A 57,671-nucleotide genomic window follows, 5' to 3' on the forward strand; every position below is an offset into this window, starting at 1 on the left:
CCGATGTCAGCATGTGCTGCATCGCCTGATGATCAACTTCGTTGACCTCTCCCATGCGCAGCATATTCGCCCGCTCAGACTGAAACAATCCGCGCAAATAGCCGCAGAACGTCGCTGTCGCATCGCGTGTCGAGGACACGAAAAATGATGAAAATGACGATAAATGCGCGCTAAGCGCTTCTGGAAGCCCCTGAAGGGCAAATTGGAGTGACCGTTTAGTATTTTCACGACATGATCGTGATTAATAGTTATTAAACAAAGTGTTACTATACAATAAATCATTGCCGCAGAGAAGGCCTTCTAATCTGACAAAGTAGAATTAATATGAGCCAATTGAAGTTCGATATGATCATGATTGTAATCAAGTTCATGTAGAATCGTAGATGCTACTCCTCTGAAACCATGACCTGTCATGCGTGAGTGATAGCCAAGCCTATAAAGCGCGAACAGAATAGTATTGTTTGACATTGTTTTACCGTTCCTGCGCTCGCTTGGAAATAGCAAGGCATTATCACCAGAAAGCACTTTTATCTGTTCCAGTACATTAATAGTCTGGTTGGATAAAGGCACTATATGCGGCGTTCTCATTTTCATGCGCTCTTCTGGAATGCGCCATTGACGTTTACTAAAATCAAATTCATCCCATCTAGCACCGATCAACTCACTGGTACGAACAAAAGTTAATGTCATTAACTGCAAAGCTAATTTAGTCAAAGGTTGTCCGTCATAACCATCAATCTTGCGTAATAATTCAGGCACATCTTTTTCATCTAATCGGGCATAATTGCTTTTTTTTGTTGGTTTTAATACATCAGAAGGCTTTATATCAGCTGCCGGATTACGTTCAGCCAATCCGTGCGCTACAGCGTAGCGCATTACTTGACTAATGGTATTTAATGCGCGTTTAGCTATATCAAACGCGCCGCGCGATTCAATTCGCTTTATAACCATTACGAGGGTGGGTGCAGTTAAATCTTTAACAGCTTTATTTCCTATTACCGGAAAAACATCCGACTCCAATCTGCGTAAAACATATTTGGCGTGTCTTTCTGTACGAATATCTTTCCAGTTATTCCACCAAAGGCGGGCTACGGACTCAAAGTTATTTTCTGCTGAGATTACTGCCTGTTGTTTTTGTTCTTGCCTGTGAAAAGATGGATCAGCGCCTTGAGCTAGCATTGCCCTGAGTTCAACATGTTCTTTTCTTGCTTTGGCCAGCGATACAGTGGGATATGTACCTAAGGAGAGCATTTTGGCCTTTCCGTTATGACGATAGCGGAAACGCCACCATTTGGCCCCCGAGGGCTGTATATATAACACAAGCCCTTTCCCATCAGGCAGTGAATAGGCTTTATCTTTGGGTTTTGCTGCTTTGAGGATTGAGTCTGTCAGTTTCATGTGAGTAAATTAGTAAAAAGATATAAACCTTCAAAACCATTTTATAATCGGTTTATATCAATAATGTGAGTAACTATTAGGCCATCATTATAGTTACTCACGTTATTACTCACAAACTTTGATTGTTACTCACGTTTGCAATGATTGCCAATTGTTGGCAATTTTAAAGCAATTTCGTTGTTTTTATTGAATAGTTTTGTCAATACTGGGAAATAATTGGAATATCTGTGGCGGAGAAGGCGGGATTCGAACCCGCGGTACGGTACAAACCGTACACACGCTTTCCAGGCGTGCACCTTCGACCGCTCGGTCACTTCTCCGTAAATAATTCCGCGTCAGTTATTCTGACCGGTTGCTTTAAAAAGGTGGCACAGGATAAACCAGTTCAAGTCTAAGAGCAACTGATACGCCGCAGTGATCTGCAATACCGCTACTCGTATGTGTACCTTATCCCGAATGCTGAACTCGAGTCGGTAGCGCTCAATTGCACCGCCCATTGATCGTCAATATCGATAAAACGCCCCTGTCCGGCGTATATACGCGTCTGTTCAGTCGCTTCACAAGATCGCTCGGTTTTAACAGCTTCGGTTACATTTGCACAGATGATCTGATAGAGTTGTTGTGCGGTATCAATCTCAAATGCAGGTATTGGCTTTTCCTCGACAGACGATTTGACACGTCCACCGCTCAGGCTTCTGTGATAAGTAATCTGGCGATATGCTGCCGTGTTTTCAACTTCGATCCTGAAAATCGTCTTACGTCTATTGTCCAGTTGCTCCTGTTTGGTAAACAGCGAACTGTTGACCTGTGTATAACCTTGCCCATCAAGTATATCCGCAATTTCTTCCATCGGTGTCGAAATAGAGATTCCAGAGATTTCGACAGCATTCAATAGTTCGTCATTTTGGCTGGTTCGGTTTTCGCCTGTTACAGCCGACATACTGGAGAGCATCAACAGCAAACCAACTAGCGGATTGATAGCATGATTGCTATCAGTTTGATTTCGAGAATTCATCTGCCGGGTACCTCTATCATTTGAGTTTAGTCACATTTTCGGGAGTGTTACACCGTTCTGCCGTTGATATTTGCCGCCACGATCTTTGTAGGATGTCTCGCATGCTTCGTCAGATTCGAAAAAAATGACCTGGGCGACACCTTCGTTGGCATAGATTTTTGCCGGCAGCGGCGTTGTATTGGAAAACTCCAACGTCACATACCCCTCCCATTCTGGCTCAAACGGGGTCACGTTCACGATAATACCACAGCGGGCATAGGTGGATTTTCCAAGACAAATGGTAAGCACATTGCGCGGTATGCGGAAATATTCAACTGTTCGCGCCAGCGCGAATGAATTGGGCGGGATGATGCAGATATCGTTTTTTACGTCAACAAACGAGTTGGAATCGAAATTCTTTGGATCGACAATTGTGGTATTTATATTGGTAAAGAGCTTGAATTCATCTGAGCAGCGAATATCGTAGCCGTAGCTTGACGTACCATAGGAGACAATCGAGTGGTTGTCTTTCTGCCGGATCTGTCCGGGTTCGAAAGGCTCGATCATGCCATGCTCCAGCGCCATACGCCGAATCCATTTATCTGATTTTATTGTCATTTCTGTTTAGTGCCGTCGGATAGAATCAGTCATTTTCCATGATGATTTTGGCAAACAATTCCGAGTGGTCCTCAGCGGATTCTGCTATTTTCACAGCAATTTTACGTGCAATCGTGCGATAGGTTTCCGCTATTTTACCCGAAGGGTCCGCAATGACGCTGGGTTTGCCGCTATCTGTATGTTCGCGTATCTGAATGTCCAGCGGCAGTGCACCGAGAAAATCCACTTCATAATCCCTGCACATTTTTTCACCACCACCGGTACCGAATATCGATTCGGCATGTCCGCAATTTGAGCAAATGTGCGTACTCATATTCTCGACAATCCCGAATATCGGTATACCGACTTTCTCAAACATTTTGAGTCCCTTGCGTGCGTCAAGCAAGGCAATGTCCTGCGGAGTAGTAACAATCACTGCACCGGTAACCGGAATTTTCTGCGCCAGTGTCAGCTGTATGTCACCGGTACCAGGTGGCATGTCCACAATCAGATAATCCACATCCTTCCAGTTGGTATCATTCAGCAGCTGCTGCAATGCCTGGGTTACCATCGGACCACGCCATACCATCGGCGTTTCAATATCGATCAGTAATCCTATCGACATCGCCTGCAACCCATGCGCGATGACAGGTTCCATCGATTTGCCATCAAGGGACTCCGGCTGCTGGGTAATACCAAGCATTTGCGGTTGAGATGGGCCGTAAATATCGGCATCGAGTATGCCGACACTGGCGCCTTCTGCTGCCAGTGCCAGCGCTATATTGACCGCAGTGGCTGATTTACCAACGCCACCTTTGCCAGATGCCACTGCGATAATATTCTTGATACCGGGTATCAACTTGACCCCACCCTGCACGCCATGCGGTGCTATTTTGCTGGAAACAGTCACACTGATTTTGTCAATGCCTGGAATTGCCTGCAACGCGGAAATTATCTGCTGCTGCACAGCTGCCTTGACGCTGTTGCCCGGATAGCCCAGCTCAACATCCAGTGTCACATTAGCGCCGTCAATGCGAATATTTTGTATGGAGCCGGTGGCGATATAAGATTTTCCAGTCGTCGAGTCTATGACATTATCAAGCGCGGATTGAATGTGTTGTTCAGATATGGTCACTCAAAAACTCCTCAATACTGCAGCCACTGGTTGATCATGGCGCAGAAATGCAATCAGTTGAAATTGGCATGGTAACAAATATCAGGTCATTGACACAATTTGTTAGAATACCCCTTTGGCAGTCCGTTGAATAACATGGAATGTTATTGATGCCGCGTCAGACACAGATACCAGATGATTATTTATTACCCATAAATACTGTTTTATCTCTGTTTTCGTTTTACGTCGGATGCCACAAAAAATCGGCTTTCAGCTTTCTGCCCAACTATTTAACGAACATTTATCGATAACTCTACAAACGAATGACTACACGAAGAATTCTGGTGACTTCTGCACTGCCCTATGCGAATGGCAGCATCCATCTGGGCCATCTGGTGGAATATATCCAGACGGATATCTGGGTGCGTTTTCAGAAAATGCGCGGCCATGAGATTTATTATGTCTGCGCCGATGACACACACGGCACCCCAATTATGCTGCGTGCCGAAAAAGAGGGTATCACCCCTGAAGCGCTGATTGCCCGCGTACACGACGAGCATTTCGAAGATTTCACCGGCTTTCATATTCATTTTGACAGCTATTACAGCACGCATTCCGACGAAACGCGTCACTACTCCGAGGACATTTACCACAAACTGAAAGCAGCCGGATTGATACAGGTGCGCGGTATTGAGCAATTGTACGATCCGCAGAAACACATGTTTCTGCCAGATCGTTTTGTCAAAGGAGAATGCCCCAAGTGCTCTGCCAGGGACCAGTACGGCGATTCCTGTGAAGTCTGCGGCGCCGCCTACGCCCCGACTGAACTAAAAAACCCGTATTCCGCTGTTTCCGGCGCAATTCCTATCAAAAAATCATCCGAACATTATTTTTTCAGCCTTTCGGATCAGCGATGCGTGGATTTTTTGCGCCGCTGGACGCGCGCAGGGCATCTGCAGCCGGAAGCGGCCAATAAAATGCATGAATGGCTTGGTGATGCCGGTGAAATCAAACTCTCGGATTGGGATATTTCGCGCGACGCACCCTACTTCGGGTTTGAAATCCCGGATGCACCCGGAAAATATTTTTATGTCTGGCTTGATGCGCCGATCGGTTACATGGGCAGCTTTAAGCACTTGTGCACGCGTGAAAATCTTGATTTTGATGCTTACTGGCACAAGGACTCGGATACCGAGCTGTACCATTTTATTGGTAAGGATATCCTGTATTTCCATGCATTGTTCTGGCCCGCAATGCTCGAACACTCCGGTTACCGCACACCAACACGCATTTTTGCACACGGTTTTTTGACAGTTAACGGCGAAAAAATGAGCAAATCGCGTGGAACGTTCATTACAGCAGCCAGCTATCTGAAACAAGGGCTGAATCCGGAATGGCTGCGTTATTACTACGCTGCGAAACTTAACGGTACGATGGAAGATATCGATCTTAATCTGGACGATTTTATTGTACGCGTCAATTCCGACCTGGTTGGCAAGTTCATCAATATTGCCAGTCGCTGCGCCGGCTTTATCACCAAGCGGTTTGACGGCAGATTGGTCGATGCAGACAACTATATCAGCATGCAGCAACTGATCGATGCACGATTTACAAGCTGGCGTCCGGACACAATCGAAAAAGCGTATGAGGAGCGCGATTATTCGCAAGCCGTTCGGCAGATGATGAAATTTGCTGACGAAGCCAATGAATTTATTCACGAGATGGCGCCCTGGGAAATTGCCAAAGATGCAAGCAGGAATGCCGAATTGCAACGTATTTGCAGCCTGGGCATTCAACTTTTTTACCTGCTGTCACGTTATCTGAAGCCGATCCTGCCGGAAACCATTCGCCAGGTTGAAACATTCCTCAACTGCCAGCCACTCACATGGCCGCGACTGGCTGACAGCGAGCCGGTTTCACAGTTGCTGCTTCCGCCTGGACACACCATTAACGCATACCAGCATTTGATGATACGTATTGACAGCAAACAGGTTGATGCATTGGTGGCAGCGAATCGGGAAAGCCTGACGGCAGATCCGGCAGGTTCAACCAAAACCGCTGCTGCAACAAAGCAGGCAACGGTTGCACCGATTGCAGACACGGTTTCAATCGACGATTTCAGTAAAATCGACTTGCGCGTGGCTAAGATTATGAATGCGGAACATGTCGAAGGCGCAGACAAGCTATTGAAATTGACGCTCGATATTGGCGGCGAACAGCGCACGGTATTTGCCGGAATCAAATCGGCATACAGTCCAGACCAGTTAAAAGGCAGAATGACCGTGATGGTCGCGAATCTTGCTCCACGCAAGATGAAGTTCGGCATGTCCGAAGGCATGGTGCTTGCTGCCGGCAGTGGCGGTAGCGAGCTGTTTATTCTGGGCCCCGATTCGGGCGCGCAACCAGGCATGCGCATCAAATAAACCGGCCAACAAAAGCTATCCTTCGTATGGAGACGATTGCGGCACAAATCAAGCAACTCGAGTTGAAACTGCTGCATACAGACATGCAGGCCAATCCGACGGTCATTGATGAACTGCTCGACAGCACATTTGAAGAAATTGACAATAACGGGCAGATCAATACTAGACAACAGGTGGTATCATGGCTGCTGAGCAAGGACAACGCGCAGCAATGGTCGCTGCAGGATTTTCGTATTAAACGATTATCAAATAATACGGTCATAGCAATTTACCGCGCGGTAAAACACGAACAGGCAATAAAAACATTGAATCCAGTAAATCCTGGATCTATTCGAAGCTCGATCTGGCAACGATACGGCAATCAATGGAAAATGGTTTTTCATCAGGCAACACGCAGTATTTAGGAGAACAAATTGGAAGCAGCAACACCAACGGCGGAACAGCAATTAAACGAAATCAAAACCAATCTTGCAGTCATTCGACAAAAAATAGCCGACGCATGCGTCAAAGCCGGTCGTGAGCCATCGTCCGTGCGCCTGCTGCCTGTTACCAAAACCGTTCCAGCCGAGCGGCTGCGCATCGCATATGCAGCCGGGTGCCATGAAATGGGTGAAAATAAGGTGCAGGAAGCACGTGAAAAATCTGAAGTGCTTAGCGATCTTGATATCAAATGGAGTGTCATCGGCCATCTGCAGACTAATAAAGTCAAATACATTACACGCTTCGCAAATGAGTTCCAGGCACTTGACAGTCTGAAAGTCGCCGCCGAGCTTGACAAGCGCCTGCAGTCTGCAGGCCGCGGCATGGACGTCTATGTTCAGGTCAACAGTTCTGGAGAAGCCAGTAAATTTGGCCTGCCACCGGAAGATGTAGAGGATTTCATCCGGCAGCTTCCAAATTATTCATCACTGCAGATCAAGGGACTGATGACACTGGCAATCTTTTCGACCGATCATGACCGTGTACGCACCTGTTTCGTCCGTATGCGTGAGTTGCAGGAACGGCTGCGCCAGATTGCGCCAGCAGGTTTGTCGTTCGATGAACTTTCGATGGGCATGTCCGGTGATTTCGAACTGGCGATAGAAGAAGGTGCTACCGTCGTGCGTGTAGGTCAGGCAATATTTGGTAAGCGGCCCCTGCCGGATAGCCACTACTGGCCCGGTTTTGGATAAACCACTATTGCGTTAGTTTTACCAACGCTGAGAAAAAGGCTGTGGCTGGCATTTGCAGCCTGAAGTTTTGCTTGCGCCAGTAGTTCTATTTCCAGCGCGTTGCGTTCAGGTTGAATTTTGTTTTCACGGCGTGCAGTAATAAATCCGAGACGGATTACAGTATAATCGCCGCTGCTACCTGGCGATCTTCTTCGACGAGAATATTGTATGTACGGCAGGCAGCCTGCGTATCCATGACTTCAAATCCGATACCAGTCTGAATGATTCTGGCCATCAAGGCATAATCGGGAAATTTGAGCTCCGTACCGGTACCCAGCAGAATAATCTCCGGTTTGCGTGGCAAGACACTGTCGAAATGTTCTAAACTAAGTCCACCAACAGAATCCACAGGCCAATGGTCGATAATCTCATCGGGAAAAACGATCAGATTCTGCTCGTGGCGAACTCGATTGATCATGACATAGCCATCACCATAACCGGAAAACACATTCTGCTGATCAAAATTGGCGAGATGTAATTTCAAAAGAAGCTCCTGTGGTTTGATGAATTGGAATTGCTGAGAAAAAACGGTATCACTTCAAATTATGAATGGCTTTAATTATAACGCGGACAATTCATCCAGGTAAAACCAATATAAGTGCTTTGGTTTAAGCCTTGAACGCACCACTCTTGCATATCTGACATGAAATAGCTGGATGTGTTTCATGTTCGTGCTACGTTATTAAAATTCTTTTGCTTCCTTGTCATGTTTTAACGAGCGGCATCCGGTACTGTCCGGTCCGGTCGGTCAGCAACCTCGCAATACGGTCAATAATAGTTTCACTGAGAAAAAAACAATGGTTTCCCCAATTTAATTCCAGTATCGACTTGCATACGATACAAGCTCGCCAATTTACATGGAGTAGATAGTATGAAAACTGGTAAATTAGTTGTGTTAATGTCTTTTTTTGCGATTCTGATTTTAGATATTTCAGTGAATTCTTTTGCATCTGCTCACAATGATGAGGATTGCCTCGGTCACGATATTCTGGCCCGTCAGTATGAAAATATGGCCAGGGACATGCAGGACCGAATACAGGAACAAATGGAGATACTGGAGGTGCTAAACCGCAAGCCGCATTTCAGTTTCTTTGAAGCAAACGGACGCAATCTGAAGAACTATGTTGCAAATAAAATTCGTGGCTGCGAATCAGCAGCAACGGCTTATCTGGATAAGGCTGCTTATCACCAGACAATGGCATCACAGGATTTAGTGTCCGACCATACGGCAGAAGCAGAGCAAACCGGTCACCATTAACCCGGGAAACCGCGACACTGTTCGATCTGATCCAGCTCTAGCACTCTTGGTAATGAGGATTTGGGTTGCCCGGATTGCATGAGTTGGATCTGACTGGATAGCCTGTTGATTTATAGACCACCAGCTTCTGGCAACACCCAGAAACTTTTTACATAGCCACTCCAGATCTAATGTAAAAAATAATATTTTCCAATAATCCGGTTGGTTGAAGAGATCCCGTACATACCATACCCGTTATGGTTGTTGACGGGATTTTAACGTTATAGATTGATGGTAACAGACCCGCGCGAACCGGTCATTAAGCCAGGAATGCTGCCTGAAAGTTGCTTAAGATCAAAACGCATATCCGTTTTACGACGGCCCCGAACCAACTGGAAACCAGCCAATTGATTTATTGTTGTTAGAAAGGTAATCACATTGAGTAACAAACCCAAAATCATCATTTCATCGCTGGACGCAGAGCGGCTGTACGCACTGCTTGAAACATATTCCGGCAATACTTTTCCCGGCAGCAACGCCTTGGAAGCCGAGCTATCACGGGCGGATATTGTCGAGCCGAATGCTATTCCACCCACTGTGGTGACCATGAATTCCACTGTCAGGTTCACAGTGGAATCCTCATCAGAAGAATTTTGTATGACACTGGTTTATCCCGGTGATATTGATAGCAGCGGCGATAAAATTTCCGTGCTTGCGCCGGTCGGTAGCGCACTGCTCGGTCTCTCCCAGGGAGACACCATCGATTGGCCCAAACCGGGGGGCGGCATTCTGCGCGTTAACTTGAGTGAAATTACCTACCAGCCTGAGCGCACAGGAATATACCATCGCTGATTTTGGATAAATTCCAGATGCCGGGTAACAGTTATTCCCACATCACGTCACACCCAGCAGCTACCGCGTCAGTCAACAGATTTACCAGTGGCAACCCTCTGTGCGCGGTACTGACTATAGGCTCATTCTCATCGTCGTCTTCATCGGATGGCGGGACATTTTTTTCCTTACTCAACGCTACTTTCAAGCGGCTTAGCGCCTGCGGTACGTCATCAGCCAGAATAGCGCCGGGTACGGTTTCGCTGTGCCCCATCATCTTGATCATTTGAAGCGCGTCATTACCAAACATGGTTATGTTGCCTACATCTGTTTTGAAAGTCACGAGCATTAAATACCTCCATTAATATTGCGATCGCATTTAATACACCAAATAGCAGCTTACAGCTGCAGCAATGCCTACTGCAAAGACTGGTTACGCCAAATCAACACTTTTTGTGAATTTAGCAAATGTTCGTTTCACACTCACAATCCGATCAATCCACTTTTACACTCCATCATTGATCATATCGATAGCGTCAATTCCCCTGGCTTTAATTTAAGAAAAAAATTTTCAAACACACCAGTATCAAAATTTACAGGTAAATTACATTCGTAGCAGGCTGGTAAAACTTTCAATATTGTTAAGTTACCGCATGACTCGATAATCCGCCACCAGCCTGAATTCCTCACCTGGTGCGATTCCGATCACATCTTCTGCAGCATTCGTTGTTTCCACACAGATAAAGCGCTGATAATCGGCGTCTTCGAGATCGGCCATTTCTTTGGAGATTTTTTCCCATGGATTCCATACAACAGCGGTCTTGTTGCCTTGTGAGAGAATCTGGATGCAGCGGTCAAGCGCCTTGTCGTCGATGATCTGTGTATTGCTGACACGCCGATAGATGCGATCGACCTCGCTGGCTACAGTGACTTCACCAGTCTGATGTTTTTCTGCACTGTCATCGGTTTTATCAATATAGCTACAATCCTGAAGTCCGAGTATGCTGGTCTGATGGATATCGCCGACTTTGAAATAAGTATGAAAACCCTGAGTGATGGTGAATAAATCGGTACCGGTGTTGCGCGTGCACAGGGCAAGGTTGAGTGAATCACCGATGACGATTTCCTGAGTCAACTCGAACGCATGTGGCCAGATTTCCATGGTATCCGGTGTCTCCGACAGTCCGAGCGTAATCTTGACGGCGCCATTGGCAATGACTTGCGTATTGTTCACATTCCACGCACGGTTACGGACGAAGCCATGACCTGGCCGTCCCTTGCCTTCCGGATCAGGCCCGAACCACGGCCAGCAGATAGGCGTGCCGCCTTTGATCGCCTTGCCGTCCTGATAATAGGCCTTTTCGCTTAGAAACAGCAGGTCCTCTTCACCCGTCGGTTGAAACGATAACACCTGTCCGGCATGGGTTGAAATCAGCGCTCTGGCTTTGGGCGTGTCGACCCTGATCATAGTCAGTCCGCCACTGCCTTCAATAAATTCAACTGATTGTGCTATGCCGTGTGCGGCGTTGAGTTGTGCAATATTCATTATCTGTTTCCTGTTGATTTGTTTTTGGTTTACGGATTCTTTACGGGTATGATTTTACTGGCGGCCAGTTTAGCACGCTCACGGGCTTCGTCGGTGTTGCTGCCGCATGCAAGCGCTACGCCCATGCGGCGGCGTTTGAATGCCTCGGGCTTGCCGAACAGCCTCAGATCGCTCTGAGGTACGTTCAATGCATCCTGAACACCTTTATACGCGATGTTCTTTGCGTCCATACCGCCATATATTACAGCGCTGGCTCCGGGTGTTCGCAGCGTGACATCGGCTGACAGTCCAAGAATCGCACGTGCATGCAGTTCGAATTCACTCTGAACCTGGCTGCACAACGTGACCAGGCCGGTATCATGTGGTCGCGGACTGACTTCGCTGAACCAGGCTTCATCGCCTTTGATAAATAACTCCACTCCAAAAATTCCAAGCCCACCGAGATTATCGGTAATTTTTTTAGCAAATTCGCGCGCTTGTTGTAGCGCAGTTCGCGACATTGCCTGTGGTTGCCAGCTTTCGACATAGTCGCCATGCATCTGCACATGACCAATCGGTTCGCAAAAATATGTCTCTGTCTCACCCGCTGCATTTCTTGCGCGCACCGTTAATTGCGTGATTTCGTAGTCGAATTGAATAACGCCTTCGACAATAACCCGGCCCTGGTCAACTCTTCCACCGCTTGCAGCATAATTCCAGGCCGCCTCTACCTTTGCAGCGGATTCCACTTTGGATTGACCTTTGCCCGAAGACGACATAACGGGCTTGACAATACAGGGATAACCGATGGTTTCGTCAATCGCTGTCTTGAGCTCTTCCAGGCTGTCGGCAAATACATACGGCGATGTGGGCAACAGCAGCGTCTCCGCCGCCAGACGGCGGATACCTTCGCGGTTCATGGTCAGCTGAGCAGCGCGGGCCGTCGGGATGACGGTTGCCAGCCCTTCCTTTTCGATCTCTGCAAGCATGCCGGTTGCAATGGCTTCTATTTCAGGAACGATAATATGCGGCCGTTCCTGTTCAACCAGTGTACGCAACGCATGACCGTCAGCCATATTGATGACATGCGCCCGATGCGCGACCTGATGCCCCGGCGCATTCGCATAACGGTCTACCGCAATGGTTTCAACGCCAAGTCGCTGCAAAGCAATAATCACTTCTTTGCCCAGCTCACCGCTGCCAAGCAACATAACCCGAATTGCATTCGGACTTAGCGGCGTACCCAGTATCCGTGGCTGATTCATTAAAATTACTCCGTTTCCTTTTTTGTATGTTGTTGTTCAAGTGCCCACTGCACATGTTCGCGCACCATTTCAGACGGGTCGTTCAGCCGGGATTGCAAGGCCGCGATGACAGTATCCGAGAAAGGAGCGTTACCAAGTCCGACAGCAATATTGCGCAACCACTGCTGATACCCGATTCGACGAATCGGACTACCCGCCAGTCTGGTTTCGAATTCCTGCTGATTCCAGCGGAACAGATCCACCAGCGTAACATCATCGAGTCCATGGCGCACATGAAAATCCGATTCACCGGTCAGGTGTGAAAATTTGTTCCAGGGGCATACCAGCTGGCAATCATCGCAACCGTAAATACGATTGCCTATCAATGGCCGCAACGATTCGGGAATACTGCTTTTCAACTCAATCGTCAGATAAGAAATACAGCGTCGCGCGTCAACTTTGAACGGCGCAACAATAGCCTGTGTCGGACAGATATCGATACACTTGGTGCAACTGCCGCAAAAACTCCCTTTGGTACCAACAGGTTCATCAACGGGCAGCAACAGATCGGTATAGATTTCACCCAGAAAGAAGTACGAACCTGCCTGCCGCGATAGCAATAGCGTATGCTTACCGCGCCAGCCAAGACCTGATTTCTGTGCCCATTCGACTTCCATGACAGGTGCGCTGTCGGAAAAAACGCGATAGTTAAACGAACCGATGGCTTGCTGAATTTTGTCAGCCAGTTTTTGCATGCGCGAACGCAGTACCTTATGATAATCGCGCCCGAGCGCATAGCGTGATATAAATGCTTTATCACCCTGATTGATCACAGCCCAGCTTTCCGCCGCATTCGGCGGATAATAATTCATGCGCACGGATATAACCCGTTGTGTACCTGGCACCAGTTCAGCAGGACGGGAGCGTTTAGTGCCATGTTTTGCCATATAATCCATCTCGCCGTGATTTTCATCTTCAAGCCATGCAAACATACCTGCTTCCGCTTCGGACATATCGGTATTGGCATTGCCAATACGCACGTCCTGAAAACCGAGCTCTCTGCCCCATGTCTTGATCTCTGACGCCAGGCGGACATAATCAGGTTTACAATCAGAGGAATTGTTATAGGAGGTTTTCTGTTGCGCCGTATCCATGATTCAAATCTAAAATCAAATGTTTCATTTTACCTTGCCGACGAGGCCGCAACCCTGTCTCTCGGAAAAAAAATAGCCACGGTGATCAAGCCGGGTCTGGTTATTTTCCTGAACGGGAACCTGGGTGCCGGTAAAACAACACTGGTACGGGGTATTCTACATGGACTCGGCCACCAGCACGCGGTCAAAAGTCCGACATATAATTTAGTTGAAATCTATAATTTTTCTAGGTTATACTTGTATCACTTTGATTTATATCGATTCAACGATCCTTATGAATGGGAGGAGGCAGGTTTCCGGGACTACTTCAATTCCGACTCAATCTGCCTGATCGAATGGCCGGAAAACGCTGTTGGATTATTACCCGCCGCCGACTTGCGGGTTGATTTTCAAATACTTGATACCGGCCGAGATATCGTCATTCACGCTGATACGGAAGCAGGAGAACAATGTTTGAAGCATTGGCCAGATACAGAACCCCCTCATTGACGGCGGTTTTCATACATTCTTCGTCTATTCGCACAATTGAACATACGAAGCGTCAATGGTCGTATTCGATGATTCTGGCAACGCTTTTAATCTGCCTGACTGTTTTTTTGTTCAGCAAGCCCGCCCAGGCGGCGGATATCATAATTAACTCAGCCCGGCTGGCCCTGTCAGATTATTATTCGCGCATTACGCTGGAATCCGACCAGCCTATCCAGTATGAATTAAGCATGCTGGAACATCCCGGACGGGTTGTCGTCGACCTGGAAAACGCCACCCTGAACCGGGTCATCAAGGACCTGCCGGGCAAGCTCGATCCAGCTGACCCTTTTGTTGAAAGAATCCGCTTTGGACAGTTCAAGCCGCATGTCGTCCGCCTTGTGTTTGATCTTAAAATAAATGTCGTCCCACGTACTTTTATTCTGAAGCCGGAAGGTCAACACGGTTACCGGCTGGTGCTGGACATTTATTACCCGGACAAGGCGGCTCTTGCAGAAACCAGTATGGGTGGCACAAATCCGACATTCGGATTACAGGATGATACTGATGACAGTCTCGGCGAACTTGTTGCCTCATTGGTGAAGAAGAAGCCCACGGGTCCGGATAATCTGAGTACAGCGCAACCGCCTCGCAGTTTTCATGTTGCGCAATACCACAAACCGTCACCACCAAGAACCATCATCGTTGCCATTGATCCTGGTCATGGCGGCAGAGATCCAGGTGCAGTGGGCGACGGCGGCACTCGGGAAAAGGATATTACACTGGCAATCTCGCGCAAACTCAAAGCGCTGATAGACAGAGAACCGTATATGCGCGCTATATTAACGCGTAACGATGATTTCGATCTTCCGCTCAAACGCAGACAGGCAATTGCGCGCAAGCATAATGCTGATTTGTTTGTTTCCATCCATGCTGACGGCAGCCCCAGACCACATGCACACGGTTCATCGGTGTATACCCTGTCGGAACATGGAGCGACTTCGACCGCAGCAAGCTGGCTGGCGCAAAAAGAAAACAGCGTTGACAGCAAACTGGTTGGCGGTGTGGATATTACCGACAAAACGGGCAATATGCGCGAGATCATACTGGATTTGTCGATGAGTGCCACAATTAACGACAGCGTCAAAGTCGCCGAATTCGTTCTAAACGAACTTGGACAGATCAACCGGTTACATAAAAAAACGGTTGAACAGGCCGGATTCGTTGTACTCAAATCACCGGATATTCCCTCTATTCTGGTTGAAACAGCCTTCATTACCAATCCTAGCGAAGAAAAGAAACTCAGAAACAAGACCTATCAGAAAAAAATGGCGCATGCAATCTTTGGCGGCATCAAAAAATACTTCGACACCAATCCAGCCCTTGCTGCGCGCACCGATGTTGCGCGGGCACCCTGAGTTGCTCGAGTATTCTCCATCCACGTCCTGAAATAATTACAGCAGAAATTTACTTTTTTTTCCGATCCCGCCATAATGCAAAAACCAGTTGTTTGACGTAATATACAGTCAGTCAACCGGTTTTAATTTTTATCCTGAGCCGATATCTAACTCGAAGCAGACATTCGATTTGAAGCCAACCAACACACAAAATCCAAGTTTCACCGCGGAGTGGTATCAGCTTATCGACGATGGAAAGTCGCGCCGTATCGCTTTAACTGGTAATTTCACCCTTGCCGCTTTAAATAAAAGGTCCAGGGCATTGTCTGCCGAACTTGCCAAACATGCGAAGAATCCCGATCTATGCTGGGATTTAAGCAATATCAAATACATGGACAATGCAGGCATCGTCATGCTGTGGAAAGCCTGGGATACACAACGCCCAGCCCAGCTTATCCTGCGTGACGAACACGACAAGATGCTCCAGCGCATCGAGCACCTGCCGGCAGAGACACCTGAACCCGATCAAAAAAAATTTTTATGGCCGGTTTATGCGGCCGGCAGACTGGCCATGCTGATGTGGGACAACCTGACCGGCATAATCAGAATGATCGGTCAGTTACTGCTCGATACTGTATTTTTTCTGCGTAATCCAGCCTACATCCCCTGGCGTGAGATCTCTGCAAACCTCTTTCGCACCGGTGCGCAGGCGCTCGGAATTACAGCATTGGTCGGATTTTTGATCGGAATCGTTTTGAGTTACCTGTCTTCTGAGCAATTACAGATGTTTGGCGCCGATATTTTCATTGTCAATATTCTTGGTATCAGTATTATCCGCGAACTTGGGCCCCTGCTGGCCGCCATTCTGGTTGCTGGCCGTTCCGGCTCGTCGATGACTGCTCAATTAGGGGTAATGCGTGTCACTCAAGAACTGGACGCACTCACCGTCATGGGTATTTCCCACAGTCAGCGGTTAATCTTTCCTAAAATTATCGGTCTGGGCCTCGCGATGCCCCTGCTGGTACTGTGGACCAGCGCCATCGCACTGCTGGGAGGTATTATTGCCGCTGAAATCCAGCTTGGCCTGAATTATTACTATTTTATTTATTCCTTACCGGATGCAGTACCGATCGCCAATTTGTGGCTTGGCCTCGGAAAAGGCATAGTTTGCGGCATGGTGATTGCTGTCATCGCTTGTCATTTCGGTCTCAGGGTTAAACCAAACACAGAGAGTCTCGGAGAAGGCACGACAACATCGGTAGTGACGGCAATTACAGTAGTTATCATTATCGATGCGATTTTCGCGGTTGTCTTTTCAGATGTCGGAATTATATAAACTGCCATATGGAACACGTGCCGGATATAATCGAAATCCACGGACTGGATACCCGGTTCGGTCGCCACGTCGTTCATCAGGACCTGAATCTGAGTGTTAAAAAAGGCGAGATCCTGACGCTGGTCGGCGGCTCAGGGAGTGGGAAAACAACGCTGCTTCGCCAGATGCTGGGTCTTGAGCAGCCCGCAAAAGGGGAAGTCAGAATTTTTGGCAGATCACGTTATAATTGTAATTTCGCGCTGCTAAGAAACATTCGAAACCGTACTGGCGTTTTATTTCAACAGGGTGCATTATTCAGTGCGTTGACCGTCTTTGACAATATTGCGTTGCCATTGCGTGAACTGCGCACGTTAAACGAACAAATCATTCATGATCTGGTTATGATCAAACTAAATATGGTTGCTATCGAACCGGAACATGCGTATAAGATGCCGGCTAATCTGTCTGGAGGCATGATCAAGCGCGTCTCTCTGGCACGCGCGCTGGCACTCGATCCGGAATTGCTGTTTTTGGATGAACCTACAGCGGGCCTGGATCCCGAGCTGAGTGAAAGTTTTGTGCGTTTGATTCTGAACATGCGTAAAGAACTGGATTTAACAATTGTCATGGTCACGCATGACGTCGACACACTCGTCAGTCTGTCTGACCGTATCGCGGTTTTAGCCGATAAAAAGGTCATCGCAACAGGAACGCTTGATCAAGTATGCACCCATCCTCATCCATTTGTAGAAAGTTTTTTTAAAAGCATACGAAAAAATCTTCAACATACCGACAATAGGGAATTATCATGGAAAACCGGGCCCATGCCCTCATAGCGGGTTTATTTGTTATCGGCCTTGGGATCGCGCTGATTATCGTAGCGGAATGGTTCAAAGGCGATTCTATTGAGCATGACCATTATCAGGTTGTTTCGCGGGAATCCGTGACCGGTTTAAGCGTGCAGGCGTCAGTGTATTATCGCGGCGTTAACATCGGCAAAGTTAACCGGATTTATTTCGACCCGGAAAACATGCAACAGATTCTTATCGATATCGCCATCGACGGAAATATTCAATTACCCAAAAATATTTATGCTCAATTGGGGTATCAGGGCATAACTGGCCTGGCTTATGTCCAGCTCAGAAATGAATCAGTCATTTCTCCAGAAATCCTGCCCGAAGATGCACGCATAACGATGCGCCCGTCTCTACTTGATGAAGTTACTGGATACGGTCAGAACATTCTCAACAATGTCAATGAATTGATTATTCAGGTACACCAGCTGCTTAACGATGAAAATCAGGAGCGCATAGCCAATATATTGAAAAATATTGACAAGGCCATGAACAATTTCAACAATGTAACCGGACATTTGCAGCCTATTCTTGATTCAATGACGCATTTGACCACGGAATCCGGTGTTCTCGTCCGGCACCTTGATGAATTGCTTACCGAAATCAATCAATCGATTCGCAACGTAAACCAACAGGGTGGAATTATAGACAGCCTGTCTACCAGCGCACAGGAAATGGCAACCACGATTCCAGAGCTACGCAAGGTCAGTAACGGTCTGGTACGCAACTCTCAGAATCTGGACCGTGTTTTGCAGCAACTGGAAGAAAATCCACAAATGCTTATTTTCGGACGACCATCGTCGCAGCCTGGCCCCGGCGAAGACGGCTTTACAACGCCATAACGATACAATCCAATGAGAAACTTGATATTATTTTTGAGTATGCTGTTTGTTTCGGGCTGCACAATCCTGCCCGAGACTTCCAAAGACATAGCTACCTACAATTTTGCAGCTGACGATACGGACGAGTCCGGGTCCGACAGTCAGCATTCCGGCAAAGATGGCCGGAAAATACTTGTTGCTCCAATAACCGCGCCATTATGGCTCGATAACCGTGGTATCAACTATCGCCTCAAATATCATAACCGAGCCCAGTCATACACCTACGCGAACAGCCGCTGGTCATCACCCCCCGCTTTCCTGTTAGCGCAGCAGATCAAACGCAAAATTACAACAGCCACACGTCACCTGGTCATCAAAGACTCAAGCATGGCGATTGCTGAAAATGAACTGCATGTAGAACTTGAAGAGTTCTCCCAGGTTTTTGACACCTTGAATGACAGTCATGTCATTATTCGATTTCGTGCAAGCCTGGTCAACAATACACACCGGCTGATCGCCCAGAAAATATTCAGTATCAAGCAAATTGCGCCAACAGCCGATGCAGCTGGGGCAGTTGAGGCGTTTTCCATTGCCAGCAACAAACTGGCCGATGGATTGGTTGAATGGTTGCAGTCAGAAATACGTACGGACTGAACAGCAGCGTGGCACAGATACTCAGTACCAATCGAAAACCATGATCGCACCGATATTATTCCACCTTTATGGTAGTATCCCGTACTCGAAATTTTAATGGAGAACGATTGTGCACAAATTGAAATATTTTATATTTATCCTGACCTGTTCCATCGTGACACTGTTCGTTTTTACCGCATGTGGCAACAAAGGGCCGCTCTACCTGCCGGAGAGCGAAGCGCAGCCAATAAACATGTCGCCGACCACGCCGCCTGCAGCCGCTACTATCAAAGATGACACTGAAGAATGAGTAATTTTCCCCATTTTGAATATAAGCAGGATATCCTGCACGCTGAACAGGTGCCTCTGGAAACCATTGCCCAGAAATTCGGCACCCCTTGCTATGTCTATTCGCGCGCAGCCATATCAGCAACCTATCATGAATTTCAGCAGGCTTTTGCAGACGATGACTATTTAGTCTGTTATGCAGTAAAAGCCAACTCCAATCTTGCCATTCTCAATCTGCTCGCAAAGCTTGGCTGCGGATTTGATATCGTTTCCGGCGGCGAACTCCAGCGTGCTTTGAAAGCCGGCGGTGATCCGCAAAAAATTGTGTTTTCTGGCGTAGGAAAGCTTGCGGACGAAATGCGCATGGCTCTGGCCGCAAATATTCTTTGTTTTAACGTCGAATCCATCGGCGAACTGCAACTACTCAATCAGATTGCAGCGGCAATGAACATGACTGCTCCAGTCAGCCTGAGAGTGAATCCCGATGTAGATGCCAGAACGCACCCCTACATCTCGACCGGGCTGAAAGAAAACAAATTCGGCATACCGATTGAAGAAGCTGAGCATATTTATTTATCGACCGATATTTTTTCAAATATCCGTTTCATCGGTCTGGATTGTCATATCGGATCACAGCTGACCGAGCTTGATCCATTCGTACAGGCCGGCGAGAGGCTAATGAGCCTGCTGCATCGACTGCAATCGCATAACCTGAAAATCAACCATCTGGATCTCGGCGGTGGCCTGGGTATACGTTACACAAACGAAGCGCTGCCATCAATTCAGGATTATGTTACGGCGTTGCGTAAAACACTTGGGCCCATGAAACTACGCCTGGTCATCGAACCGGGCCGCTCCTTGATTGGCAATGCGGGCCTGCTATTAACCCGTACGGCTTATATCAAGCACACTCCGGAACGTCATTTCGCGATCGTGGATGCTGCCATGAATGACCTGATGCGACCATCCCTGTACAAGGCTTATCATCAGATTCTGCCGATCAATAAAAGATCCGGGGGATCATGCAACTATCAGATTGTCGGTCCGGTCTGCGAAACCGGCGATTTTCTAGGACATGATCGCAAACTCAACCTTGAAGCCGGCGATTTACTCGCTGTCATGTCCGCAGGTGCTTACGGTATGAGCATGAGCTCCAACTATAACAGTCGTCCACGCGCAGCCGAGGTCATGGTTGACGGGCAAACCGTACACCTGATCAGGGCACGTGAAACTATTGATCAAATGATTGCTCCAGAGGCAATTCTGCCGTCGTAAACAACGGCTGCTATGTAGTAATATGTGGTTTTTCCGCTCAACTAATCCACTATGATCAGCCAACCGCCGACTTTAGACGACGCGCAATATCAGGATGAAATATTAAAAGGCGTTTCACGCACCTTTGCATTGACGATTCCCCAACTTCCTGAAATGCTGCGGCATGTGATCGGCAATGCCTATCTGCTCTGCCGGATTACGGACACCATCGAAGATGACAACGCGTTGACAACAAAGCAGACACGCTACTTGTCTGACATGTTTTCTGAAGTCGTTTGCGGTCATGTCGCTGCAGAGCGGTTTGTCGATGAACTGTATCCCCTGCTGTCAGATCACACCATCCCGGCCGAGCATGATCTGATCAAACATACACCGGCTGTCATCCGGGTCACGCACAGTTTCAATCCGGTACAGCGCAAGGCCCTCGAACGATGTGTGCGGATCATGAGCCGCGGCATGGCCGATTATCAGGAAACTGAAACACTAGACGGCCTGAAGGATTTGCCTGCCATGAACCTGTATTGCTATTACGTTGCGGGCGTGGTGGGCGAAATGCTGACAGAGCTGTTTTGCGATTATTCACCCGAAATCAATCGTAACAAATCCGAGCTGATGAAACTGTCAGTCTCGTTTGGCCAGGGCCTGCAGATGACTAATATTCTTAAAGATATCTGGGACGACAGAAAACGAGGTGCCTGCTGGTTGCCGCAGGATATTTTCCTGAAAAAGGGCATTGTCCTACGAGAATTACAATCTGGTCATTCGAAGCCCGGTTTCCAGGAGGGGTTGGCCGAATTAATCGGCGTAGCCAAGAAACATTTATGCAATGCCCTCATCTACACCTGTCTGATTCCACCACAGGAAAAAGGCATACGCAGGTTTTGCCTGTGGGCACTGGGTATGGCGATTCTGACACTGAGAAAAATTAACCGACATCGCGATTTCCACGACGGCCAACAAGTTAAGATTACCCGCCGTACCGTAAAGACAACCGTCCTGACTACGAGTATTTTTGCAGGAAACGACTGGGTACTGAACCAGCTCTTCAAAATTATTTCACAACAACTTCCGGATACAGCAATTTCAGATGAGTTATTCTACAGGCGATAGCTTTTTAAGTCTTACCACAATCCATAGCAAAGCAGCATTGATATGAAATCATTGGTTACAGGTGCCACAGGTTTTCTTGGCTCCGCAGTCATGCACTGCTTACTTAAAGCTGGCCACGATGTGCGCCTGCTGGTCAGAGCCAACAGCGACCGGCGCAATATTGAAAATTTGCCCGTCGAAGTCACTGAAGGCGATTTGCGCGACCACCAGTCGCTTGAAGCAGCAGTTAAAGGTTGTGACTATCTCTTTCACGTTGCCGCTGATTACCGGTTATGGGTACCCGACCCGCAAACGATGTATGCGATCAATGTCCAGGGCACCAAGGCACTGATCATCGCTGCCGCCAATGCAGGCTTGAAACGAATTATTTATACCAGCAGCGTTGCCGCTTTGGGATTAACTGCAGACGGTACGCCCGCCAATGAAACAACACCATCGAGCCTGGACTGCATCACCGGGCACTACAAACGATCAAAATACATCGCCGAGCAGGCAGTCAAAGAACTGACGGACCAGCATCGGCTGCCACTCGTCATCGTCAATCCTTCTGCACCGATCGGCCCACGGGACATACGCCCGACGCCCACTGGACGTATTGTCCTTGATGTAATGCACAACAGAATGCCGGCCTATGTCAATACCGGTCTGAATATCGCACATGTCGATGATATCGCCTACGGCCATTGGCTCGCCTGCGAACATGGCAAAACGGGAGAACGCTATATTCTGGGCGGTGATAATATGACGCTGCTGGAAATTCTGGAAACTCTTGACGATATCCTGGGAAAGCGCAGGAAACGTGCCGCCCTGCCTATCGGTCTCATGTTTCCCGTCGCCTGGATCATGGAAAAAATTGCATTAATCACACACAAGGAGCCACGCGCAACACTGGACAGTCTCCGCATGGCCAGAAAGCTGATGTTTTTCACCAGCGACAAGGCAGCTCGTGAACTGGGCTATCGGTTCCGCCCGGCCAGAATGGCGCTTGAGGATGCCGTCAAGTGGTACCGGGGAAACGGCTATGACTGATGATTTATCATCCGCTTCAATCAGAAATTGATACGTACGCCCAGATTAAACTGACGCCCCCTGCGGAATTGCCGTGTCAATTCGCCGCCTTGCAAAATCAGCACATCATCATCCAGTAGATTCTGCATATTCAGCCGTACAGACAACCATTTATTTACGGTCTGGTTAAAGACGAAATCGAGCTGGTGAAACGGCTGTTCAAATTTGTCGGGTGCACCGAGCAGGCCTGCTGACACAATACGTTTGCTGGCTATATTATAGAGCAGTGTGGCCTGCGTTTTCCATGCGGGGTTTTCGTAACCGATCTGGAAATTGAAAATTTGTGAAGAATGCCCCTGCAGCGCGCGGTTATTCGTGGTCTGTGCACCCAGATTTTCTTCATTCAATTTCACATTGGAATCCGACCAGGTATAGTTGCCACCGGCAAAGAAATTCTCCAGTAACGGATGCAAAAAACCCAGTCCTTTCAGTAATTCCACCTCAAATCCGAAAACCCTTGCTTTATCGGCATTCTGATATGTCTGGAGGCCGGCCGTTCCCGGTAGTGTAACGAGTTCAATCGGTTGTGTCAGATCTTTCCAGAAAAAGCTTGCCATAATCAATTCGCTTGTGGACAGAAAATACTCCCACCGAACATCGAAATTGGTGATATCCGTCTGCTGCAAATTCGGGTTACCGGTCGTTTCCTGGTTGGTATTAAGATCAGTAAACGGTGCTGGCGACAGTTCCCGGAAATCCGGCCGTGAAATTGTTTGACTGAAACCGGCGCGTAACTGTTGCTTTTCCGATATGAACCAGGTGGCTGTTGCGGATGGCAGCATATCCGTGCGGTTGATTTCGCTCGTTACCGACTGGTTTGAATTGGCGACAGACTGGAATGTCTCCACAAACTGGTCATTCTTCTCCCAGCGTGCGCCACCGGTGATATTAAACCGTTCATAGAGTGCAAGGTCCATTTTTCCGTAATAGGAAAACAGTTTCTGGGATGCGTTATAACTGTCCGTCGGACGCGTGGTATCGCGCAGCTGAAACCCGTTTGCGCCGATATTGGAAGGCTGTAAAATCGACTCCAGCGATGACAACCCAAGAATTGCGGGGTTTGTCCCGATGGATCCTACAGGAAAAAAAGCAAACCGGTTTATTCCGGAATCACGGGTTTTACTCTGATCAATAAATCCGCCATGCAGATTCAACTTGTAATCCGGCGTTATTTCCAGCGGCAGTTTGGCATCCATGCGCCAACTTTCATCTTTATCGACAAGATCGGCATATAGGATCTGATTGCTGTCAGCACGCCTTGAAAATGCAAAGCTGCCGTCCGTCATTTCATCATACCGATAATCACGTGTTTTGGGCTCATCTCGTTTGGCAGTTGCATTGGTATACAGCCAGTGGATCGACAGATCCTTGGCCCAGTCAAACTGATGATCGCCGCCGACCTGCTGCATGAATAACTGATTGGAAAAGAACCTCAGCTTGGTACGGCGCACATCGGTCACTTCTGCGTCAGTGAATCCCTGGCTGATACGCGCTTCGTCGACTGCCTGGCGCAAAAACATGGTGCGTGAAAAAATGCGGTGTTTATCTTTATATTCGATATCCGCCCCCAGATATCCGTTGAGCTCCATTGTTCGCAGTGACCGTTTGGTATCGAAATCCTGGATCAGCCGCAGGGTATCGCTGCCGGTCGTAGGGGTAAATTCACGATTGATCTCGTTCTGATTCCTGAACTGCTGACTCCACCCGCCAGCAGCAATAAACCCTGTTCTGAAGTTCCCGATATCAAATACGTTGCCCATCGCGACATCAAAACCTCTGTCCGGTCCGGGCGTTTTGGTCGATACGTCCCACACATCGGACAGATCTTCGCCAAACGTTTCAAACTCTTCAGGTGTAAACCCATCCGGGTTAAAAAGAGTCTTCGGCTGCAGCGTACCGCCACCGCTGATAGCATTCGCAATTGAATTCGGCAGGCTGCGCGCGCCATCATCAAAACTCAAAAAATCAGTTCCTCCGCCTTTATAGGACAGATTATCAGAAAAAGACGCATTGTCGTTAATCCCGGTACTCGTGCTGAAATTGAAGAAGAACTCATCCGGTATTCCGCGTGTACGCATTTCCAGCGTACCCCCAGCAAACTCGCCAGGCCTGTCCGACGAATAGGTTTTTTGCACCAGTACGCTGTCCAGAAAATTAGTGGGAAACAGATCCAGCGGAACGACACGGCGGGTAGCATCCGGGCTCGGGATTGCCGCGCCGTTGATCAGCGTCGAAGAAAACCGTTCGCCCAGACCGCGAATGAAAATAAACTGGCCACCCACCAGCGTCAACCCGGAAGCTCGCCGCAGTGCGCTGGCCACATCGGAGTCGCCGCTACGGCTGAACTGCTCGGCGCCGAGCACTGTCGTCACTTCTGAAGAAGCTTTTTGTTCCTCAATTACCGATGCCAGGGTGCCTGCAAGATGCGGCTCCAGCACGACGTACTCTGCAAGTTCCACACCAGCAGGTGTGAGTGTAAAAGACAGATCGGTCGTCTGATCCAGGGAAATCTCAACTTCGTCCTGTGTCTGGCTGCTATACGCCGGATGCAGTAAAGAAACGCTGTAATTCCCGGCCGGTATTGTAGCTTCCATATTTCCCTTTTCATCGGTTCGAAACTGTTGCCGCAATCCACTGATAAACACCTGTACATCCTTGACCGGCCGGCTGGTTTCTGCGGAAAGGACTTGTACGCTGATCATGCCGTCGCCTTCTGCCTGCTGTTTTTCGACTATCGCATCGGCACCTGCCATCGTTCCAGTCGCAGAACTTTCAATATTCAGTAAAGGCTCGCGCCCGTCGGGAAAAAAAGTAAGCAGAATCTGTGCATTCTCGCCGGGATGCAACGGCAGATCAAAGGCATACGACTGATCGCCCGATGACAGCGTCATATGATATTTGCCCGGCGGCAGTTTTGCTGCAATACTGCCGCTGGTATTAGTTTTAAGCGCCGCCTGATCATCCCCTCCCCAGCTGTACACAGGCATTTCGTTGATCGATTGACCCTCGGTTACTTCATAATCCAGGCTGAGAATGATCAACTCCGCCCCTGCAACAGGCATTCCTTCCTGAAACAGATGAATTGAAAACTCGGCCAGTTCAGGATTTTCCGCTTCACTCCAGGCGGAAACAGGGAATAAACAGGCCGCAAGCAGCGCAAACAGTTGAAACAGACTTTTTATTATATTGTTTTCAGTCATTTTTCTGGTATCCGTCAAGCCGGATATTGTGTTTTCATAGCGCTACATGCATTTCCAGGGTTCTTCTTTGCACACCTGCATCAACCTGCGTAACTCGACGCCCTTCCTGAACAGTTCGCTCTCGGATAAATGATCCAGGTGTTGACTGGCCTGCTCAAACCGGCCACTGGAAAAATAGGCATACGCCAATGCGTATCGAACATGCTGGTCTGTCAAAAGACCAACACGGTACAGACCGGATTCCATATTGGCAGCACGTTCAAATTGCTTGAGTGCCAGCAGAATTGACAAACGCTGTTTGAGTTTGACTTGCTGGTCCTGTATACCCTCGTTCAGTGTCAGTGCTTTATGAAAACGGTTTGCACGCCGATAAACCTCTGCGGCTTCCGACAACAACTCCGGATTCAGCAATGCTGCCTGCTCCAGAATAAAAGCCGCTGCGTTCAGCTGTCCCAGATCCAGATAGGTATGAGCAAGCAGCTTTGCTACGGTTTCATGATCAGGAAACTGCAAGCGGGCAATTTCCAGAATATCCAGCGCCTCCTGGTATTGCTTACTGAGGCGCAGTGCATTACCGATAGCGATATAATCCTCAGCGGCGGCTTGTGACTGGTCAAGATATTCCCTGCCAAGCTTCACCGCTTCATGAAACAGCTCCAGCTCGACAAAATAAAACACCTTGCGTCTGAGAAAACTGTAGTCCTGTGGATATAACTGCTGACCCTTGTTCAGAGCGAGAATCGCCGCCTCTGGTTCTTCCATATGCCAGTAAGACTGCGCTTTCAAAGTGATTAAATTGGCTTTCTGCGCATGTTCGCCTGATTGATCGATCGCCTGAACAGCGTTTTTATACTCCTTGAGTGCATAGTGCGTCTGCGCGAGATAGGTATAGATCACCGCGTCCGTCTGGCCGTTCGCGATCGCATCCAGCAGACTGTCTTTTGCTGCGACAAAATCGTTCAGATTGATATATGCGAGTCCCTGCAACGTATAAAAGCGCGCCAGATCGGTATCTTCATCCTCAAGATCGACGCTTTGCAGGGCCAATAGTGCGCGATCGCTGTGTCCGTCCCTGAGCATGACCGCAGCCAGTTCAAGAAAATCAACCGGTTGCGATTTATCTTCGGAGCAGGCGTAGGTAGCGGTAAAACCCAGTAACAGAGCGACACAGAGAATCCCGATTCGCCTGATAAATGCAGTGATATGTGTGCGCATTCAATGAAACCTGATCACGACAAATCAAATCGAATTCGCTGCTTTGCCCATACCCTGACTACTTCACCCTTGTATTTTGCCGGTTCGAATTGCCAGGCACGGATACCCTGCAGTGCCGCGGCATCAAAAACACCGTTTGGCTGAGATTCCAGTACCTGGACCTGGCTTACAGACCCATCTTCTGTAACCAGTATCGATAGCACAACATAGCCCTTGATACCGTTTTTCTTTGCCGAAGGCGGATACCTGAACGAACCTGTCGAAACAGCGCGAGGCGGCTCATCGACCAGTTCGGCAGTCATCACGGCATTGCTCGTATCGCCTATCAAAGATTCATCCAGCTCACCTAACTGACCGGCATTGAAACCGAGCATTCCCAAATCGATGCCGGACAATGCCGTGTCAAGCCCAGTAAACGGTGCTGGCGCCTGATTGGGTGTCGTACGCCGCGGCGGCGGTGTTTTTTTCACTTCCTGTTTGGGCTCCTCCTTGATCTGTTTGACCATCGCGATCTCGGTAACTTCCTGCGGTGGTGTTTGTTCGATCTGTCCCAGAAAGTGGTTCATGGCCAGTATCATATTGAAAATCAAGATCGGTCCAAACAGCATTGTAAGTGCTGCAATTCTGTGTTTATTACTGAAAATTGTTTTTTGTGATGTTGACATCATCGTTTACCCCCATGATTTATCCCGCTTCTTTTTTGGTCGCCACGCCGACACTTTCCGCACCGGACAAACGTGCCTGATCGACGACTTCAACCAGTTTTCCTGCTGGAACGCCTTCGTCAGTGACTACCAGAACTACTTTATTGGTGGATGTACTCAGCAGATCGCGCAATTTGCTTTGTATTAACCAGACCCGGATTGGCTCGCCATCAAGATAGGTATCGCCATGCTGATCCACAAACAAACGAATGGCTTTACTCGATACAGCGACAGAACTGCTCGCCTTGGGTCGCTCCAGTTCCAGTTGCATGTCTTTAACAAACGTAGTGGTGACCATAAAAAAAATCAGTAATATAAATACGATATCAATCAGTGGCGCGATATCGATTGATGCTTCCGTCTCATCTGAATTGTCGATGTTCATTTTGAATTATCCTGTTGTCTGGCCTGTTGCAGCCTGTGTACACATCAATTCCTTGAGTTGCGTTAACTCCCGCTCAATCTTCTGTTGCTTCTTGTGGAGAAATCCATGCAGGAACAATCCTGGAATAGCTACGGACAAGCCCATCTGCGTGGTAATCAGTGCCTGAGATATTCCACCCGCGATACCGCCCGACTGGGTAAACAGGGACATGGAGCCCAGTGAATCGAATGTTTCGATCATGCCCATTACAGTTCCCAGCAATCCCAGCAAAGGCGCGATAACAACGGTTGTTTTGACCAGCACCGAAAATTTTCGGGCTTCTTTGAAATAGTCATAAAAAGCTTCGTCAAGAATTCGACGTAAATGCTTCCGGTCAGGTGCATTCAACGAAACAGCCCTTTGCGCTGCCTGCTCCACAATACTTTTTGCCAATTGATCCGGTTGCTTGCTGTATAGAACCAGCATGTCATGAATCGTTTTTTTTCTCGGTGTTCTCAATGCCCAGCAGCGATAGCCCAGCCCATACCACAACAGCAGCGCGCAAAAAATCAACGGCAACATGACATAACCGCCGGCATTGAATAAGTCCTTGGACATCAGGATGTACTCATGCATATTCATGGACATTCTTTTCCTAGCCCGCCGGATTACTCGATACCCTGATGGAACTATCGCCGGATCCAGCGTCAACACGTTCCATTTGCACATTGCTAAGGAAAGCGTTTGTGACTCTGAGTGCAGCATGTTCCATATCACGTTTGATATTTCTTGCCCAGGCTGCCAGCAGGGAACCGATCAGCAAGGTTGGTATGGCGACTGACAGACCCAGTTCAGTCGTAACCAGGGCAATTGAAATGCCGCCCGAGAGCAGTTTTGGATCGCCGGTTCCGAATTCCGTTATGACATCGAAAGTGGCTATCATCCCCGTCACCGTACCCAGCAGTCCAAGCAACGGTGAAACGGAGGCAATGACAATAATTGCCGAACCGAAGCGCTCCAGCGTACCGGACTCCCGCAGAATGGCTTCGTGCACAACGCTTTCCATGTGATCCCTGTCATCTTTCAAATGAGTCAGCGTATTGGCCAGAACACGAGTCATGGCTGTCGACCCATTCTCACAACGCTGTTTTGCGGCATCAAAATCTCCGCTTGACACCTGCTGTATGACTTCTTCGGAAATTTGCTGCGTGTTGGCGCTGTTGGTTCGCAGCAGATAAACCCGGAATATTGCCAGCAACACAGCCAATAAGCCGAGCGCGACTATGATCCAGCCGATAATACCGCCTGAATTGATAATACTGAGCAGTGTTTTCTCAGCTGCTTCATCAATGGATGCTGTTCGCGATTCAAACAGAAAGAGTCTTAAAATTTCGGGTTGCTGATTGTTGTTTAACGCAAGTGCTGAATCTTCAGCGCTGGGCTCTTTCCACATTTTAAGATCGCCACCACCGGCCGGTACCAGACTGCCGCTGCCTTCCTCGCTGATGCCATATGCGGCAATATTGCCCAAGCGAATGATATCGCCTTGTATCTGTTTGCCGGTCTCCAGAAAAAATTTACCGGACTCTGTTTTGACCAATCCGAGATCACGAATCAATGAAAGCGCCTGATCAAAAATGAAACCCACTTTGGTCGGGTCATTTCCCTTGGAATCCATCAGCGATGCCGGTAACTGTATCTCGTGATTTTTCAGCGTTGAGTCGGCCTGTGCGTATGTTGCCTCCAATGCATCGTTGCGCTCGAATATCGCAGCCTCTTTTCGTTCTGCATCTGCCAGTAACGCATTCAACTGATCGATTCTGGCAGAACGTTCGATTGACTTCTGCTCCAGTCCATTAATTTTCTGGCTCAGCGCCTGTGCTTCCTTTGAAGCGCTGGCCTGATAATTCCTCAGCCGTTCGGTCAGTTCTCTTTTTTGTGCTTCCAGAAATGCATGCTCACGCTTGTATGCTGTTTCGAGACTGATTTTTTCCCGTTCTGGCGCTGGCTGATTCTGCTTGGCACTGGGTTTCGCTGCTGCACTGTCACCCTGATCAGCTGCCTCTACTGTTGTCTCGTTGGTTTTTTTCTCCTGAGCACTGGCCAAACCGGCCGTAATGATCAGATTGACACATAATGCCAGGGCCAAAATCAAGTAATTTTTTTTCATTTTCTTAAGGGATTGGGTAATTCAAAATAGCCCTGGCGAATCTGTTTCTTCAGGGAATCAAACAATGTCGCAATACGACTAATATCGCCGGTACTGCTTACCGCTTCAAACCGCCACTCGCCGTTTTCGGCCTGCTTTGCCATTCCGGCCCTGTTGTCCCTTGTTTGAAAGAAAAGAAATACCGTTCCCAGTTTTGCGATATCCGCAAGCACTTTTTCACCATCAAGCAGAATGGCCTGTTGGTAAATTCCGTTTTCCTTGCTCAGGCGGATTTCATCTTCAATCAAAGCCCATGCCTGGTTGACTGCCTTATTCGGATCGACGAGATCATTGATGATATTGTCTTCCAGCGTCTCAATGGCCTTGACACGGTCGTCAATTTTGAATGGAAATCCTGTCAGCACATACTGCCTGTAACGTGCCAGTACCTTGAGCAAAACCGGTTTTAGCTGCTCACCTGACTGTTCAGCCTGCGCGGAGGCCTCAGTCAGCTTCTCCAGCGAATGCTCGAGTTTTTCAATCGCAGTGTTTTGTCGTCTCTCCTCTACGCTAAGATCAGCCAGCTGAGAAGACAAGGAAGTGATTTTACTTTTGTGTTTGTCTTTTTCCAGATCAAGCTCTGTTTGGAGCGCTTCAACTTCTCCACGAAGTTTTGCCAGCGAACGTGCCAGATTTTCAATATTATTTGCTTTTGCCATCGATACTGGCGCCAGCCAGAACACCCAGAACATCATGAACAGAAGCAAAGGGGCTTTCCACCAACCTGCATTCATTTTTCTCAAACCTTTGATATATGTTGCTTTCAGAAAAATTCCGAGACCATTCCTTATGCAACATTATTAAAATTATTTTACGAGCGCATGCTACTAAGCGAATGTTTCATTTTCATGACACTTTGGTGAATTTATTCAATAACCCCACTATCTTTATAAATGCAGCCGCAGTATTTCGTGTAATGTCACAAAACTGTCATCTAATCTTTGTAATATTTTTGCAACTTGTCATGCGTTGAATAGATACGATTGGCGTATTGCACGGTCTAAACACATAGCCGGATAACAGGAAAGAGGCTGAATACAAAGCCTACACCCCGTTGTCGATAGTTATTTTGTATGTATTTTTATGTATGTTTATGCAACGGCTGTAATGAAAACAGCAATACATCCGTAAAATAGGCTGTTCTACCGGCATTTACAGACATAGTGTTCAGCAGTGAATATTTTTGAATAAACGTCATATATTAGATGGAGCTTCTCTAATGTCTATAACCGTACTGGTCGTGGAAGATGAACCGGCAATACAGGAATTGATTTCCTATAATCTGAAAAAATCGGGACTGACGCCTGTCTGCGCGATGGATGCCGAACAGGCGACTGTAATGGTCAATAACGTATTACCCGACCTGGTATTGCTTGACTGGATGTTACCCAAATCCAGCGGAATCGAGTTCGCCCGCCAGTTAAGACGCAATACGCGGACGCAGTCAATCCCGATCATCATGCTAACTGCAAGAATCGATCTGGATGACAAAGTGACCGGACTCGAAGCCGGTGCAGATGACTATATCACCAAACCGTTTTCACCCCGCGAATTGATAGCGCGCATCAAAGCTGTGTTACGCCGGCGCGTGCCAGAGATATCGGAAGAAATCATCGAAGCCGGCGGCCTGAGAATCGACCCGACAACGCACCGTGTTTTCGCCTATCACGACGATAATGCAGCTGCTGAACCCACCGAGGTTAAACTCGGCCCCACCGAATTTCGTCTGCTACATTTTCTCATGGCGCACAAGGAGCGCGTCTATACGCGCACGCAACTGCTCGACCGCATCTGGGGCGACCATGTATTTATCGAAGACCGAACCGTCGACGTTCATATTCGCCGTCTGCGCAAGGTGCTGGAAAAAATCGGCAAGGATTATCTGGTGCAGACCGTGCGAGGCACGGGATACCGGTTTTCGAGTGATTACGAAACAGACTCAGGGGAACAGCAGCAACAATCGTAGGACAGACAGATACAAACCTTAAATCACCATTGTTTCAAAGCTTTTCCAAGAAACTGTTTCAACATCTGGAATATACTCAAAGGGATAAAACCTGGCAAAGTTGTCCGGTGATCTCGGCCTATAATTAGTGCTTAATCCACCGGTGTCGCGCAAGATACAGCGGCGTCCAGGCATGCGGGATTTTGTATACGAAATGATAACGCGCGACATGGTAACTCGGATCGAAGCCGTAAAAATTAAGCTGCATTTGCTGCAGCTCTTCATCGCGGTACTGCTGCAACGGTTTTAGCCGCTCATCCTGGCAGCGCTGCTGCACTTTTTGCTGTAATCGTGCTGTATAGTCTGCTGCATGCGCCAGCTGTTCCGCTCGCCGTTCGATTTCACGAACAAATCCTTGCCGGTCCATTGCAATGCAATCGTCTATCAGTCCCAGATCACGGGCCTCACTGGCACCGATTGGCAAGCGGTTTTGTGTGAGCGACACAGCTTTGTCCGGGTCAACACGTTTAGGCAACAGATATGTCCAGTACTCCGAACCGTACAGATTGCCCATGCTCTTGTAATGCGGATTTAGAACCACGCTTTTCCGCGCAAAAACGAAATCAGCCGCCAGCGACAGGAAAACACCGCCCGCCCCTGCATTGCCCTGTAACGCAGCGATGGTGAATTGCTGCTCGTTGGTGATAATCGCCAGCACCAGGTCGTTCATTGCGTTGATATTGCGCCAGGATTCATCCGCAGGACTGCCAGCAAATTCGATATGATTCAAATGTATACCGTTCGACCAGAAATCCGCACCGCCCATCAACACGATCACTTTAATATTTTGTTGCGTCGCCTTCAAATACGCCTGCCGCAGTCGTTGGCACTGCCCGGTGTCCATGGCGCCGTTATAAAATGCGAAATGCAGATAACCCACGTCATTTTTTTGCTCGAACCAGATATCGCGGTATGTGTCATAACGCACCGGCACGAACGGATCATAGTCCACTTCAGGCACACCATCCAATCGATCAGCACAGTAAGACTCCAACGCTGTTGTCGCCGCCAGCTTGAGCGTTAACGGCGCTGTCGCATTGTCTGGTTTGCGTTTCAGATGACCGATCCACACCGCACCGTCGATAGTCGCGCGACAAATGGCGTTATGGCGTTTCGCGATGATTTTTCCGGGCGCCCCCGTCAATCGTGCTTCAGAATGTGCATCATACACATACCAGTCCACGTCCGATATTTTGTCAAGTACGCCCGGAAAGCCATCTGCCGCATTGATTTTTTTCAGAACTGTATGGGTATTGTCCTGTTGCCAGTCGATTGCACGATCACTCTGGTAAATGGGCGTGTGCTTGCGTCCGCGCATCTCTGGCCGGGAATAGTCCTGCGGTTCCGGTCGATAGCCGCCTGTGGAATAACGCTCGATTGCGGTCAATACTGCCCGGACCGCAGATTCAACGACCTGATCGCGATACAAACTGCTTTTTTTGGTTAAATGTACAGGCGGCATTTGAAAATTTTCAAACGCCCATATATCGCCGGCATCCATCTCACCATTTGCCTGCAACACGGTTACACCCCATTCTGCCTGTTCCTGCATCATGGCCCAGTCGAGGGCAGATGGTCCCCGATCGCCGACTATGCCGGGATGGACGATCAGGCAAGGCACATTACGCCAGATCGATTCGGGAATCGCACGTTTCAGAAATGGCGCGACAATGAGCTCGGGCTGAAACAGTGCTACCGCCTGTTCACTCACGGTATCATTGATATCGAACTCAATCGACACTGCATGGCGGAGCTGCGTCAGTTCAACGTACAACCGCTGCGCCAGACTGTTGAAACTGTGCGTCAAAAACAGGATTTTCATAAAATTGTAACCGGACTGTTTCTAATATCATTCAGAATCAGGTTGATCCGCAAAGCAGGCATATGGCTAACACATACGCGTCAAAGTCGCACAAAAAAGTATTTGATTTGGGCTGGTGAAAAACGACGCTTCTTCAGCAGATGCGCGGCAACTGGTCCCCACTCAGCCAGTCCACTACATGTGTGCCGCCAAAGCGGGTTTTCATCTGCACAAAGGAATGACTGTCGGCTATGATTTCACCAATAACAGCAGCATTGCATCCCAAAGGATGCGCACGCATCGTATCAAGCAATTTGTCCGTATCTTCGGGTGCACAAACGGCAATCAGCTTGCCCTCATTGGCCACATACATCGGGTCGAAACCCAGAAATTCGCATGCCGCGCTCACTGCCGGTTTCACCGGTATCCGCTCTTCAAACAGCATCATCCCTGTGCCGGACTGCTGAGCAATTTCATTCAAAGCCGCAGCAACCCCGCCTCGTGTCGGATCTCGCAACACGTGAATACCAGGCACTGCTTCCACCATGACGGAGACCAGATCGTGCAGTGAAGCCGTGTCGGATTCGAGCGAACTTTGAAACGCAAAGTCCTCGCGTGCCAGCATGACGGCAATGCCATGGTCGCCGATCGTTCCGGAAATCAATATATTGTCGCCGGGTTTTGCACGCTCGCTAGAAATAAAAACATTCTCAGGTATCATGCCGATACCCGTGGTTGTGATAAAGACACCGTCGCCACTGCCCCGCTCCACGACTTTGGTGTCGCCGGTAATGATCGGAACCGGTATTACCCGCGCTGCTGCAGCCATCGATTCAACGATACGTTTAAGATCGCCCAGAGGAAGACCTTCCTCCAGTATAAATCCGGCTGACAAATACAAAGGCTTTGCACCGGCCATGACGACGTCATTAATCGTGCCATGCACGGACAGGCAGCCAATATCACCGCCTGGAAAAAAAAGCGGCGTAATTACATGACTGTCGGTCGCCATCACCATCCGCCCGCCGGAGCTTGTAAAGCTCGCCTGGTCGTTCATCTGACGCAGAAAGTCATTATCAAACGCCGTCATGAAAAGCTGATCGATCAGCTGCGCCATGGCGCGTCCGCCGCTGCCATGCATCATCTCAACACAGCCGGTTTTAAAATCAAGCGTGCGTGTATACGCATGCTTTTTATTTGCCGATGACTGCATTAATGCCCTGCCATTTCGTGCTGGCTTTGATTGTCTCGAAACCGGCCGTATCGGAAATAGGCGGCGCAGGCACCCTCCGACGATACCATGCAGGATCCGATCGGATTGTCCGGTGTACAGACAGTGCCGAAAATCTTACAGTCACGCGGGTGTTTAACCCCGCGCAGAATCGCGCCACATTCGCATGCCTTGTGATCTGGAAGCGACAAAGCAGGAATCTCGAAACGCTGCTCTGCATCGAAATCTGCAAAACAGGATTTGATACGCAGCGCGCTGTACGGCACATGCCCCAGACCACGCCATTCGAAAGAGCGGCGCAATTCAAATACGTCGGCGACCAGCTTCTGCGCCTTGATATTTCCGTGCGGCAATACCGCGCGGGTAAATTCGTTTTCCACTTCAGCGCGACCTTCGTTTATCTGCCGGACCAGCATCAGGATCGCCTGTATCACGTCGAGCGGCTCAAATCCGGCTATCACGACAGGCTTTTGAAATTCTTCTACAAAATATTCGTACGGCCGGGAGCCGATTACGGTGGACACATGCGCTGGACCAATGAAACCATCCAGTCGCACCAGGCCAAGCTGCCGTATTTCCGGCGACAAAAGAATATGCGAGATTGCTGAAGGCGTGAGCACATGATTGCAGAATACGGTAAAATTAGACAGGCCAAGCTTCTGGGCCTGTTTGATCACAACGGCTGTTGGCGGCGTAGTGGTTTCAAAGCCGATGGCCAGAAAAACGATACACTTGTCCGGGTTCTGCCGGGCTATATCCAGTGCTTCCGAACTGGAATAGATCATGCGTATATCAGCACCCCGGCTCTTTACTTTCAGCAGGCTGTTGCCTTTTGCCGTCGGTATGCGCAGCATATCACCGTAGCTGCATAAAATGACACCGGGTGTTTGCGCAAGTTGAATTGCGTTCTCCAGTCGCCCCATCGGCAGCACACAGACCGGACAACCCGGTCCATGGATCATGTGAATATGTGCCGGGAGCAGATCGGCTATGCCGTATCTGGAAATTGCATGGGTATGACCGCCGCAGAATTCCATCAGATAGTAATGGCGGCGCGGATCGGCTTCTTTGGCAGTCTGCCCGGCGATTTTACGCGCCAGTCTGCCGTCTCGGAAGGCTTCAATATACTTCATGTGGTACCGGTTTGCGGAAAATCCGGAAAGTTGCCTGTTTGCGCGTACAGTTCTTCAAACAGCGCGAGCGTTCGCTCCGCTTCCTCGACATCAAGTTTCTGTATTGCATATCCGGCGTGCACGATCACGTAATCACCCGGACTGACCTCGTCAACCAGTGCCAAAGAAATTTCCTTGCGTATTCCGGATAACTCGACAATCGCGTTATCATCAGCAGTGAATTGCTCAACCTTTGCAGGGATAGCCAGGCACATAAAAAATTTCAACAAATAAATCCTCAACGCGTAAATTATGACATAATCGCTGAGTACATTGATACATGTGTTTATCGTCAAGTCAATACGGTTGGATAGTACTTATGCATACACCTGGGTTTTTGAGTAAGGTTCTTGGCCTGTTTTTTTTCTCTTTCCTGGCTTGCGGCGCAAAAGCCAATGATGTATGGATAGACGTAAACACGATCGATCATACCCTTACAGTCATGCAAGGCGATAAAATTCAGGATGTTTTCGAAAACATCGCCATCGGTCGCTTTGGCACAACCTGGCACAAGGTAACGAAAGACGATAAAACACCCCTGGGCGATTTCAGAATCGGATGGATCAATGAGAAAAGCCAGTACTATCGGTTTTTCGGCCTGGACTATCCTGACCGTGAAACAGCGCGGCGCGCTCTCGAAGAAAACCGGATTGACCAGGATACCTGGCTGACAATCCTGAAAGCAACCAATCAGGAAAGGACACCGCCGCAAAATACCGTTTTAGGTGGCTATATCGGAATTCATGGCATTGGTCGTGGCGATCCGGAAGTCCATGACCAGTTTCACTGGACCAATGGCTGTATTGCATTAACCAATGAGCAAATTGATCTGCTTGGAAAATGGCTTAAACCCGGGGTTATGGTCAAAATCCGTTAACGGATTATAAAAATTCACACCGTAAAAAAAAGATTTATATATTCACCGTGGAAGCCATTTATTTTACTGAATAAATCAGCTAATATTCCTAATCACTGCTGATATTAAAAAATCAGAAGTGCCTCGTAACAAGGTTGGATTCATTATTGAAAAAATCGTTAAAATGAAAGAGGAGTTAAATTAGCATGACTAGAGATATTAAACGCACACTGGCATTAGTCGTAACAACAGGCGCATTTATTGGTGTAACCGGCTGCGCAACCACAGGCGATTTGGATTCAACAAGAGCCGATTTGCAAACTCAAATCGACAGACTGTCAGCCGATGTAGCTGCAGCAAAATCAGATGCTGCGGCAGCCAATGCAAAAGCCAATGATGCCGTCAATATTGCTAATGAAGCGAATAGACGTTCAATGGATACAGCAGAAAAAATCGATCGTATGTTCAAAAAGTCAATGCAAAAATAATTAAGTTCATGTGATTTGATATGCTGAGCCCCTCGCTACGAGGGGTTTTTTGTTTATGGGCTCTTTGGCCGCTTTTCCTGTAATACCGGCGCTGAACCGGAATCTGTTCAGTCTTTTCTATCCACGACCACATGCTCTTTTTGCGCACTCAGCGTACCGTGGTCAATGATCGCCAGTGTCAGCCTGGAAATCGCCACGCGCTTGCCCGTGGCTTCTTCGGTAATATCGGTCTGCCAGACCTGCGTGCGTCTCCCCGTATGCAACGGCGTGCAGGTTCCGATGACATGCCCCTTGGTCACTGCGCGGATATGATTGATGTTGAGCTCGAGACCAACCGCACGGTATTTGTCCGGATCAATCGTCATCCATCCTGAAACGCTACCCAGCGATTCAGACAACACACAGCTGGCACCGCCGTGCATAATGCCAAATGGCTGTGTTGTACGTTTGTCTACCGGCATGCGTGCTTTCAGAAAATCAGGGCCGACTTCGGTAAAATGTATACCAATATGTTCACCCATGTTGGCATTGCGCAAACCTTCCAGATATTCAACTGTATAATCCTTAAACCAGATACTGCTCATGAAAATTCCCTGTTGATATAAACGTTTTTAAAAACCATTATTTGCCATTGATCACTGCATCGATTTCCTTCAGCATGGCAAGATGATCACGGTAATCGACCGCGATCGAATAAACCGCGCCCTGATGCATCAGCCGCAGCGAAGGAAATGAAAATGCGTTCAGTTCGGCCGCCAGTTGAAGCTCCTGATGCAGTACCGCATCGGTATTATCACTGGTCAGATCCGATCTGAATGCGGCGCCATTCAGGCCGATCGCTTCGGCACATTCCTGCAGCGTCTCTAACAGCGACGGATTCCTGGCGAACTGATAATAGGCATGCTGAATCGCCCGCAGCATTTCCACGCCGGCAGCAGGATTCTGTTTTCCGGCCGCCAGAACTGCTCTGCACGCCGGATAAGTCGATCGTACCGGCGTGTTAAGCGTCCAGAAATCAAAATTGAAATGCACGCCCGGCACCGTTTCTTCAATTTTCCGCCATGTTTGCCGAATCATATTGCGCATGGCTTCCGGCATGGGTTCCGTTGTATCCGGCGCAAGACCACCCAGCACATAAACCACTTCGACATCCTCAGGCAACACCCGTTGCAGCGCTGTCCAGCTATTGACGAACGCATAGCACCAACTGCACATTGGATCGTAGACATAATAAAGTCGGGTTGACTCTGGCATCGTTGAGAAATTTACAGACACTGGTGCCACATTTAGAATCGATAAAAATAAACCGTTCAGATGATATCAAATGCCGGAAGATATTTCAGCCGACGCACGACAATCATTCAGTTCCACGTAATGTTAAATCACCCTGCAAGCGCAAGACTTAAGATGCATTTCCCAAACCAGACAATACTTCGCGAAAGCTGTTTAGGCCCGCCTCCAGGTTTTCGATGATTTCTTCCGCCAACTCATCCGGTTCGGGCAGATTTTCCAGGTCTGTGAGACTCTTGTCCTTCAGCCAGAACAGATCAAGACTGGTTTTGTCCCGTGCCATAAGCGCTTCATAGGTAAATTTTCGCCAGCGTCCTTCTGGATTCTTTTCCTCATCCCATGTCGCCTTGCGTTCGTGACGGTTGTGGGGGTTATAACAATCAATGAATTCCGCCAAATCTTCAAACCGTAAGGGTTTCTTTTTCAACGTATGGTGAATGTTCGTGCGGTAATCGTAGTACCAGACTTCTTTTGTCCACGGGTTCGGACTGGCTTCGCGGTTATCGAAAAAGATTACGTTCGCTTTTACGCCGTTCGCATAGAAAATCCCGGTAGGCAATCTCAAGATCGTATGCAGATCAGTGTTCTCTAACAATTTACGCCGGATTGTTTCACCTGCACCGCCTTCAAACAGCACATTGTCAGGTACAACCACAGCAGCACGGCCTGTGGTCTTAAGCATGGTACGGATATGCTGAACAAAATTAAGCTGTTTGTTTGAGGTCGTTGCCCAGAAGTCCTGCCGGTTATAGGTGAGGTCTTCCCTGTCCTGTTCGCCTTCCTCATTGGTAAAACTCATTGAGCTTTTCTTTCCAAAAGGCGGATTCGCCAGCACGTAATCAAACCGTTTCCCTTCATCCGCTACCAGCGCGTCATTGGGGGAAACCACGCTTTCACCGTCAATTTCACCGATATTGTGCAGAAACATATTCATAAGACACAGGCGGCGTGTGTTGGCTACAATCTCATTTCCAGAAAAGGTTTCATGTTTTAAGAAGGCTTTCTGATCTTTGTCGAGTGCAGAGTTATCCGGGTTCGTGATGAAATCATAAGCCGTCAGAAAAAAACCACCGGTACCGCAAGCGGGGTCGGCAATCGTCTTGCCCGGTTCGGGCCGCACACACTCCACCATAGCCTTGATAAGCGAGCGCGGTGTGAAGTACTGGCCAGCGCCGGACTTGGTATCCTCAGCGTTCTTTTCCAACAATCCTTCGTAAATATCTCCTTTAGTGTCTGCGCCCATTGTTACCCATTCTGTACCGTCAATCATGTCAATGAGGCGGAACAGTTTTGCCGGGTCCTGGATTTTGTTTTGTGATTTGGTGAATATCTGGCCAAGCATGCCTTTTTTGGTGCTGAGTTCACGCAGCAAGGTAATGTAATGGCCTTCCAGCTCCGCGCCTTTCTTTGATTTAAGGCTTTGCCAGTTATATTCGGCAGGAATACCCACATCGCGGTTATAGGGCGGCTTGGTATATTCATCGGCCATCTTCAGAAAGATCAGATAAGTCAGCTGCTCCAGATAATCGCCATAGCCCACGCCATCATCCCGCAGGGTGGTACAGAAACTCCAGACTTTAGATACGATTGATGCTGTATTCATGCTATACGTGACCTTCTTTCATGATTTCTTCAGCTTCCCATTCCTTATAATTTTTACGGGTGCCTTCCACTTTCCACTCCATAGGCCCGGATGCAGGTCTTCCATAGACGACTGCCGCTGCCGCACTGGGACTGTTGAATGCATAATTTTGAGTAAAAACACGGTTCTTTCCATCTACGGCCAAAACACCCTGATCGACCAGTTCATCAAAAAGCTTGCCATAGCTGCTGTTTTTAGCCGTAGCGCTCGTCCATTCCATTTTTGCTTTTGATCCGGCTTCGACAATGAAGTGACTGTCTTCAATTGTGGCGCGTGCTGTCAGTCCGTGCTTGGGTGTGTTCAATACAAAAATCGGTTTGTCACTGTTGGTGTTGGCTGCTTCCAGCCGTTCTGTGGCTCTCGTGTTCTGGATAAAGAAATCAAATTTCAGCGCAGGTAAGACAAGGTAAATATTATCCAGAAAATCTGCCATATGCGCCTCGGCAGCTTCACTCAGCGCAGATATAGAAGGGCTGTTTCCATTATCCAGCGATATTTTATTCGCCTGTCTTGCTTTCTCAACCAACCGGCTTTCAAGGTATCGTATGTGGGCTTTGTTGAGTTGTTCGCCGCTTGATGTGATAAAAATTGCCGTAGACCACCAATCCTTAAGTGCATCATGATTTTTGATGCGTTTGCCAATATCGTCACTTTCACCAATATACAATAATGGCCCATCATCATTTTCACCGAGCAGAAGATACACACCCGGTCTGCTGGCTTCTTCACGTTTAAGGGCGTCTTTAAGCTGCGTGCGGCTGGTCACAAGCACATGACCCGTCCATTGAAACGGAATGGTTGCCGTCAGCATGCCATCGGGATTACCATTTACAAAAAACAACTCAATAGAGCGTCCTTTTTTATTAGGCATCATGCCGCATTCCTTTTCTTTTTATTACCTTCTTTCTCGGTCTTAATACGTTCGAGCAGAACAGAGGCGGGTTCATCATTCGGGTCTTGAGTAACCAATTTGCCCGAGAAGGCTTGTTTTAGAATGGATTGGCGCAGAATTTCTGTCCTCTTGAGATTACTATTAATCTCAGCTTCTAATTTTTCTATTGAGGTGAATTTTTGATCCAATTCTTCACATATAGCTAATTGTTCCGCTTTTGACGGAATAGGAAATATTACTTGGTTTAATCCCTTGCCCGTTAAATGCTTGATCGTAGTTCCAGTAAATAAACGTTTAAGTAAACCAGAACTCGTTGCATAAACCATAAAATGATAGGCAAAATTGGAATCGTAACTTATGGTAAACCTTACCCTGTGAAGTGCCTTTTGTATAAAAATGCTATCGTCGTCACCATCCCAAATAGCGCAACGCCCAGGCTCTCCGCCTTCACAAATCACCAAATCTCCTTTTTTTAGGCTGTATCGTTCTGTTTCCCCATCTTCTATTTTCATTGTTTTGAGGTTGCTTAGATCAAAATTTCCCCAGCGTAGATTGATGTTCCCTAAATAAGGACGAGCAACACCTTTGTTCTTTTTTTTATCCAGCATTTTTCCCAATACTGCTTCTACCGCTAAATATTCAAGCGGTAGCGTGGCCCATTCATGCGGAATAACTTTGTATTGCGTGTCGCCCATAGCCTTTGTATTGGCTGGTGTCTTGGGTTTAGTCGGTTTCTTACTTATTTTTCCTTTTTGTTCCCAATTTTCGAGCTGTTGTTGGTAATGAGCTTCGCGTTCTTGTTGGATACGCTCTAGCAACTCATCGGCGGTTTCGAGTTTGTCTTTGTTTTCCTCACGCCAGTCGGCGGTGAGTTTTCCTTCAAAGGCATGCTTGAGGACGGCTTGGCGGTAGACTCTGAGCTGTTCACGGGCGGTTTTGAGGCTTTCTATCCCCTTATCCAGTTCGGAAAACAGCGCTTCAATCTTGGCTACAATCCGCTTTTGTTCGTTGAGCGGAGGCAACAAAAAAGGTATTGTTTCAATTTTATTTGCGGAGATATTAGGCTGCGCTCCACCGTAAGCTCTTTTTTCTATTTCCCGCTTAGCCGAAAACAAAAAATAGAAAATAAACTTTTTGTTTATAATCTCCTCAGAATAAGGTCTGATATTTCCTACTCGTTGATTTTGGAGTGCAATTTTGGAAGAATTATAAACACCAAATTTTCCAGTTGTTGCGCCGGACATTGCTATCAGAATATCTCCTTTGCTAACATGGAAACCATCAAAATCATTTGTGTAATCAACTCTTACAGAGTTTTTAGAAGACACTTCACCATCTGAAATATCTGATATTCTTATTACTGGCGTACCCTCATGAAGATAAGCGTTGCTTTTAAAGGCATAGCCATTTTTTAGATAAGCGACATCACCAAAATCACATTTCTCCCAATTTTCAGGTAATTCACTCACGCCACCAGCGCCTCATTCAATTCGTTAATGAGCCTGTCCATATCATCCCCGAACAGCTTATACATTTTTCCCAAGCCGCCCTTGGCATCGAAGGGGTTTGATTCCAGATCATCACGCTCAATATGAAACGAGTTGATGACATGATCACGGATCATATGCAGCCATTCCATCTGTTCTTCGTTAAATTTCGTACTGCCGCCACTGTGATGTTTCATGATCCAGTCTTGAAAATTTTTCCGTACCGTCTCACTGTGCCGGGACACAGTTTTATCAATGCCGCAGGCCCGGCGGATGAGGGAAATGAGTGCAGTTAGTTCATTGACCGGATTCTCACCCCGATAGCCGTCAAGGTTGGCATAGGCTTTCCATACACGAAGCGGAGCCAGCATCGGCTTATCTTCGTGAAGTCTTGCCTTGACCATTTTAATCATGGCTAGCGTTATATCCTGACGCCGATGCGGGATTTTATAAAATATGGTCAACGCTTCGATTTCATCCCGATTTTCTTCCAGGTAGGCTTCAAAATCCTGCACCATCGATCTCGCATTTTCTACTGCGTCCCCAGCCCAACCCACATTTGTCGGTTTATCAATCACGCCGTGATCAATAATCTGTTCTTTGTCCCGCCGGATGCTATCGAGCAACTCGATCAGCTCCCCGGTAAAAACATTTGCGGCGTTACTGACCAGTTCGCTTTGCGCTTTTGTACGGGTTTCGGGTTGCGGCTCCTGATCTGCCGGTGTTTTATCAATTTCTCGCGCTTTTTTCTCGATATTGTCCGGGTCAATGGCGGCGAGCAGGTTGCCAACAATATCGGTTAGTTCCAGTCCGCCGGATTTTTCTTTGATACGTTCGAGGTCTTTATCGTTGAGCTGTTTATTCAGGCGCGACAGGCGGCCCGCAAGGGAACTGACGGTATCTTCATCCGTCGCGCCCATCATCACGCCCATGGCCAGGCACTTGAGTGACACAGAAGGTTTCGTGATTAGCGGCTGGCTGGCCGTTTTCAGGGATTTGGTGACGCCGATAGCATCCACGATCACATAATGGGTCTTGGCGCTGGTCGCCGAGGGTGTGACTTTCCTAAGATCGTCATAACCCAGCGTTCTTGTGCCGCGTCCTTTCATTTGCTCAAAGTAATTGCGGCTTTTGACATCGCGCATGAAAAGCAAACACTCCAGCGGTTTTACGTCCGTGCCGGTGGCAATCATGTCAACCGTCACAGCAATGCGCGGATAATAATCATTGCGAAACTGTGCCAGTACGGATTTTGGGTCTTCCTTCGACTGGTAAGTGACTTTCTTGCAAAACTCGTTTCCTTCGCCGAATTCCTTGCGTACCGTCTGGATGATGTCGTCGGCGTGACTGTCGGTTTTGGCGAATATCAGGGTCTTCGGTACTTCGTTCCGTCCGGGGAATATATTCGGTAGTTGTTCCTTGAAGGTACGAATGACGGTGCGGATTTGATCCGGAAGAACGATATCCTTATCAAGCTGGGTCGCTGCATAAACTTCATCTTCGTCTTGTGTTTCCCAGCGTTTTTTGCGTGTGAGCTTTTCCCGGCGTTCGACTTGCTGGTTGGCCTTGATGGTACCGCCACTATTGGTTTTCTCGGTTTCGATCACATAAATTTCGTTGCCAACATTCACACCGTCGGCTACGGCTTTTTCGTGATCGTATTCACTGACCACGTTCTTATCAAAAAAACCGTAGGTGCGGTTGTCCGGCGTGGCGGTCAGACCGATCAGGTAAGCATCAAAATATTCCAGTACCTGCCGCCACAGGTTATAAATTGAACGGTGGCATTCGTCGATGATGATGAAATCGAAAAACTCAGGCGGGACTTTCTCGTTATAGCCGACAGGCACAGGCTCTTTCGGCTTGGTTAACTGCTCGGCCAGTGGAATTTCTTCTGCCGCCTCGTCCAGCTCTTCATCCTTCAGGATCGAGTACATGCGCTGGATGGTACTGATACAGACCTGAACATTCGGTACGTGGCGCGAGGATAATCGCCGTGCATTGTACAATTCCGTAAATTTGCGGTTATCGTCGTTTGGTACGAACTTCATGAATTCCTGCTCGGCCTGCTCTCCGAGGTTCTTGGTATCAACCAGAAACAGGATACGCTTGGCATCGGCATGTTTTAAAAGACGGTAAGCTGACGTAATAGCGGTAAAGGTTTTGCCTGAACCTGTAGCCATCTGCACCAAGGCGCGGGGGCGGTCTTCCTTGAACGATTGCTCGAGGTTTTCAATGGCTGTGATCTGGCAATCCCGTAGCCCATCACGGTTAAGTGGAGGCATATGCTGCAATCGTCTTCGCAACGATTTGAGCTGTTCAAACCATTCTTTAAGCGTTTCCGGTCTGTGGAAGGAAAAAATTTCCCGTGATCGCGGTTTCGGGTCTTTGCTGTTGGTAAAGCGGGTGATGACCCCGGTGCTTTCATAAACAAACGGCAGCGGTTCGCTGTTCTTGATCCATTTCAGTCTGGACACGGCGTAAATGCCGGATTGCTCTTCGACGACCGTAATATTTTGCGCCTCTTCTTCTCGTTTGGCTTCGATAATGCCAACGGCTCGCTTGTCTACGAACAACACATAGTCAGCTGGGCCAACATCGGATTGATACTCACGGACGGCAATACCCGGTCCTGCCGTGAAATTAATCTTGTCCTTGTCCTGAACCCGCCAGCCAGCCTGGCGCAACATTTTATCAATGTTGTCCCGGGCCTTTTGTTCAGGATTCCGGTATTTATCGGTCATTGCCATCCATTAATTTTTTTTCAGCGTACATTTCAATCAGTTCAATTAACTCAATATACTATTTCGGATTACTGCATTAAAACCTGATTATATCCGCTTAGGCAACAGATTGAAGCGTACGAAAAAAGGAAGCATACACGAGGTATATGAGGCATCCTGAGTTCGATTTAAGTGCCACGATGTGTTTTTCAGTGTGGTTTTGAACAAGTTTTACACAGTTGCCACTTTATCGGTTTTAAATTGACCCATACAATATCAATGAATTTGTCTGCAAAAAACTGAAGGAGGCCGCAATGACAGGAAAATATGAAAAAACACAGCAAGCAGTTGAAGAATTGGATGAATTACAGTTCCAGGTCACTCAGCACGGCGATACCGAACCGCCCTTTCGCAATACTTTCTGGGACCATAAAGAAGAAGGACTGTATGTGGATGTCGTTTCCGGGGAGCCCCTGTTTTCCTCGACAGACAAATATGACTCCCACTCCGGCTGGCCGAGTTTTACCAGACCAGTACGTGACGAATATGTGACTGAGCATTCGGATAGCAGCCACGGCATGATCCGTACGGAAGTAAAATCGCGCCACGGCGGATCGCATCTCGGCCATGTTTTTCCTGACGGCCCCCGCGACAAGGGCGGTTTGCGCTATTGCATCAATTCGGCATCACTGCGGTTTGTCCCCAAAAACAGGCTTGAAGAAGAAGGCTACGGCGAATATCTTGATCTGTTTGAAAACAGCGGAAAGAACACTGGAAAGTGTGTTCAATCTGACAGCCAGGAAGAAACCGCCATCCTTGCCGGCGGATGTTTCTGGGGTATGCAGGATTTGTTCCGCAAGCAACCGGGCGTCCTGCGTACGCGCGCTGGTTATACCGGCGGTCACACGCCGCACGTTACATACCGGGATATCAAAAAAGGCGACACCGGTCACGCGGAAGCCATTGAAGTGGTATTCGACCCCCGTCTGACATCGTACCGAAAACTGCTGGAGTTTTTCTTCACCATGCATGATCCGACGACAAAAAACCGCCAGGGAAACGATATCGGCGACAGCTATCGCTCGGCGATTTTTTTTATTGACGAAGCGCAGGAAAAAACGGCCCGGGATCTGATCGCTGAAATCGAAGCAAGCGGCGTTCTGCCCGGCAGCATTCAAACCGAGGTGGTTAAAGCTTCACAATTTCACGAGGCAGAAGAAGAACACCAGGATTATCTGGAAAAACACCCTTGGGGATACACCTGTCACTGGGTCCGCCCGGAATGGGCATTGAAAAACCGAGTTACAGAGAATTAAGCCGCAAAATGGACAGAAAGGCATTATCATTTAAAAGCTAAAACGATCGCCCGAATACGGCCTGATTGGTATAACCGGTTCAATTCATTAACCGGCTGATTTCGTTGAAATCTAAAATAGCCCATGGCGCCCGATACGAGAACAATATCGAACTCCGAAAACCGGAATCCAACACAGTGCAATCAGAATGATAAGGCATCTGCATCAACTAAATTCAGCATTCAGTGCAGAAGCTTGCGGAGAACTCTTAGAAACGATGGCGCAATGGAACACGTATCTTGAAGATCATGCTCCATACTTTCAAAGTCAAACACAGGAGCCGACACCATGAGCGGCTCTTGATGCATTTTCATTCAGCGCTGCCACCCCCGAAAATAATCGAAACGATGTCATACCCCGCCGTTTTCAAGTGCATTTGCATCTGCATTGAAAGAACATGGCCATGTCCTCGCCCGAGGTGATCCGCGCGGCTTTGTCCCGCTGGATCACCGGGGCGAAGTGTTTGCCGTATCCGTATCCAAATGGGTCGGAATCAAAACCAAAGAAGTCCATACCCAGTTAACTGATGAACAAAACCTGCCCGTTGGTCGATGAGGCCAGAATCCAGATTGACCAAGATATGACCGTGCGGCTGGATGCGCTGTTCCAAGAACAAGAAAATGCATTTGAAACACGGATGGCACCGTCGAAAGAAAAGAAACACGCCCTGACGCGCCAGCACAAGGCCGAGCGCCAAAAACTACGTGAGGCACAGCATTTGCACTGGCAACACAAACAGCAGGAATGGCGCAATAATCTTAAGAAGGGTTTTTGCGGTCTGTTTGACCGCGTTACTGGAAACGTCGTAGAATAGAAGTACACAAGAAACAAGACGCTTGACAAGTCAAATCAGTCAAACCTGAAAAAGTTTCTGTTGAAAATTTTCAGCACTTCGATGCAGTCAGCAACTGGAACTGGATTTAATTCCTGTCTTTTTTTCAGTCTGAAATGTTGGCACACATCGCTATTTTTTTCGCAGGAAAAAAGGATCCAAAAAATGGCCACCAGCCATTTTTTCAGATTCTAGGCGCAAGCAGCCATCAGCAAGTTGATGCGATCACCCACCGCGCCTTTCAGATAATTTCTCGTCATTCGATAGTCCGATTTCAAATGGCCGATAATGGGTTCAATAGCTGCGCGCTTTCGGCATTGCTTCCGTTTCTTGTTTTTCTGAGTTACCACAACAAGTTCGCGGCCTCAAACCAGCACCGCACTTGACCAAATCACACATTCCGGACTAAGATTTTCAGGTGTGACTTGTGGCTAATGAAGTTTCAACGTGACATTAAATTTTTGATCAACACCTTATTTTATTAACAAAGAAAGGAGATTTTCATGAAATACACGTTCTTAGTTACTATCCTGTTTGTTTTAACTGGTACAGCCCTATTATCCGGATGCGGCGAGCCTAAGCCCTATAATAAACCACCAAGCTTATATGAGGATCCAGAATCAGGTGAAAGACTGGGTGCCCCTGCTGGTAAACAAGAATAGGTTGATTGATTCTCAAACGGCCCCTGTCAGTTTTCAGGGGCTGTTTGCTGCTTACTAAAGTTGTACGCTTTCAACGAGGTCCTCATTAACAGGTTACCCCGTTTCCTTCTCTTTTGTCATACACAAGAAATAATCATAGCTCGCCACGGAAAAAATCCTTTTCCAAATAACATTTGATGCTGTGTGCAGTGGAAGCCGCCCAGGCATGGACATTTTTAGCAAGATGACTTTTGGCTTCAACGCGTTTTTTTCTGGCTTCTTTCAGGCTGACATCAGGATATAAGCCAAAAGCTAACGTCTTTTGCTTACCAGCAAAGCGGTAATTCATTCGCCGGTATTTACCATTAATTTTTGATCAGTAAATATAATCCACCGCTGCCACCTATTTTGTAAGGTTTATTCTTAGGCTTAGCCTGACGTATAGCGGTATCTGTCAGCATTTAATAGTATCTCACTTGCTGGTATCAAAAAATACCGTCATTCCGCTGATATGTCAAAAGATGTTATGCGATTTTACGAGTTAATCAGTTTTTAAAAACCGAATAAATACAATGAATTTTGTGTGATATGAGACTTTATGAAAGCCTTGCTTGGTGCGCCAAGACATAGTATTGTCGAACCAAATTTTCAGCATATTAGAGGAATGGGAGCGTGTATTGCAAGGGCTTAGTGGGGATATTTTTATAGATATGCCTGAGCCAGAATTCTGAAACTTTCTAATATCTATTCCATCTATTGTATACTTTTGATATATTGATATTTGTTATATATGAATACTATAGGGGTTTGATCAAAAATGGCAACGACGAGTTTGAGTTTAGGCGAACATTGGGAAACATTTATCAAAAATGAGATTGCAAGCGGACGATATGGTTCGGCAAGTGAAGTCGTCCGTGATGCATTACGCGGGATGGAAGAACGCAAGAGTAAGCTGGAAGCTCTTCGCGTATATTTAAAAGAAGGCGCAGAACAAGCAGAGCGTGGTGAGTTCGTGAAAGATTATTCTATTGATAAGATCATTGAGGAACTGGATACTGAGGAATGACATTCACCGTCAAAATTACGCCACGCGCACAACAAGAGCTCAAAAATATCGGGCGTTACACGTTGCAAAAATGGGGTAAAAAGAAACGAGACAGCTATTTGCGTAATCTTGACCGACGTTTCAGGTGGTTAGCCGAAAATCCTAAATAGGTAAGCGTAGAATTGATATCGAAGAAGGCTATTACTGCTATTTACAAGGGTCGCACTTGATATTCTACACAATTGGTGAGAATTGTATTCACATTATCGGCATACCGCACCAAGCCATGGATGTATTAAACTACTTTGATCCAGATTAGCTCTTCATATAAAAATAGCCCACGGGAATCGAACCAATAATTTCATTATTTTTCAAAATGTTGGATAATATAAATTTTCCTCTTTCCCAAAATATCAGGAAAATAATCCAATTAGAACAACTGTTTGATGATTGGTGCCGAGGGGGGGAATCGAACCCCCATGATGTCACCATCGCTGGATTTTGAATCCAGTGCGTCTACCAATTCCGCCACCTCGGCATGTGCCAGTTGATTTTTTTTTGCAGCAGCAAAAGATGGCAATTATTACTGAAATTACCCGCTTCAGCAAGCCGCGCCGGTAAAAATACGACCTTCAGTATATAATTGCGCATTTTCGATGAATTTGAGCCCTGTCTTCTCCCCAATGTATAGAATGCAGAATCACACGTTTTCAATACGTTCAATAAGCAGCATACGCCGACGAATTTTTATCAGCGCTGATCTGCCAATTAAATGAATATACGGGAGTTTGATTTCGATCTGCCGTCAGAACTTATCGCTCAGCATCCAGCCCAACAACGTGCCAGCAGCCGGTTGTTGCATCTGGACAGCGCCAGCCGCCAAATACGCGATCTACAGTTTTCCTGTCTTCCCGAATATCTGCGATCAGGAGATGTCGCCGTGTTCAACGACACGCGTGTCATCAAAGCCAGACTGTTTGGAAGAAAAAGTAGCGGCGGGAAAATCGAAATTCTGGTGGAACGCGTACTCGACGACCATCATGTACAGGCTACGATTCGGGCCAGCCATGCACCCAGACCGGATAGCCGGCTGGTTTTGGCCGACGAGATACCTGTCACGGTTTTAGATCGGGGAAATGCGTTCTATACGTTACGTTTCGATCATCCGCAAACCGTTTATGAATTACTGGAACGCTTCGGTCAATTACCGTTGCCACCCTATATCGGCCGTTCGGCTTCCTTGGCAGATGAATCAAGTTATCAGACAGTTTATGCTAAAAATGCAGGTGCAGTCGCAGCCCCGACCGCCGGTTTGCATTTTGACGAAACCACACTGAACCAGCTAAAGACAAAAGGCGTCATGATCACGTATGTAACCCTGCATGTTGGTGCTGGCACGTTTCAACCGGTGCGCGTTGAAAAGATAACCGACCATACCATGCACAGCGAACTGTTTCATATTCCGCAACAAACGGCTGATGCAATCGGTCACGCAAAAAAAAATGGCGGTCGTATTCTGGCAGTCGGTACGACATCATTACGGGCGCTCGAAGCTTCCGCTGCACAACATCACGGTCAAGTGACTGCGGGCTCCGGCGAAACCGATATCTTTATTACACCGGGTTATCGTTTTCACGTGGCAGATCGTTTGTTGACCAATTTTCATTTGCCGCGATCCACCCTGATTATGCTGGTCAGCGCATTCGGTGGCCTGAGCAACATACGTAACGCCTACCAGCATGCGATTAAACAACACTATCGTTTTTTCAGTTACGGCGACGCCATGCTGATCGAGAGAAAACCATGAATTTCAATCTGAAGGGAACTGATCAGGCAGCACGCCGGGGAACGCTGACACTGGCGCATGGGCAGGTGGAAACCCCCGCATTTATGCCCGTAGGCACTTATGGTGCGGTCAAGGGCATGTCTCCCGAAATGCTGCAAAACATTCATGCCCAGATCATTCTGGGTAATACATTTCATCTGTGGCTGCGTCCTGGACTGGAAGTCATTGCTGCACATGGCGGATTGCACGGTTTTATGCACTGGAACGGGCCGATTCTGACGGACTCCGGTGGATTTCAGGTCTACAGTCTTGGAGATTTGCGCAAAATCACCGAGCAAGGTGTAAAGTTCAGCTCGCCGGTAAACGGTGATCGTTGCTTCTTGACACCTGAGGAATCCATGCGGATTCAACGAATTCTTAACTCGGATATTGTGATGATATTCGATGAATGTACGCCGTATCCGGCAGATGAAGCCGCCACAAAAGATTCAATGGAGCTCAGTCTGCGCTGGGCCGAGCGTTCCAGACGGGCGCACGAAGGCAATACCAATGCTTTATTCGGCATCGTTCAGGGCGGCATGTACGAAAGTCTGCGTGATCTTTCGCTGGCGGGTCTGGTATCGATCGGTTTCGACGGTTACGCGATTGGCGGTTTATCGGTTGGCGAACCCAAAGCCGATATGCGGCGCATTCTGGAACATACCGCGCCACTCTTACCTGTAGACAAACCACGTTACCTGATGGGTGTTGGCACGCCAGCCGATATCGTGCATGCGGTGGCGCAAGGTATCGACATGTTCGATTGCGTGCTGCCCACGCGCAATGCTCGCAACGGCTGGTTATATACCCGCAATGGCATTATCAAGCTGCGCAACAGTCGTTACCGGCTGGACACCGCGCCGCCGGACGACCAGTGTGCATGTTATACCTGCCGTAATTTCACCCGCGCCTATCTGCACCATCTTCAGCGTATCAACGAAATGCTTGGCGCTCACCTGAACACGGTTCATAATCTGTTTTATTATCAGCACCTCATGACAGAAATACGCGCCGCGATCGAGCAGAAGCAATTCGGTGAACTTGTAGAAAAATTTGCTCGGGAATTTCAGTGATAAGCCTGCATCATGCTAATATGTGCACTTTTTTGATTAACCGTTAACCTGGAGAAATATCATGCTGATTAGTGAAGCATACGCGCAGGCAGCCGAATCCGGACAGGCAGAAGCAGGCTGGGCAAACCTCATTTTGTTGATAGGTATTTTTGTTATTTTCTGGCTGCTGCTTATTCGTCCACAGGCGAAACGCGCCAAAGAACACAAGCAGATGGTTGAAAACCTGCAAAGAGGCGATGAAGTTATCACCAATGGCGGCATATTGGGTTTAATACTTAATGTCAGTGAAAGCTATGTTGTCGTTGAAATAGCGCCCAGTCTTGAAGTCATTGTGCTGAAATCCTCCGTCCAGACGCTGTTGCCAAAAGGTACGTTAAAGAGCATCGAACCTTCCAAAGGCGGCAAACCAGCAAAAAAATCAGTTAAAGCCTCTCCCGCAGCGACAGGAGCGGAAACCAAAAAAACAGACGATGCCACCGATTCATCGGATAACGCGCCTGAGAGCAGTAACGAGGATACATCCAAGCCGGGCGATAAAAATTAACCTTTTTTATCAATCCGACCGGGCTACCTGATCAACCGGTCATGGTCTGCTGAACAGCTTTTTTCGATATATAACAACACACACTAACTGAATACTCATGAACCGCTACCCGCTTTGGAAATACCTGATTATTGCGGTTTCCTTGTTGCTCGGACTGCTCTATACCCTGCCAAATTTCTTTGGCGAATCTCCCGCTGTACAAATTTCACCATTGAGAATGGCAACCCAGGCAGACACTGGTCTGCTGCAACGGGTTGAGACCACCCTGGCCAATGCCGGCATCGATAACGACGGACTATTTCTGGAAGAAGGCAGTATCAAGGTCCGTTTTGAAGATACCGACACACAAATCAAAGCCAAGGATCTACTCCAATCGACGCTGGGTGACGACTATATGGTCGCGCTCAATCTGCTGCCCAATTCACCCCAGTGGCTAACCGAACTGGGGGCGCTGCCTATGTATCTCGGTCTCGATCTGCGTGGTGGCGTTCATTTCATGCTCGAGGTCGATATGGAAGGCGCTGTCAGCAAAACGCTTGACCGGCACAGCAACGATATCCGTTCGACTTTACGCGAAAAAAAAATTTCTTATGCCGGCGTTGAAAGACTGGGTGATACATTAACAGTCAAGTTTCGCGACGCCGAATCGCGATCACAGGCACTTGATGAATTGCGATCGACCTACGAAGACCTGCTATTCAAAGAGGAACAGGCGAACAATCGTTTTAATCTGATTGCCTCTATCAGGCCGGAAGCGCTGATCCAGATGCAGGACTCTACCGTGCAGCAGAATATTACGACACTTCGAAATCGTGTCAATGAACTGGGTGTAGCCGAACCGATTATTCAGAAAGCAGGCGCTGACCGTGTCATTGTTCAGCTGCCAGGTGTTCAGGATACCGCCAAGGCCAAGGAAATCCTGGGTCGAACAGCCACACTGGAAATACGTATGGTCGACGAGGAACGCGATCTCGATGCAGCGTTGCAGGGCCGCATTCCATTTGGTACCGAACTTTACGAAGAGCGCGGCAGTGGCCCCATACTGGTCAAAAAACAGGTATTGCTGACCGGTGATCGCATTACCGACGCACAGCCCGGCTTCAATGAGGACAATCAGCCAGCCGTCCATATTCGGCTTGATAATAATGGAGCGCAGATCTTCAAAAAACTGACACGCGAAAATGTCGGCAGACGTATGGCAATCCTGTTAATCGAACGCAATCAGGCTGAAGTTGTCACGGCACCCGTTATTCGTGAAGAAATCGGCGGCGGACGGGTTCAGATCAGCGGCCGTATGACAACGATGGAAGCGCGCGATGTTTCGTTGCTGCTGCGCGCCGGTGCACTGGCCGCTCCCATGGATATTATCGAGGAGCGCACCGTCGGTCCGAGCCTCGGAGCAGACAATATTGCCAGAGGATTTAATTCAACGCTTTATGGCTTTGTGGCAGTTGCCATCTTCATAATGGTGTATTACATGGCATTCGGTGTCATTTCTGTACTGGCGCTGAGTCTCAATCTGCTGTTACTGGTCGGCCTGTTGTCCATTCTGCAGGCCACACTGACACTTCCCGGCATGGCCGCGTTAGCATTGACCGTCGGTATGGCTATCGATGCCAACGTACTGATTAATGAACGGATACGCGATGAATTGCGTGCCGGTGTCTCGCCGCAGCTTGCGATAAGTGCCGGATACGAACGTGCCACCGGAACGATTCTCGACTCGAATATCACGACGTTGATAGCCGGTATTGCACTGTTTGCCTTCGGTTCCGGACCGGTAAAAGGATTCGCGGTAGTGCTTTGCCTCGGCATCCTGACATCCGTGTTTACTGCTATCTTTGTATCACGTGGTATGGTCAACTATATGTACGGCAGCCGCCGAAAACTGGAAGTTGTCCCCATCGGCAAGATCTGGATTCCCAAAACTGATAACACCAGGAAGCGGTTTAAATACAATTTTTCGCAAGAATCTATTGCTGCAGCAACTGAATCTGCAGCCCCGTCACAAACGCAAAACGATAAATCAGCTGCTGTCAAAGCTGAGCCGGTGACAGGAAATACGGCAGGAAAGGCTACTGAAACGGATGCTTCATCTGAAACCGGGGCGATACCGGAAGAGTCTCAATCGTCTGAAGCAAGTGAAAGCAAACCGGAAGCAACCACTAGCCAGCCCCAGAAATCGGCGCGGGCTCGTGGAAAACGAAAGCAGGCAGCCCGCAAAAGCAAGAAAAAATAATCCGCAAAACGTGATTCAAACAGGTTTTTTAAAGGAATAATCAATGGAATTTTTCAGATTCAGCCGCGACATCCCATTTATGAGCTGGCGGCGCGTTGCGGCGGTGATCTCTATCTCGACATTTATTCTATCCGTATTTTTTATCGCGACCAGAGGATTGAATTTTGGTGTAGATTTTACAGGAGGAACGGTACTTGAAGTCAGTTACGAACAGACAGCCGATCTGAATAGAATCAGAGAAATACTGGCGGGTATGAATATGACGGATGTGACTGTACAGAATTTCGGTACTTCCCGTGATGTAATGATTCGTCTGCCGGTGATACCCGAATACTCCAGTGCGCAACTGTCGGAAACGGTGTTGGATGCATTGCGCGAGGCTGACAGAACGGTTGAAATGCGCCGCGTTGAGTTTGTCGGGCCGCAAGTCGGCCAGGAACTGTTGGAGAATGGAGCGCTGGCCCTGCTATTTGTTTCGCTCGGCATCGTGGCCTATCTCGCGGTTCGTTTTGAATGGAAATTCGGTATAGCCGGAATTATCGCCAACCTGCACGATGTCATCATCATTTTGGGCTTCTTTGCATTCTTCCAGTGGGAATTTTCACTGACCGTACTGGCAGCGGTTCTCGCAGTACTGGGTTATTCCGTCAACGAATCCGTGGTCATTTTTGACCGCATACGTGAAAACTTCCGCAAGCTTCGGAAAATACCAGTCAAAGATGTCATCAACAATGCCATTACCCGAACCATGGCACGCACAATCATGACACACGGTAGCACGCAAATGGTGATCATCTCCATGCTGTTATTCGGTGGCGAAGTTTTATATTACTTCGCACTGGCGTTAACCATAGGTATCTGGTTTGGCATCTATTCCTCTATCATGGTAGCCAGCTCGATTTTAATCCTGTTGGGCGTCAAACGTGAAGACCTGCTGCAACCGGAAGAAAAGAAACCGGAAAATGACGGTGCCGTCGTATGACGCCGAACAGCATCGTTTAATATCTGAACGGGATTGACCAGATTGATAGCAGAAATAATTGAATGGATTGTCAATACCGTCGGCAGTCTCGGCTATCCGGGTATATTTATCCTGATGCTGCTTGAATCGAGTTTCGTGCCTTTTCCGAGTGAAGTCATCATGATCCCGGCCGGATACCTTGCTTCAAAAGGTGAAATGCAGATCCTGGCTGTTATATTGTGTGGAATTGCCGGCAGCCTTATTGGCGCGCTCGTCAACTACTATCTGGCTGTGTGGCTTGGTCGGCCATTCTTACTGCATTACGGCAAGTATGTCATGTTTAACGAGGCGCATCTCCAGAAAATGGAAGTCTTTTTTCAACGTCATGGACATATCTCCACTTTTACCGGCCGTCTGATTCCAATGGTCCGCCAGTATATCTCGATACCGGCTGGTCTGGCACGCATGCATTTGCCGATATTTTGTTTTTACACCAGTCTTGGCGCCGGTATCTGGGTAATCATACTGACACTGCTCGGTTTTTTTATAGGCGAGAACGAAGCACTGATTAAAGATTACCTGCGCGATATCATGATTATGCTGTTTATCGCTTGTACCCTCGGCGTTGTCATATACTGGCAACGGCAACGCAGATCAAACCGTCCACATTCGTAACGGTCATGAAATCCGCAAATCCTGGATCAAAAATCAATAAAAAATCCGGCCGTCTGACAGTACGTAATGCGACCTTGAAAGATGTACCCGCACTGGTTGAACTCGTTGCGCGGGTGTATCGGAACACTAGTATTCCAGCCTATACTGAAGGCGCATTGAACGGCCAGATAAACAATTTTTCCGAAGGTCAGCTCGTGGCCGTTTATGATGAAGAGCTGGTTGGCTATTGCGCCAGTTTCAGAATTTCT

Annotated in this window: 58 protein-coding genes and 2 tRNA genes (1 of these 60 running past the window's edge); 31 read left to right on the forward strand and 29 right to left on the reverse strand. The window is 48.0% G+C overall.

Features of this window, described 5'->3' with window-relative positions:
* Positions 1–300: 300 nt before the first annotated feature.
* The 5 genes from BMY62_RS09485 to apbC all read right to left on the reverse strand — a co-directional run bounded on the left by BMY62_RS09485 (position 301) and on the right by apbC (position 4,124).
* A complete protein-coding gene (locus BMY62_RS09485; protein ID WP_090658996.1) occupies positions 301–1,398 on the reverse strand; it encodes a tyrosine-type recombinase/integrase in 1,098 nt (365 codons plus the stop codon).
* Between the two features lie 228 nt (positions 1,399–1,626).
* A tRNA-Ser gene (locus BMY62_RS09490) sits at positions 1,627–1,718 on the reverse strand.
* 110 nt (positions 1,719–1,828) lie between these two features.
* A complete protein-coding gene (locus BMY62_RS09495; protein WP_090658998.1) occupies positions 1,829–2,413 on the reverse strand; it encodes a hypothetical protein in 585 nt (194 codons plus the stop codon).
* 30 nt (positions 2,414–2,443) lie between these two features.
* Positions 2,444–3,010 (reverse strand): dCTP deaminase, encoded by a 567-nt coding sequence (gene dcd, locus BMY62_RS09500; RefSeq protein ID WP_090633999.1) that lies wholly within the window; start codon positions 3,008–3,010, stop codon positions 2,444–2,446.
* Between the two features lie 25 nt (positions 3,011–3,035).
* Complete coding sequence (gene apbC, locus BMY62_RS09505; RefSeq protein ID WP_090658999.1) at positions 3,036–4,124, reverse strand: iron-sulfur cluster carrier protein ApbC; 1,089 nt, start codon at positions 4,122–4,124, stop codon at positions 3,036–3,038.
* A gap of 302 nt (positions 4,125–4,426) precedes the next feature.
* Between apbC and metG the strand changes: the two genes are divergently transcribed.
* Genes metG through BMY62_RS09520 form a run of 3 tightly spaced genes read left to right on the forward strand, consistent with a single transcriptional unit; the run spans position 4,427 to position 7,698 of the window.
* Positions 4,427–6,526, forward strand: a complete 2,100-nt coding sequence (gene metG, locus BMY62_RS09510; protein ID WP_090659001.1) for a methionine--tRNA ligase — start codon at positions 4,427–4,429, stop codon at positions 6,524–6,526.
* A 26-nt stretch (positions 6,527–6,552) separates the two neighbouring features.
* The gene (locus tag BMY62_RS09515) at positions 6,553–6,930 is read left to right on the forward strand and encodes a nuclear transport factor 2 family protein (protein ID WP_090659003.1); all 378 of its coding nucleotides are present in this window, start codon (positions 6,553–6,555) and stop codon (positions 6,928–6,930) included.
* A gap of 9 nt (positions 6,931–6,939) precedes the next feature.
* On the forward strand, positions 6,940–7,698 hold the full coding sequence (locus BMY62_RS09520; protein ID WP_090659006.1) for a YggS family pyridoxal phosphate-dependent enzyme: 759 nt from the start codon (positions 6,940–6,942) through the stop codon (positions 7,696–7,698).
* A gap of 154 nt (positions 7,699–7,852) precedes the next feature.
* Here the strand turns inward: BMY62_RS09520 and BMY62_RS09525 are convergent, their stop codons facing one another.
* Complete coding sequence (locus BMY62_RS09525; protein ID WP_090659008.1) at positions 7,853–8,221, reverse strand: Mth938-like domain-containing protein; 369 nt, start codon at positions 8,219–8,221, stop codon at positions 7,853–7,855.
* A gap of 387 nt (positions 8,222–8,608) precedes the next feature.
* Between BMY62_RS09525 and BMY62_RS09530 the strand changes: the two genes are divergently transcribed.
* Together BMY62_RS09530 and rnk are read left to right on the forward strand one after the other, a co-directional pair.
* Positions 8,609–8,995: a hypothetical protein gene (locus BMY62_RS09530; RefSeq protein WP_090659010.1), complete on the forward strand. Its 387-nt coding sequence runs from the start codon at positions 8,609–8,611 to the stop codon at positions 8,993–8,995.
* 417 nt (positions 8,996–9,412) lie between these two features.
* A complete protein-coding gene (rnk, locus tag BMY62_RS09535) occupies positions 9,413–9,826 on the forward strand; it encodes a nucleoside diphosphate kinase regulator (RefSeq protein WP_090659012.1) in 414 nt (137 codons plus the stop codon).
* A gap of 31 nt (positions 9,827–9,857) precedes the next feature.
* Here rnk and BMY62_RS09540 read toward each other — a convergent pair whose 3' ends face one another.
* The 4 genes from BMY62_RS09540 to queG form a co-directional block, all read right to left on the reverse strand.
* Positions 9,858–10,154, reverse strand: a complete 297-nt coding sequence (locus BMY62_RS09540; protein WP_090659014.1) for a DUF1840 domain-containing protein — start codon at positions 10,152–10,154, stop codon at positions 9,858–9,860.
* Positions 10,155–10,451: 297 nt separating this feature from the next.
* Positions 10,452–11,351: a D-hexose-6-phosphate mutarotase gene (locus BMY62_RS09545; RefSeq protein ID WP_090659016.1), complete on the reverse strand. Its 900-nt coding sequence runs from the start codon at positions 11,349–11,351 to the stop codon at positions 10,452–10,454.
* A gap of 29 nt (positions 11,352–11,380) precedes the next feature.
* Positions 11,381–12,595 (reverse strand): formate-dependent phosphoribosylglycinamide formyltransferase, encoded by a 1,215-nt coding sequence (gene purT, locus BMY62_RS09550; RefSeq protein ID WP_090659019.1) that lies wholly within the window; start codon positions 12,593–12,595, stop codon positions 11,381–11,383.
* A 5-nt stretch (positions 12,596–12,600) separates the two neighbouring features.
* Entirely contained in the window at positions 12,601–13,728 is a 1,128-nt protein-coding gene (queG, locus tag BMY62_RS09555; RefSeq protein WP_090659021.1) for a tRNA epoxyqueuosine(34) reductase QueG, read from the reverse strand.
* Between queG and tsaE the strand changes: the two genes are divergently transcribed.
* The 10 genes from tsaE to hpnA all read left to right on the forward strand — a co-directional run bounded on the left by tsaE (position 13,723) and on the right by hpnA (position 22,915).
* Positions 13,723–14,217 carry a tRNA (adenosine(37)-N6)-threonylcarbamoyltransferase complex ATPase subunit type 1 TsaE gene (gene tsaE, locus BMY62_RS09560; RefSeq protein ID WP_090659104.1) on the forward strand — a complete coding sequence of 165 codons (495 nt, stop codon included), beginning with the start codon at positions 13,723–13,725 and terminating at the stop codon, positions 14,215–14,217. The genes queG and tsaE overlap by 6 nt on opposite strands.
* Entirely contained in the window at positions 14,178–15,611 is a 1,434-nt protein-coding gene (locus BMY62_RS09565; RefSeq protein WP_090659022.1) for an N-acetylmuramoyl-L-alanine amidase, read from the forward strand. Before tsaE ends, BMY62_RS09565 begins: the two co-directional genes overlap by 40 nt.
* Before the next feature lie 169 nt (positions 15,612–15,780).
* Positions 15,781–16,926 carry an MlaE family ABC transporter permease gene (locus tag BMY62_RS09570; RefSeq protein ID WP_090659106.1) on the forward strand — a complete coding sequence of 382 codons (1,146 nt, stop codon included), beginning with the start codon at positions 15,781–15,783 and terminating at the stop codon, positions 16,924–16,926.
* A gap of 8 nt (positions 16,927–16,934) precedes the next feature.
* On the forward strand, positions 16,935–17,741 hold the full coding sequence (locus BMY62_RS09575; RefSeq protein ID WP_090659024.1) for an ABC transporter ATP-binding protein: 807 nt from the start codon (positions 16,935–16,937) through the stop codon (positions 17,739–17,741).
* On the forward strand, positions 17,714–18,601 hold the full coding sequence (locus BMY62_RS09580) for an MlaD family protein (RefSeq protein ID WP_090659026.1): 888 nt from the start codon (positions 17,714–17,716) through the stop codon (positions 18,599–18,601). Before BMY62_RS09575 ends, BMY62_RS09580 begins: the two co-directional genes overlap by 28 nt.
* A 12-nt stretch (positions 18,602–18,613) precedes the next feature.
* Positions 18,614–19,234, forward strand: coding sequence for an ABC-type transport auxiliary lipoprotein family protein (locus BMY62_RS09585; protein ID WP_090659028.1), 621 nt, complete (start codon positions 18,614–18,616; stop codon positions 19,232–19,234).
* Positions 19,235–19,343: 109 nt separating this feature from the next.
* On the forward strand, positions 19,344–19,523 hold the full coding sequence (gene lptM / locus BMY62_RS09590) for an LPS translocon maturation chaperone LptM (RefSeq protein ID WP_090659029.1): 180 nt from the start codon (positions 19,344–19,346) through the stop codon (positions 19,521–19,523).
* Positions 19,520–20,776, forward strand: coding sequence for a diaminopimelate decarboxylase (gene lysA, locus BMY62_RS09595; RefSeq protein WP_090659031.1), 1,257 nt, complete (start codon positions 19,520–19,522; stop codon positions 20,774–20,776). The genes lptM and lysA overlap by 4 nt, the downstream gene beginning before the upstream one ends.
* Positions 20,777–20,827: 51 nt before the next feature.
* Positions 20,828–21,886 (forward strand): phytoene/squalene synthase family protein, encoded by a 1,059-nt coding sequence (locus BMY62_RS09600; protein WP_090659033.1) that lies wholly within the window; start codon positions 20,828–20,830, stop codon positions 21,884–21,886.
* A 42-nt stretch (positions 21,887–21,928) separates the two neighbouring features.
* On the forward strand, positions 21,929–22,915 hold the full coding sequence (gene hpnA / locus BMY62_RS09605) for a hopanoid-associated sugar epimerase (protein ID WP_090659035.1): 987 nt from the start codon (positions 21,929–21,931) through the stop codon (positions 22,913–22,915).
* A gap of 20 nt (positions 22,916–22,935) precedes the next feature.
* On the opposite strand, the gene BMY62_RS09610 is transcribed toward hpnA, so the two are convergent.
* Genes BMY62_RS09610 through BMY62_RS09640 form a run of 7 tightly spaced genes read right to left on the reverse strand, consistent with a single transcriptional unit; the run spans position 22,936 to position 31,380 of the window.
* Positions 22,936–26,154: a TonB-dependent receptor domain-containing protein gene (locus BMY62_RS09610; RefSeq protein WP_090659037.1), complete on the reverse strand. Its 3,219-nt coding sequence runs from the start codon at positions 26,152–26,154 to the stop codon at positions 22,936–22,938.
* 42 nt (positions 26,155–26,196) lie between these two features.
* Positions 26,197–27,369, reverse strand: coding sequence for a tetratricopeptide repeat protein (locus BMY62_RS09615; RefSeq protein WP_090659039.1), 1,173 nt, complete (start codon positions 27,367–27,369; stop codon positions 26,197–26,199).
* A gap of 14 nt (positions 27,370–27,383) precedes the next feature.
* Positions 27,384–28,034 carry an energy transducer TonB gene (locus BMY62_RS09620; protein ID WP_090659108.1) on the reverse strand — a complete coding sequence of 217 codons (651 nt, stop codon included), beginning with the start codon at positions 28,032–28,034 and terminating at the stop codon, positions 27,384–27,386.
* A gap of 19 nt (positions 28,035–28,053) precedes the next feature.
* Entirely contained in the window at positions 28,054–28,458 is a 405-nt protein-coding gene (locus BMY62_RS09625; RefSeq protein WP_090633950.1) for an ExbD/TolR family protein, read from the reverse strand.
* 6 nt (positions 28,459–28,464) lie between these two features.
* On the reverse strand, positions 28,465–29,055 hold the full coding sequence (locus tag BMY62_RS09630; protein ID WP_256207542.1) for a MotA/TolQ/ExbB proton channel family protein: 591 nt from the start codon (positions 29,053–29,055) through the stop codon (positions 28,465–28,467).
* Positions 29,056–29,092: 37 nt separating this feature from the next.
* The gene (locus tag BMY62_RS09635) at positions 29,093–30,607 is read right to left on the reverse strand and encodes a MotA/TolQ/ExbB proton channel family protein (protein WP_090659042.1); all 1,515 of its coding nucleotides are present in this window, start codon (positions 30,605–30,607) and stop codon (positions 29,093–29,095) included.
* Positions 30,604–31,380: a DUF3450 family protein gene (locus BMY62_RS09640; protein ID WP_090633944.1), complete on the reverse strand. Its 777-nt coding sequence runs from the start codon at positions 31,378–31,380 to the stop codon at positions 30,604–30,606. Before BMY62_RS09640 ends, BMY62_RS09635 begins: the two co-directional genes overlap by 4 nt.
* Positions 31,381–31,865: 485 nt before the next feature.
* Between BMY62_RS09640 and phoB the strand changes: the two genes are divergently transcribed.
* Positions 31,866–32,612 carry a phosphate regulon transcriptional regulator PhoB gene (gene phoB / locus BMY62_RS09645; RefSeq protein WP_090659044.1) on the forward strand — a complete coding sequence of 249 codons (747 nt, stop codon included), beginning with the start codon at positions 31,866–31,868 and terminating at the stop codon, positions 32,610–32,612.
* Positions 32,613–32,736: 124 nt separating this feature from the next.
* Here phoB and BMY62_RS09650 read toward each other — a convergent pair whose 3' ends face one another.
* The 4 genes from BMY62_RS09650 to BMY62_RS09665 form a co-directional block, all read right to left on the reverse strand.
* Positions 32,737–34,473 carry a hydrogenase maturation protein gene (locus BMY62_RS09650; protein ID WP_090659046.1) on the reverse strand — a complete coding sequence of 579 codons (1,737 nt, stop codon included), beginning with the start codon at positions 34,471–34,473 and terminating at the stop codon, positions 32,737–32,739.
* A 133-nt stretch (positions 34,474–34,606) separates the two neighbouring features.
* Positions 34,607–35,665, reverse strand: coding sequence for a hydrogenase expression/formation protein HypE (gene hypE / locus BMY62_RS09655; RefSeq protein ID WP_090659048.1), 1,059 nt, complete (start codon positions 35,663–35,665; stop codon positions 34,607–34,609).
* Positions 35,665–36,816 carry a hydrogenase formation protein HypD gene (hypD, locus tag BMY62_RS09660; RefSeq protein WP_090659051.1) on the reverse strand — a complete coding sequence of 384 codons (1,152 nt, stop codon included), beginning with the start codon at positions 36,814–36,816 and terminating at the stop codon, positions 35,665–35,667. The genes hypE and hypD overlap by 1 nt, the downstream gene beginning before the upstream one ends.
* Complete coding sequence (locus BMY62_RS09665; RefSeq protein WP_090659053.1) at positions 36,813–37,070, reverse strand: HypC/HybG/HupF family hydrogenase formation chaperone; 258 nt, start codon at positions 37,068–37,070, stop codon at positions 36,813–36,815. The genes hypD and BMY62_RS09665 overlap by 4 nt, the downstream gene beginning before the upstream one ends.
* 104 nt (positions 37,071–37,174) lie before the next feature.
* On the opposite strand from BMY62_RS09665, the gene BMY62_RS09670 reads away from it, so the two are divergent.
* Both BMY62_RS09670 and BMY62_RS09675 read left to right on the forward strand, forming a co-directional pair.
* A complete protein-coding gene (locus BMY62_RS09670; RefSeq protein ID WP_090659055.1) occupies positions 37,175–37,732 on the forward strand; it encodes a L,D-transpeptidase in 558 nt (185 codons plus the stop codon).
* A 185-nt stretch (positions 37,733–37,917) separates the two neighbouring features.
* On the forward strand, positions 37,918–38,199 hold the full coding sequence (locus tag BMY62_RS09675) for an Lpp/OprI family alanine-zipper lipoprotein (protein ID WP_090659057.1): 282 nt from the start codon (positions 37,918–37,920) through the stop codon (positions 38,197–38,199).
* A gap of 107 nt (positions 38,200–38,306) precedes the next feature.
* Here the strand turns inward: BMY62_RS09675 and BMY62_RS09680 are convergent, their stop codons facing one another.
* From BMY62_RS09680 to BMY62_RS09705, 6 genes are all read right to left on the reverse strand, one after another.
* Positions 38,307–38,783, reverse strand: a complete 477-nt coding sequence (locus BMY62_RS09680) for a hotdog fold thioesterase (RefSeq protein ID WP_090659059.1) — start codon at positions 38,781–38,783, stop codon at positions 38,307–38,309.
* A 37-nt stretch (positions 38,784–38,820) separates the two neighbouring features.
* Positions 38,821–39,453, reverse strand: a complete 633-nt coding sequence (locus BMY62_RS09685; RefSeq protein WP_090659061.1) for a DsbA family protein — start codon at positions 39,451–39,453, stop codon at positions 38,821–38,823.
* Between the two features lie 148 nt (positions 39,454–39,601).
* Complete coding sequence (locus tag BMY62_RS09690) at positions 39,602–41,092, reverse strand: class I SAM-dependent DNA methyltransferase (protein WP_090659063.1); 1,491 nt, start codon at positions 41,090–41,092, stop codon at positions 39,602–39,604.
* Between the two features lies 1 nt (position 41,093).
* Positions 41,094–42,005, reverse strand: a complete 912-nt coding sequence (locus tag BMY62_RS09695; RefSeq protein WP_218142963.1) for a GIY-YIG nuclease family protein — start codon at positions 42,003–42,005, stop codon at positions 41,094–41,096.
* A complete protein-coding gene (locus BMY62_RS09700; RefSeq protein WP_090659064.1) occupies positions 42,002–43,492 on the reverse strand; it encodes a restriction endonuclease subunit S in 1,491 nt (496 codons plus the stop codon). Before BMY62_RS09700 ends, BMY62_RS09695 begins: the two co-directional genes overlap by 4 nt.
* Positions 43,489–46,260 (reverse strand): type I restriction endonuclease subunit R, encoded by a 2,772-nt coding sequence (locus BMY62_RS09705; protein ID WP_256207543.1) that lies wholly within the window; start codon positions 46,258–46,260, stop codon positions 43,489–43,491. The genes BMY62_RS09700 and BMY62_RS09705 overlap by 4 nt, the downstream gene beginning before the upstream one ends.
* Before the next feature lie 287 nt (positions 46,261–46,547).
* Here BMY62_RS09705 and BMY62_RS09710 point away from each other — a divergent pair, with 287 nt between their 5' ends.
* The 4 genes from BMY62_RS09710 (at position 46,548) to BMY62_RS16145 (ending at position 49,082) form a co-directional block, all read left to right on the forward strand.
* Positions 46,548–47,549 (forward strand): bifunctional methionine sulfoxide reductase B/A protein, encoded by a 1,002-nt coding sequence (locus tag BMY62_RS09710; RefSeq protein ID WP_090659066.1) that lies wholly within the window; start codon positions 46,548–46,550, stop codon positions 47,547–47,549.
* A gap of 426 nt (positions 47,550–47,975) precedes the next feature.
* Entirely contained in the window at positions 47,976–48,143 is a 168-nt protein-coding gene (locus BMY62_RS16140; RefSeq protein WP_177170350.1) for a hypothetical protein, read from the forward strand.
* Positions 48,115–48,402: a hypothetical protein gene (locus tag BMY62_RS09715; RefSeq protein WP_090659068.1), complete on the forward strand. Its 288-nt coding sequence runs from the start codon at positions 48,115–48,117 to the stop codon at positions 48,400–48,402. Before BMY62_RS16140 ends, BMY62_RS09715 begins: the two co-directional genes overlap by 29 nt.
* Before the next feature lie 521 nt (positions 48,403–48,923).
* Entirely contained in the window at positions 48,924–49,082 is a 159-nt protein-coding gene (locus tag BMY62_RS16145; RefSeq protein WP_177170351.1) for a hypothetical protein, read from the forward strand.
* Positions 49,083–49,215: 133 nt separating this feature from the next.
* On the opposite strand, the gene BMY62_RS16345 is transcribed toward BMY62_RS16145, so the two are convergent.
* Positions 49,216–49,410 (reverse strand): Arm DNA-binding domain-containing protein, encoded by a 195-nt coding sequence (locus BMY62_RS16345; protein WP_090659070.1) that lies wholly within the window; start codon positions 49,408–49,410, stop codon positions 49,216–49,218.
* Between the two features lie 468 nt (positions 49,411–49,878).
* Between BMY62_RS16345 and BMY62_RS09725 the strand changes: the two genes are divergently transcribed.
* Both BMY62_RS09725 and BMY62_RS16350 read left to right on the forward strand, forming a co-directional pair.
* Positions 49,879–50,127 (forward strand): type II toxin-antitoxin system ParD family antitoxin, encoded by a 249-nt coding sequence (locus BMY62_RS09725; protein WP_090659071.1) that lies wholly within the window; start codon positions 49,879–49,881, stop codon positions 50,125–50,127.
* A complete protein-coding gene (locus tag BMY62_RS16350; protein WP_218142964.1) occupies positions 50,124–50,276 on the forward strand; it encodes a type II toxin-antitoxin system RelE/ParE family toxin in 153 nt (50 codons plus the stop codon). Before BMY62_RS09725 ends, BMY62_RS16350 begins: the two co-directional genes overlap by 4 nt.
* 281 nt (positions 50,277–50,557) lie before the next feature.
* Here the strand turns inward: BMY62_RS16350 and BMY62_RS09735 are convergent.
* Positions 50,558–50,644, reverse strand: a tRNA-Leu gene (locus BMY62_RS09735).
* A gap of 234 nt (positions 50,645–50,878) precedes the next feature.
* On the opposite strand from BMY62_RS09735, the gene queA reads away from it, so the two are divergent.
* The 7 genes from queA to BMY62_RS09770 all read left to right on the forward strand — a co-directional run.
* Positions 50,879–51,913 carry a tRNA preQ1(34) S-adenosylmethionine ribosyltransferase-isomerase QueA gene (gene queA / locus BMY62_RS09740; RefSeq protein ID WP_090659072.1) on the forward strand — a complete coding sequence of 345 codons (1,035 nt, stop codon included), beginning with the start codon at positions 50,879–50,881 and terminating at the stop codon, positions 51,911–51,913.
* Positions 51,910–53,004: a tRNA guanosine(34) transglycosylase Tgt gene (gene tgt, locus BMY62_RS09745; RefSeq protein ID WP_090659074.1), complete on the forward strand. Its 1,095-nt coding sequence runs from the start codon at positions 51,910–51,912 to the stop codon at positions 53,002–53,004. The genes queA and tgt overlap by 4 nt, the downstream gene beginning before the upstream one ends.
* Positions 53,005–53,065: 61 nt before the next feature.
* Positions 53,066–53,548, forward strand: a complete 483-nt coding sequence (gene yajC / locus BMY62_RS09750) for a preprotein translocase subunit YajC (RefSeq protein WP_090659076.1) — start codon at positions 53,066–53,068, stop codon at positions 53,546–53,548.
* A gap of 97 nt (positions 53,549–53,645) precedes the next feature.
* Positions 53,646–55,787 (forward strand): protein translocase subunit SecD, encoded by a 2,142-nt coding sequence (gene secD / locus BMY62_RS09755; RefSeq protein WP_256207544.1) that lies wholly within the window; start codon positions 53,646–53,648, stop codon positions 55,785–55,787.
* Between the two features lie 43 nt (positions 55,788–55,830).
* Positions 55,831–56,769: a protein translocase subunit SecF gene (gene secF, locus BMY62_RS09760; protein ID WP_090659078.1), complete on the forward strand. Its 939-nt coding sequence runs from the start codon at positions 55,831–55,833 to the stop codon at positions 56,767–56,769.
* Between the two features lie 42 nt (positions 56,770–56,811).
* Positions 56,812–57,423, forward strand: coding sequence for a DedA family protein (locus tag BMY62_RS09765; protein WP_090659114.1), 612 nt, complete (start codon positions 56,812–56,814; stop codon positions 57,421–57,423).
* A gap of 5 nt (positions 57,424–57,428) precedes the next feature.
* Positions 57,429–57,671, forward strand: partial view of a bifunctional GNAT family N-acetyltransferase/carbon-nitrogen hydrolase family protein gene (locus BMY62_RS09770; RefSeq protein ID WP_090659080.1) — the 5' end (the start) only. 1,341 nt of this gene lie beyond the right edge of the window; only the first 243 of its 1,584 coding nucleotides appear in the window; it begins with the start codon at positions 57,429–57,431; its stop codon lies off the right edge, out of view.

Source organism: Nitrosomonas marina (assembly GCF_900111605.1).
Taxonomy (GTDB): Bacteria; Pseudomonadota; Gammaproteobacteria; order Burkholderiales; family Nitrosomonadaceae; genus Nitrosomonas; species Nitrosomonas marina_A.

Excerpts from the sequence above, each read along its gene's own strand:
- BMY62_RS16350 (WP_218142964.1), top strand. The coding sequence starts at position 50,124 with ATGACATTCACCGTCAAAATTACGCCACGCGCACAACAAGAGCTCAAA.
- BMY62_RS09580 (WP_090659026.1), top strand. The coding sequence starts at position 17,714 with ATGGAAAACCGGGCCCATGCCCTCATAGCGGGTTTATTTGTTATCGGC.
- BMY62_RS09725 (WP_090659071.1), top strand. The coding sequence starts at position 49,879 with ATGGCAACGACGAGTTTGAGTTTAGGCGAACATTGGGAAACATTTATC.
- BMY62_RS09565 (WP_090659022.1), top strand. The coding sequence starts at position 14,178 with ATGTTTGAAGCATTGGCCAGATACAGAACCCCCTCATTGACGGCGGTT.
- secF (WP_090659078.1), top strand. The coding sequence starts at position 55,831 with ATGGAATTTTTCAGATTCAGCCGCGACATCCCATTTATGAGCTGGCGG.
- BMY62_RS09485 (WP_090658996.1), bottom strand. The coding sequence starts at position 1,398 with ATGAAACTGACAGACTCAATCCTCAAAGCAGCAAAACCCAAAGATAAA.
- BMY62_RS09630 (WP_256207542.1), bottom strand. The coding sequence starts at position 29,055 with ATGTCCAAGGACTTATTCAATGCCGGCGGTTATGTCATGTTGCCGTTG.
- BMY62_RS09685 (WP_090659061.1), bottom strand. The coding sequence starts at position 39,453 with ATGCCAGAGTCAACCCGACTTTATTATGTCTACGATCCAATGTGCAGT.
- BMY62_RS09670 (WP_090659055.1), top strand. The coding sequence starts at position 37,175 with ATGCATACACCTGGGTTTTTGAGTAAGGTTCTTGGCCTGTTTTTTTTC.
- BMY62_RS09545 (WP_090659016.1), bottom strand. The coding sequence starts at position 11,351 with ATGAATATTGCACAACTCAACGCCGCACACGGCATAGCACAATCAGTT.
- lysA (WP_090659031.1), top strand. The coding sequence starts at position 19,520 with ATGAGTAATTTTCCCCATTTTGAATATAAGCAGGATATCCTGCACGCT.
- BMY62_RS16345 (WP_090659070.1), bottom strand. The coding sequence starts at position 49,410 with ATGAATTACCGCTTTGCTGGTAAGCAAAAGACGTTAGCTTTTGGCTTA.
- BMY62_RS09625 (WP_090633950.1), bottom strand. The coding sequence starts at position 28,458 with ATGAACATCGACAATTCAGATGAGACGGAAGCATCAATCGATATCGCG.
- queG (WP_090659021.1), bottom strand. The coding sequence starts at position 13,728 with ATGGATACGGCGCAACAGAAAACCTCCTATAACAATTCCTCTGATTGT.
- BMY62_RS09710 (WP_090659066.1), top strand. The coding sequence starts at position 46,548 with ATGACAGGAAAATATGAAAAAACACAGCAAGCAGTTGAAGAATTGGAT.
- BMY62_RS09675 (WP_090659057.1), top strand. The coding sequence starts at position 37,918 with ATGACTAGAGATATTAAACGCACACTGGCATTAGTCGTAACAACAGGC.
- metG (WP_090659001.1), top strand. The coding sequence starts at position 4,427 with ATGACTACACGAAGAATTCTGGTGACTTCTGCACTGCCCTATGCGAAT.
- BMY62_RS09635 (WP_090659042.1), bottom strand. The coding sequence starts at position 30,607 with ATGAAAAAAAATTACTTGATTTTGGCCCTGGCATTATGTGTCAATCTG.
- BMY62_RS09615 (WP_090659039.1), bottom strand. The coding sequence starts at position 27,369 with ATGCGCACACATATCACTGCATTTATCAGGCGAATCGGGATTCTCTGT.
- dcd (WP_090633999.1), bottom strand. The coding sequence starts at position 3,010 with ATGACAATAAAATCAGATAAATGGATTCGGCGTATGGCGCTGGAGCAT.
- hpnA (WP_090659035.1), top strand. The coding sequence starts at position 21,929 with ATGAAATCATTGGTTACAGGTGCCACAGGTTTTCTTGGCTCCGCAGTC.
- BMY62_RS09530 (WP_090659010.1), top strand. The coding sequence starts at position 8,609 with ATGAAAACTGGTAAATTAGTTGTGTTAATGTCTTTTTTTGCGATTCTG.
- BMY62_RS09620 (WP_090659108.1), bottom strand. The coding sequence starts at position 28,034 with ATGTCAACATCACAAAAAACAATTTTCAGTAATAAACACAGAATTGCA.
- BMY62_RS09575 (WP_090659024.1), top strand. The coding sequence starts at position 16,935 with ATGGAACACGTGCCGGATATAATCGAAATCCACGGACTGGATACCCGG.
- BMY62_RS09600 (WP_090659033.1), top strand. The coding sequence starts at position 20,828 with ATGATCAGCCAACCGCCGACTTTAGACGACGCGCAATATCAGGATGAA.
- secD (WP_256207544.1), top strand. The coding sequence starts at position 53,646 with ATGAACCGCTACCCGCTTTGGAAATACCTGATTATTGCGGTTTCCTTG.
- BMY62_RS09690 (WP_090659063.1), bottom strand. The coding sequence starts at position 41,092 with ATGAATACAGCATCAATCGTATCTAAAGTCTGGAGTTTCTGTACCACC.
- BMY62_RS09515 (WP_090659003.1), top strand. The coding sequence starts at position 6,553 with ATGGAGACGATTGCGGCACAAATCAAGCAACTCGAGTTGAAACTGCTG.
- phoB (WP_090659044.1), top strand. The coding sequence starts at position 31,866 with ATGTCTATAACCGTACTGGTCGTGGAAGATGAACCGGCAATACAGGAA.
- tgt (WP_090659074.1), top strand. The coding sequence starts at position 51,910 with ATGAATTTCAATCTGAAGGGAACTGATCAGGCAGCACGCCGGGGAACG.
- BMY62_RS09610 (WP_090659037.1), bottom strand. The coding sequence starts at position 26,154 with ATGACTGAAAACAATATAATAAAAAGTCTGTTTCAACTGTTTGCGCTG.
- BMY62_RS09650 (WP_090659046.1), bottom strand. The coding sequence starts at position 34,473 with ATGAAAATCCTGTTTTTGACGCACAGTTTCAACAGTCTGGCGCAGCGG.
- yajC (WP_090659076.1), top strand. The coding sequence starts at position 53,066 with ATGCTGATTAGTGAAGCATACGCGCAGGCAGCCGAATCCGGACAGGCA.
- BMY62_RS09540 (WP_090659014.1), bottom strand. The coding sequence starts at position 10,154 with ATGCTCGTGACTTTCAAAACAGATGTAGGCAACATAACCATGTTTGGT.
- BMY62_RS09705 (WP_256207543.1), bottom strand. The coding sequence starts at position 46,260 with ATGGCAATGACCGATAAATACCGGAATCCTGAACAAAAGGCCCGGGAC.
- purT (WP_090659019.1), bottom strand. The coding sequence starts at position 12,595 with ATGAATCAGCCACGGATACTGGGTACGCCGCTAAGTCCGAATGCAATT.
- BMY62_RS09495 (WP_090658998.1), bottom strand. The coding sequence starts at position 2,413 with ATGAATTCTCGAAATCAAACTGATAGCAATCATGCTATCAATCCGCTA.
- hypE (WP_090659048.1), bottom strand. The coding sequence starts at position 35,665 with ATGCAGTCATCGGCAAATAAAAAGCATGCGTATACACGCACGCTTGAT.
- BMY62_RS09715 (WP_090659068.1), top strand. The coding sequence starts at position 48,115 with ATGAACAAAACCTGCCCGTTGGTCGATGAGGCCAGAATCCAGATTGAC.
- BMY62_RS09640 (WP_090633944.1), bottom strand. The coding sequence starts at position 31,380 with ATGAATGCAGGTTGGTGGAAAGCCCCTTTGCTTCTGTTCATGATGTTC.
- BMY62_RS09680 (WP_090659059.1), bottom strand. The coding sequence starts at position 38,783 with ATGAGCAGTATCTGGTTTAAGGATTATACAGTTGAATATCTGGAAGGT.
- queA (WP_090659072.1), top strand. The coding sequence starts at position 50,879 with ATGAATATACGGGAGTTTGATTTCGATCTGCCGTCAGAACTTATCGCT.
- BMY62_RS09665 (WP_090659053.1), bottom strand. The coding sequence starts at position 37,070 with ATGTGCCTGGCTATCCCTGCAAAGGTTGAGCAATTCACTGCTGATGAT.
- BMY62_RS09695 (WP_218142963.1), bottom strand. The coding sequence starts at position 42,005 with ATGATGCCTAATAAAAAAGGACGCTCTATTGAGTTGTTTTTTGTAAAT.
- hypD (WP_090659051.1), bottom strand. The coding sequence starts at position 36,816 with ATGAAGTATATTGAAGCCTTCCGAGACGGCAGACTGGCGCGTAAAATC.
- BMY62_RS16145 (WP_177170351.1), top strand. The coding sequence starts at position 48,924 with ATGAAATACACGTTCTTAGTTACTATCCTGTTTGTTTTAACTGGTACA.
- BMY62_RS09585 (WP_090659028.1), top strand. The coding sequence starts at position 18,614 with ATGAGAAACTTGATATTATTTTTGAGTATGCTGTTTGTTTCGGGCTGC.